The following is a 57,671-nucleotide window of genomic DNA, read 5'->3' as shown; positions in this document are numbered from 1 at the left end:
CGTACTAATTTTTTGACGTGATCGTATAAACGAGGGGGATCGAAATGACCGTAGGCTTTTTTGCGTAAATGGAAAATCGCTAAGCGAGCAGCTAAAAATTGATAATCAGGCGTATCTTTGCTGATTAAATCTGCGGCTGCTTTAATAATGGTTTCGTGAATGTCTGAAGTACGAATGCCTTCATAAAATTGAATGTGTGAGCGAAGCTCAACTTGGGAAACAGATACATTGTCTAGACCTTCTGCTGCCCATGTAATAACACGGTGGATTTTATCAAGATTGATTTGTTCCTGCGTGCCATCACGCTTGGTTACCATTAAGCTTTTATTCATTGTACGACCCTTGTTATTATGGCGATGTTAAACACAAGATATAGTGTTTTTAATAAAATCACGCACAAGGTAATGTGTTTTTTGCTTGAGATCAAGCAATAAATTTTTTGCTTGAATTATTGACAATAGGTAACTTATTTAAAAATAAACGGTTTTTTCGAAAGAGCAAAAAATCAAATTTTTTACTTGTAAAAATGAGAAAAGTGCGGTTGAAATTCGTTGAATTTTTACCGCACTTTGAAGATTAGTTGAGATATTTGAAAACTTTAATTACTTTTTGTACGCCACTGATTTTACTTGCAATATCTGCAGCTGCATCAGCTTGAGCGTGTGTTAGGGTACCAAGTAGGAAAACTTCTCCATTTTCGCTAATAACTTTAACATCGGTTGCTTTAACTCGATCATCGACTAACATTTTTGATTTGACTTGCGTAGTAATCCAACTGTCTTTGCTGATTTGTGTAAAAGAGATTTTCGGGCCAACAGTCAGCTCGTTATAAATGTCATTGACACCTTCAACACCTTTTGCAAGAGCTGTGGCAGTTTCCTTTACACCACTATTAGGAACTTGACCGATTAAAAGCACTCGACCATTGTAAGATACGGCATTTACACGACCTTCAGACTTAATTTGGGCATCTTTTTCAACGGCATTTTCTACTTTGAATTCGAGTGTTTCGTCATCAATTTGTGCCCCAGTTGTTCGAGGATCGGTACCTACTTTAGCTGCTACAGCTCCACCTCCAATCACAGCTGCAACACATCCCTGTAAAAAGATTGTTGTTCCAAGTACGATAGCCAGTTTTTTTAATGGGGATAATTTCATATTAACTCCTTTTGAGATTGAACTACTGGTAGTTTGAAAGTAATTTATTTTTCTGTCAAGCACTTGGGAACAACGTATGGTCAACTAATTCACAAAGGGCATTGATAACAAAAAGATGGTTTTCTAGGACTCGACTTTCTTTGGTTGCTGGAATCGATATTTCTAAATCACTATCGGCTAAAATTCCTTGAATGGCATCGTTATTAGAGCCAGTGAGTGCAATAACATTAACTTCTTTATTTACTGCATGAGAAATAATGTTTAGCACGATTTTCTCTGTTCCCAAAGGCGAAAAAGCGATAAGTAAGTCGCCCGGTTTGGCAACGGCATTAAATTGGTGACAATACAATTCTTCAGGCGAGTGTTCAAAAACAAGAGAAGAACCCACCGCACTTTCTAAACTTAAGAGCACAGAGGGAAAACTTGGTCTTGCTAAATCGTATCGATTAAGTAAGTTAGATACGAGAAACTGTGCATTGGCATAAGAACGCGAGACGCCACAAGCGATTACTTTATTGCCGCCTAGCAAACATTGCATTACCATTTGGGTGGCGTTAGCAATATTTTCCGAAAGCATGCTAGACGCAGCAATTTGAATTTGAATACTTTCGCTATAAATATCTTTTACTTTTTGTAACATCATAAAAAGCCATTAATCGAGAAAATTAGGAATCCATTGAATATCTTGGGGCGTTTTACCAAAGGCGATTAAATCAAAACGACAATCAGCGTCTTCTAAACTCATGTTTTGTTTTGCAAGCCATAAATTTGCGGCATCTAACCATTTTTGTTGTTTTTGCCAATCTACGCTTTCTACTGCTGAGCCAAAGGCATGATTAGAACGTTGGCGAACTTCAACAAAAACGATTGTTTCTTTGTCACTCATAATAAGATCAAGTTCACCACATTTGAAATTTTGATTAGCTGCGATAAATGTTAAGCCTTTTGATTCTAAAAAAAGGCGAGCTTGATGCTCAAAGCTCGCCCCTTGTTGACGTTTTAAAGAAAACATTAGTTTGCGACCGGTACAACTGCACCATCTTGATATTGATACCAAGTCATATCGCGTTCAACATTACAGTTGGTATCAGCACTTAAAATCCCTGTTAAGCCACTCAAGCGATAGCCTGGTACTTGGCGCAATTCATTAAATTGGTTGATGAGTAACCAAGCATCCGCACCCATTGCGTATAAACGCATTAATTGATATTCACCGCCAGTTGTTTTGGCCAATTTTTGATATTGTGGAGAATTGGTTTCTTTAAAAAATGGAATATCACTAAACTGTACACCGTTCATCTGTGTGATAAAGTCCGTGTTAGTGTTTGTTGCATTTGCGCTTGCTCGTGAGCTGGCATAAATCGCTAAATTAGGCGCAATATTTGTTAAATAACCTTTCATTTCTGCTAGCTCAGTTGGACTTGCTACGGCATAAAGTGCGGTTGTATTTGAGTTATTTTCTTGAACGAAATAGGTCACATCCGCAGGCAAATTGTAGTAACGGATATTCGCATCAGTACCTGCTAATTGTTGCCAACGTACATTAAAGGCATTGCCTACGCGTTGCCCTAAATCATTTTGTGGCATTGCGACAAGTGGATTACGCACGCCATCGTTCCACATTTTATTGGCGGCAGATTCAGCTTCATCTTCTGGAGAAAGTCCGTAATAACAAAGTTGAGGAATCGCACGAGAATTTGGTGTGGCATTTAATGCAAGCACATCTATACCTTGAATTTGAGCAGGATCTGCTAAAATCACATCAAGATTTTGTTTTAGTAATGGACCCACTAACGTTTTAATCCCCGCTTGTTTTGCTTGCGCAATGATATCTTGTACAGAATTCATTGAGGTATCAAACACTTGCACTGGAATGGTTGAGTTACCTTTCGCGTCGTTGAAACCCGATTGAATGGTTGTACCAAGAATTTGTCCGTCACCACTTAATGGCAAGAGTAAACCAATTTGTGACACATTCGTTTGTTGGAAATTAAGCAATGTAAGCAATTCTTTTGGGAATAACGTTGCGGCTGCATGATTTGGGTAAGCATTTTTCCAACTTTGTAATGCTTGGCTTAATTGAACTGGTTGACGAATATAATCATTGTAGGTTTTGATTAAGTTTAACCAACCGCCTAAAGCCGCGTTGCCTTCATCTGAAGCATTATTGATTACGCCAGTATTTGCTGAACGTAACAATGCCCAAGTTTTATCAACGTTATCTTGGCGACGTTGTACATCTGTTAAATTCTCATCAATTTTTACCCGCGCTTTTACGGCTTCAATGATGTCTTTACGGTTTTCAGCAACAATAGCTAAGGTTTCGTAATAACGAGATTTTTGTGACGGGCTTAATTTATTTAAATCCAATGCACGTAATTGATTTTGAGCGACTTCATTAGCATTTTTTGCAGCAGAAATTCTCGCTTCAATTAATGTACGATCTAATTTTTGCGCATCATTTAATTCACCTAATTCACTTAATAAAGCTTCTGATTGTTCAACTTTATTTTCACTGATTAACACGCGAGCCGCGAGCAATTTATAGGTTTGTTGATCTTCGAGTTCTTGTGCTTGTCCTAATTTATTCATATAAAATTCAGAACTTGCATTCGCATCTTGTTGTAAAGTTTGCGTAAAACTGCTGCCAAGTAGATTTGAACAGCCAGCTAAGGCCATTGACAATAAAATTGGCATTAAACGTTTTTTAAAACGTCCGCCTTGTAATAGAATAGACATTCTTGCTCCATCATTAACAGACAATAGTTGTGGCAGATCTTACTTATCTCATAACTTAAAAGCAAACAAAAATGACTGATTTAACCGGAATTTTATACATTGTTGCTACGCCGATTGGCAATTTACAGGATATTACCCAGCGTGCTTTAGATACTTTTGCTCAAGTGGATTTAATTGCAGCAGAAGATACCCGTCATAGTGGCCTTTTATTAAGTCATTACGGTATCAAAAAGCCCTTTTTTGCTTTGCATGATCACAATGAACAAGAAAAAGCCCATATTTTGGTGGAAAAACTTAAACAAGGTAGCAATATTGCTTTGATTTCTGATGCGGGGACGCCATTAATTAGTGATCCTGGTTTTCATTTAGTACGCCAATGCCGTGAAGCTGGTATTCGCGTTGTTCCTTTACCCGGAGCATGTGCGGCAATTACCGCTCTTTGTGCATCGGGGATTGCTTCTGATAGATTTTGTTTTGAAGGCTTTTTACCTGCGAAAAGTAAAGCGCGCAAAGATAAATTAGAAAATATCGCAGAAGAAGACCGCACTTTGATTTTTTATGAATCCACTCACCGTATTTTAGATACGCTAGAAGATATGCAATTGGTGTTAGGGGAAGAACGATATATTGTGTTAGCCCGCGAAATTACTAAAACTTGGGAAACGATTACGGGTAATACGATTAAAAATTTACGAGAATGGCTTTCAGAAGATCCAAATCGTACAAAAGGCGAGATGGTTTTGATTGTTGAAGGCAAACCAAAGTCTGACAATAACGATGAAATCTCCCCACAAGCGGTGAAGGCGCTTGAATTAATTGCAGAGGAATTACCGCTAAAAAAAGCGGCGGCTATTGTTGCTGAGTTGTATGGTTATAAGAAGAATGCTTTGTATCAATTTGGATTAGCGCATTTGGAAATATAACCTCAAAATTAACCGCACTTTATTCATCCGATTTTAATCTGTTCGGTTGCTCCAAACTGATACAAGCTCTTACAAGATATTTACTTTTAGACTGGAAAAAATATGTTAAACCAAGTTTCAAATACATTACTGACACCAAGTAATCTTTCAACTCAAACATTACTCAATATTTTTGATGTTATGTCGCATCGCAATATTGATTATGCCGATCTGTATTTTCAACTTAGCCAAGATGAAAGTTGGGTATTGGAAGATGGCATTATAAAAGAAGGCGGTTTTCATATTGATCGTGGTGTTGGCGTGCGAGCAGTTTCTGGTGATAAAACAGGTTTTGCTTATGCCGATCGAATTAATCTCGCCTCTTTGCAGCAATGTGCGGAGGCTGTAAAGGGGATCGCGCAAGTAAAACAGGGGAATTTGATTTCGCCATCTGCTTTTAATGTTGTAAATCCTATTGCTCGTTATGCAGCGATTAATCCTTTGGAAAGTTTGACTAAAGAGAAAAAAATTGAGCTATTACATTTGGTTGATCGTACAGCGCGCGCAGAAGATCATCGTGTAACCAAGGTTTCAGCAAGCCTCAGTTCCGTTTATGAAGAAGTATTAGTCATGGCGACGGATGGTACATTAGCCGCAGATATTCGCCCTTTAGTTCGCTTATCTATTTCTGTTTTAGTTGAAGAAAATGGCAAACGTGAGCGTGGCAGCTGTGGTTCAGGTGGGCGTTTCGGTTTAGATTGGTTCTTTGAAATTGTTGATGGCGATATTAGAGCTGTAAGATTTGCTAAAGAAGCGGTTCGTCAAGCACTCGTAAATCTTAGTGCAGTTGCAGCACCAGCAGGATTAATGCCTGTTGTATTAGGTGCTGGTTGGCCGGGTGTGTTGTTACACGAAGCGGTAGGTCACGGTTTAGAAGGGGATTTTAATCGTAAAGAAAGTTCACTTTTCACAGGCAAGATTGGTGAGCAAGTAACTTCACCGTTATGTACGATTGTAGATGATGGTACGATTGAAAATCGTCGAGGTTCATTAACTATTGATGATGAAGGTGTGCCAAGCCAGTGCAATGTACTCATCAAAGACGGGATTTTGCAAGGTTATATGCAAGATAAAATGAATGCCCGTTTGATGGGCGTAGCACCTACGGGGAATGGACGACGTGAGTCTTATGCGCATTTGCCAATGCCTCGAATGACTAACACCTATATGCTTGCGGGCCAAAGTCAGTTTGATGATTTGATTGCTTCTGTAGAACAGGGCATTTATGCACCGCACTTTGGTGGCGGGCAAGTGGATATTACGTCTGGTAAATTTGTCTTTTCTACTTCAGAAGCTTATTTAATTGAAAAAGGAAAAATCACAAAACCAGTTAAGGGCGCAACTTTAATCGGTAGTGGCATTGAAGTGATGCAAAAGATTTCTATGGTTGCGAATGAAAGCAAACTTGATCCAGGTATTGGCGTTTGTGGTAAAGAGGGACAAAGCGTGCCAGTAGGTGTTGGACAGCCCGCACTAAAAATTGATGAAATTACCGTGGGTGGTACAAATTAAACCAAAATTGCGCAAAAGATCACAAAAATCCCATTAAAATTGGATTTTTACTGGCAATTTTATTCAAATTTTGATAGCCTCTATGAAATTTTATTTCTTTTAATTATTTGAAATTATGTTGAAAAGAATTTTAGTTATTATCGGTTTAGCGACGCTAGCTACCGCTTGTTCTAATGGTCCTCGAACGGCAAATCACCAAGTTATTTCAGAAAGTGATGATACTCAATTAACCGGTTTGATTAGTCATTTAGAAAAAGGTAATCGTTCAGGGATTTTCCACAAAGTGAGAACAAACCGTTCATCTGCATTGATGGGCGATAAGGCTTTAGCAGGTGTTTATAATGAATGGGTAGGCACTCGTTATCGTATGGGCGGTACGACTAAACGTGGTATTGATTGTTCAGCATTTATGCAAACAACTTTTTCTGAAGTTTTTGGTATTGAATTGCCTCGTTCTACGGCTGAACAGCGTCATTTAGGTAGAAAAATTAATAAATCAGAACTTAAAAAAGGCGATTTAGTTTTCTTCCGTAAAAATAATCACGTTGGTGTTTATATTGGTAATAACCAATTTATGCATGCAAGTACAGGGCAAGGTGTGACGATAAGTTCCCTTGATGAAGAATACTGGGCTAGAACTTACACTCAATCGCGCCGTGTTATGTAATGAAAAAGAAAAACCGAAGATTAAGTTCGGTTTTTTTAATCGGTTTATTGATAAAAATCCCCTCTTTTAGTCGAGGGGATTTTTATTATTCTTTAAATTCTTCCATCATTTCTTGCGCTTTTTTTACCATATCTTGTGAACCCACAAATAATGGAACACGTTCATGAAGTGCGGTTGGTTCGATATCTAAAATTCGGTGATAACCATCTGTTGCCACACCACCAGCTTGCTCCGCTAAAAATGCAATTGGATTGCCTTCATATAATAAACGGAGTTTTCCATTTGGATAGTTGGTTGCACTTGGGTAAATATAAATACCGCCTTTTAATAAATTGCGGTGGAAGTCTGCTACAAGTGAACCAATATAGCGAGAGGCGTAAGGGCGATTGGTTGCTTTATCTTCTTCTTGGCAATATTTAATATATTTTTTCACACCTTGCGGGAATTTGAGGTATTGCCCTTCATTGATGGAATAAATCCGACCAGTTTTTGGCATTTGCATGTTTTCGTGAGAAAGACAGAATGTACCGATTGATGGATCATAAGTAAAACCATTAACCCCATGACCAGTGGTATATACCAACATAGTTGATGAACCATAAACAATATAACCCGCGGCAACTTGTTTATTCCCTGGTTGTAAGAAATCTTCTAAGGTGACAGGTGTGCCAATTGGAGATACACGACGGTAAATAGAGAAAATTGTACCGACGGATACGTTTACATCAATATTTGAAGAACCATCAAGGGGATCAGTTAAAATAATGTATTTTGCATTGCGTCCACGTTCCGTATCAAATGCGATAAAACTTTCTTCTTCTTCAGATGCAAACCCAGCCACTTCTTCACGTGCCATTAATGCCGCTTTCATCGTGTTATGGGCGAATAAATCAAGTTTCATTTGACTTTCGCCTTGTACGTTTTCAACACCAGATTGACCTAGAATATTTGTTAAACCTGCTTTGTTAATATCTCGATGAATAATTTTTGCTAAAAGACGAATTGACGACAAAATACCACTCAATTCCCCTTTTGCGTTTGGATATTCAGCTTGGCGTTCAACGATAAATTCACTCAATGTTTTCATAATTTTCCTTTTAGTTTTTCATAATGCGTAAGTTAATTATAGGGAGTTTGGAGTGTAAACTCTAATGGCAGATTATCAGAATGGGATCTTTATCACAAAAAATTCACATTTATTACTGCAATTTTTAGAAACTATCGCTTATTTTTGAATAAATTTTGGAGTGTTTTTATGCATTTGCGCTCCAAATAAACTTGAGCTACCATAACCGCACTTTATTAAGCCAAAAGGTAAAAAATGAAAATTGCATTAGGCATTGAGTATAACGGGCAAAATTATTATGGTTGGCAGAGACAAGAAAAAGTCCGCAGTGTACAAGAAGAATTAGAAAAGGCACTTTCTTGTATTGCGAATGAAAAAATTGAAATATTTTGTGCGGGTCGAACGGATTCTGGCGTAAGTGGAACGGGGCAGGTTGTTCATTTTGAAACCAATGTGATTCGTCCTGAGAAAGCTTGGGCTTTTGGCACTAATGCTCATTTACCTGATGACATTGCAGTGAGTTGGGCAAAACAAGTTGATGATGAATTCCATGCTAGATTTTCCGCAACAGCACGCCGTTACCGCTATATTCTTTATTGTAATAAATTACGCTCTGCGATTTTAGCGGGGGGAATGACTCATTGCCATTTAGATTTAGATGCGGAAAAAATGCATCAAGCAGGACAATGTTTATTAGGAGAACATGATTTTTCCTCTTTCCGCGCTGCACAATGTCAGTCTCATACGCCTTGGCGTAATGTGCATCATTTGAATGTGTCTCGTATCGGGCAATATATTATTGTTGATATTCAGGCGAACGCTTTTGTGCATCATATGGTGCGTAATATTGTGGGAAGTTTGATTGAGGTCGGTGCTGGAAATAAGCCGATTGAATGGATGCAATGGTTACTTGATCAGAAAAATCGTCAGCTTGCTGCACCAACAGCAAAACCCGATGGATTGTATTTGGTTGATGTGATTTATCCGCAGAAGTTTGATATTCCTAAACGCCCAATTGGCCCTTTATTTTTAGAGGATGGTTTATTAAATCGTACTTTGAAATAAAGCGTAATTTCATGTTTTAAATAACCATATCTGAAAATATTCTTCATAAAAAATTGACCGCACTTTAAAAGTGCGGTCAATTTTAAGTGAGTTTTATATTAATTTTGATATTCCATAATTCACTAAAAATCCACCAATCACTAGCCATAAATAAATCAGTATCCCTAAAATCAGAGGTTTTAATCCAGCTTTCTTGATTGCACTTGCTTGTGTCGTTAAGCCAAGTGCAGCCATCGCTGAAATTAATAAGAAAGAATCGATTTCAACTAATAATTTCACGAGTTCTTTTGGTAATAAATCAAAAGAATTAAAAATCGCAACGCCAATAAAAAGTACAGCAAACCAAGGAATTGTAATTTTGTGAGAGGTATTTTCTGATACCCCATCACTACGTGTTAATAACCAAGAAAGCATTAATAAAAATGGTGCGAGCATCATCACTCGGATCATTTTGGTAATGACGGCGGTATTCGCCACGATAGGATCAATATTTCCCCCTATCGCATAAACTTGAGCCACTTCATGCACGCTAGAGCCAACATAAATACCGAATTGATGAGCGTTAATTAAATTTTGTGACCAAGTGTAGAAAAATGGATAAGTAAAAATAGAAAGCGTCCCGAAAATGACCACTACGGCAATCGCCACTGAAACTTTATGAGATTCTGCTTTGGTAACAGGCTCTGCCGCCATAACCGCTGCTGCACCACAAATACTGCATCCTGCCCCAGTGAGATAAACCAATTGTTTATCCATTTTTAGATAACGAATGCCCAAAAGTGCGGTAAAAAAGAACGTTGAAATCAGCATGATTGCATCAGTGACGACAGCATTTAATCCAACATCGGCGATATCGCCAAAGGTGAGTCGAAAACCATACAGCACAATGCCGGTGCGAAGAAGAGGACCTTTCGCAAATAATACACCTTTTTCCACTTGTGCAGAAAATTGCGGGTAAATGGTATTGCCGATTGCCATTCCCAGCAAGATGGCAATAATTAAGGCGCTGATATGATAGTGATGAGAAAAGTCGGTACTCCCTAAGTGGCTGGCAAATACAGCGATAATCGTGATAAATATAAGTCCGAAATAAAAGGGACGAGTGTTCATTTTTTTCTTTCCTTAGTTAGTGTGAGTTTCCTTTACCCAGGCACTTTCATCCAAAATTTTTCCAAAATAACTTTCCACTAAACGGCCAGTTACATCTGTTTGTGGATCGGTAAATAGCGTTTTAGGCGTACCGCTCTTTATCATTTTCCCTTTATCCATCACGATGACCGTGTCTGCAATATGCTTAATCACTCCAAGGTCTTGCCCTACATAAATATAAGAAATACCTAAATGTTGCTGCAGATCAAGGGTTAAATTTAGTAGCTGAATGCGTACTGAAGCATCTAGATTGCCAAGTGCATCATCTATAATAATTATTTCAGGTTCTAAAATCAGCGCGCGTGCTAAAGCGACACGCTGTTTTTGGCTGATAGAAAGATTTTTGATTTTTAGATTAGTGTAATCAGGGTAAAGCCCTACAAGTAACAGTGTCTCAAAGATTTTTTGATTGCGACGTTCTTCATCCCAATCTGTTGCTAAACGTAGCGGCGCATCTAATGCCTCACCGATATTTAAGCGAAGATTAAACGCTGAATTCGCATCTTGGAACACCATTCGAATATGTTGCGCGCGGTATTGAAAATCCTCAAATTGCAATTCATGATCGTTAAATAAAATTCTGCCAGAAGTGGGCTGTGTAATGCCCGCGATCATTTTTACTAACGTTGATTTTCCAGAACCATTTTTGCCGATAATCGCCAAAGTTTGTTGGCGCTCAAGAGAAAAACTTACATTTTCTACCGCATTAAAGTCACTCGTGCCAAATAAACGCTTGCGGCCTTTGAAGGTTTTAGTCAAATCTTCTACTTGTAATAACGGCATTATTCATTTCCTTTGCTTGCAAGGGTTAATGGTGCACTCGTTGCTTTTTCTTTGAAGGTTTTCTCACGTAAATTAATTGGATAGTGGCAAGAAAATTCATGTTGTTTTATTTTGAATCGAGTTGGTTTTTCAATACATTTTTTCTGTGCAAAAGGACAACGAGGACCAAGACGGCAACCAATAGGCATTTGTTCTAAAATTGGCACGGTACCTTCTAAGGTGCTTAGTTTGCTTTTAAATCCCAAAGGCTGAGTAAAATCAGGCACGGCATTAATCAATGCTTGCGTGTAAGGATGATGAGGGCTTTCAAGCAACATTTGCGTTGGGCCTGATTCCGTATTTTGCCCGCAATAGAGTACAGAAATCTGATCGCACCATTCACTAATACTTCTGATGTCATTGCTAGCCAATAAAACGGTTGTGCCTTGGTTTTGGTTCATACTAGAAAGTAATCGAAATACCTGTAATGCTGTTGTCGCTTCTAATGCATTAGTCGGTTCATCGGCAATGAGCAATCGAGGCTGATTTGCCACTGCAATAGCAATCATGACTTTTTGTCCTTCGCCTTCTGTTAATTCATTAGGATAGCTTGCCATGATGTCTTTGTGTTCTTTTATCCCTACACGATGCAATAATTCAATGGCACGGCGTTTTTTCCAACCAAACCATTGCCACCATTTGCCTTTAAATGTCCAATTCGGGATATTTTGGATTAATTGTTTACCAATTTTCCGACTTGGATCAAGACAAGAAAGGGGATCTTGGAAAATCATAGATATTTCTTTGCCGACCAATTTTCGGCGTTTATTGGGACTAAGTTTTAGTAACTCTACATCATGAAAGCGAAAGCGATCTGCGGTAATAATCCAGTTTTCTTTGATGGCATTACAAATTATTTTGGCGATTAAACTTTTACCAGAACCTGATTCGCCAACAAGCCCACAAATTTCCCCTTCATTAATCGATAAGTTTACGCCGTCCACAATCTTAACGAGGCCGTTTGAGGTTTGTATTTCGATATTTAGGTTACGGATGTCTAGTAGTGCCATAAATTATTCGTAATATTGGTTGATAGCTTTAGTTAAGCCATTGCTAAAAATAATGCTTAATAAAATGGTAAAAATAATTGCAAAGCCAGGGAGTAATACTGTCCAAGGTGCAAGGTAGAGTAGTTCTAAAGAATCTCGAATCATTGCGCCCCATTCTGGGGTTGGTCGTTGTGCGCCAAGGGAAATAAAACTCAAGGCGCTAATATCTAATATGGCGACAACAAATGCTCGTGCAATTTCTTGAACATAGATTACGGTGATATTAGGTAAAATGGTACTTTTTAATAATTCCCAGTTAGAAATACCCTCGAGTTTTAACATGAGCACGTAATCTTTTTTCAATTCTTGTTGAATTGCTCGATAAATTGCATGGATGAAATACGGCAATATCGCTAAAAGTGTTGCGAACATTGCATTCAATAAACTAGGTTCCATCAGAGTGGAAATCACGATAGCAATGAGCAAAATAGGGAGCGATAAAAAGGCGTCGAAAATATGACCGACAAAACGCGCTTTTAAGCCTTTCAACATACCAGCGACAATCCCAAGGGTTCCACCAATTAAGGCAACTGCAAGCACGACTAGTAATGATGATCCAATAGTGTAACTTGTGCCCATAATTAGTCGGCTTAGTACATCACGGCCTAAATCATCAGTACCAAAGAAAAAGGCGATTTGACCTTTTTCGACCCAAGATGGCGGCATTAATTCTTGCCCGACAAACTGCATATTATGAGCATAAGGCGCGATCCAACCGCTGAAAAGTGCGGTTAGAATTAACAACGTTAATAAATAAAAGCTGAACAACGCAACAGTATTTTTGCGAAATAGCAGCCAGATTTGGAATATTGAAGTATTTTCTCGAAATTCTTCAGGTTCTTTATCTTGCATACCAACCTTTCTTTTTAAATGGATCAAGCACTAATGTTATCGCTTTAATTAAAGTGTCGATTAAAATAATGCAAACGCCAATGACAACCACACCCGCTGAAATACTATTGTAATCTTGTTGCGTTACGGCATCGATCAGCCATCGACCAATTCCTGGCCAGCCCAAAGCGGTTTCTACCAACATACATTGAGTTAATACTAGGGTAAACACGCGCGGTACTTGTGGAACAAGCAGAGGAAACGTGTTACGGAATACATATTGATGGAGAATTTTCCATTTTGACCAACCCCGTGTTGTGGCAACTTTGGCAAAATTTTGGTTCAAAACATATTCTGCTCGTTGTTGAATAATTCGGATAATTTCCATTGTTGGCAAAATGCAAAGCACCAGTGTTGGTAAGGCTAAATGTTGCAAAACATTTTGTACAATTTTGGTGCGATAAGGCACATCTATAAACCAAACATCAATGACTGGGAAACCAGTAATCGGTTTTATTTCATAGAGTAAATTGTATTGCCCAATAGACGCAATTTCCCAATGATTTACCGCTGCGACATAAAGCAAAATCGGCGCTAGCCAAAATATCGGAATTGATAAACCAAGATAAGATAAGCTTTTTAAACTTTTTGCGAAAATATGCTGAGAATTTACCGCACTTATAATGCCAAGCGGTACGCCGAGAATGAATGCCAATAAAAGTGCGGTAAAACATAGCTCTAATGTGGGTGGAAGCACAGTTAGAATTAGATCTATCAGCGATTTCCCACCGTTATAAGTAATCCCAAAATCGCCATGTAATAAGGTGCTTAAATAATTAAAATAACTGGTATAAATATTGTGAGTGACAAGATCTGCATTAAGCGGATCTCGCAATAAAATCACGAAACTTAGCAAAGATAACACAAGCAAGAGTAATGTTACCCAAAGGGTATGGCGAATAATAGACCACAACATTAGGGTTTCTCCTTGTGTAAGCGTAAGTCCGAAAAGTTAAGACTACCAAAAGGTGTCATTTCCACGCCTTTTACTTGGCTGTTTGCCACCAAAATGCGTTTTACATTCGCGATAGGGATAATTGGCAATTCCTGTAGAATTAGTTCTTGAGCATCATTATAAGCACGCGCTCGTTCAGATAAATTAGATGTGGCAATCGCGCGATCCATTAAATGATTAAATTCTTCGTTACACCAGTTAGATAAATTTGTGATTTCATTTTGCGTATTACAGCTCAAAATAGGGCGCATAAATCCATCAGGATCAAGATTTCCTGCTAACCATCCAGCTAAAATTAAATCATAATTTTCTGATTTATTGCGAAGTTGCTCACTCAAAAATGTGCGTGTCACTGTCCGCACTTTCACTTTCACGCCCACTTGCTCCAAATCGGATTTAATCATTTCCGCCATTTTAAAAGGGGCTGGGTTATACATTTGTTCTTCATTAATCACCCATAAATTGAGCGAAAGATGTTTATTTTCTAATTTTTTCTTCGCGACTTTTGGACTGTAATCAAAGTCAAATTCTGGCGTGTTTACGCTAGAAGCCCAAGATACTTCAGGAATAATGTTATTCGCCACTGTCGCAGTATTGTGATAGATGTTGTGAATAATGCGTGCGCGGTTCAAACTTTGTGAAATGGCTTCTCGAATACTACGATCCTGCATCAATGGTTTTTCAAAATTGAAAGCAAGATATGCTAAATTCATTCCGTCAGTGGATTGCATATAGTAGTGCTTATCGTTACTCTTTAATAAGCCGATTTGGCTCACTTCAGGATAAGACGCTATTTGACATTCATTATTGAAAAATTTGACGAGTCGCCCGTTTCTATCAGTAGATAAATCCACGATAATATTTTGAATTTTTGCTTCTTTTTTCCAATAGTTTTCGTTACGCACTAAGCGAACATATTGGTTATACACATAATCCTTTACTTGATAAGGTCCTGTGCCCACTGGGTGAGTATCTAATTGAGCAAGATTATCATCTGCGCTTAATTGATAGGCATATTCTTGTGAAAAAATAATTGCATATTGGCTGGCAAGATGCGACAAGATCGATGAATCTGGCTCAAACAATTCAATTTTCACTTGATAAGGTGAAAGTGCGGTCACTGATTTAATTTTTTCATTAAGCTTAATGCTATCAAAATAAGGAAAGCGAACTTTTCTTGCTTGCTCGTGAAACACTTTATATTGTGGATTTTTATAGGTAATTGCTGTTTCTGCTAAGGTTGGCAAGTAGGTGTCATGACCCAACACACGATTAATTGAAAACACCACATCTTCCGCATTAAAATCACGAGTGGGGGTAAACCAAGGAGTATGATGAAATTTAACCCCGCGGCGTAAATTAATCAAAATTTCTTTGTTATCTGATGAAATTGAATAGGATTGTGCGAGCACGGGCGTAACATTCGCGCTATGGTTTTTGATTTCAAAAAGTTTGTTATAAATTTGCTCTGTTACGACATTCATACTGGTGCCTGCATCCGCAGTTTGTGGATTAAAAGAAAATCCAGAGGCATTAGTACAATAAGTTAATCCGTTTTCTGTTAGGTGTTCTGGTACGCGCGGGGCCGCTTGAAGTTGAGAGTTCAAGCCAATACCAAACATAAAACAGAAAAACGTAAGATTTTTGCGTAACATAACAAATACATTGTGATAAATTATGTGCCAAATTGTAAGGCATATTAGTAAAAATGGCTAGGATATTGAATGTTTAATAGGGTTCAAAACGAAATCAATCAAATCATTAATCGTGGTTTTGACCGCACTTTGCGTTTGGCGGTAACTGGGTTAAGTCGGAGTGGAAAAACGGCGTTTATTACAAGTTTAATCAATCAACTTCTCTCCATTAATCAAAATTCATCACAGCATTTGCCCTTGTTTGAAGCGGCTAGAAATGATGCGATCTTGGCGGTAAAACGTGTATCTCAACAAGATCTCAGCGTGCCACGTTTTGATTATGAAAGTAATTTAAATGATTTGTCACAAAATCCGCCTCAATGGTTTCAGTCTACTCGGGGTGTGAGTGAAACGCGTTTAGCCATTCGTTTTCAACGTCAATCTGGCTTGCTACGTCATTTGAAAGAACGCGGCACGCTTTATCTGGATATTTTTGATTATCCAGGGGAATGGCTACTCGATTTGCCGTTGTTAAATCTAGATTTTCAACAATGGTCACAAGAACAAGTCAAGGCAACCACAGGTATTCGCGAAGAATTAGCGCGAAATTGGCTTGCTATGTTGCAGGATTTGGATTTAAGTGCGGTCGCAAATGAAGATGTTTTAGCTAAGATAGCGAAAAGTTATACGGATTATTTACACCAATGTAAAGCGCAAGGAATGCAATTTATTCAACCTGGTCGATTTGTATTGCCAAGTGATTTAGACGGTGCGCCCGCATTACAATTTTTCCCATTAATTCATCTTTCAGAAGAACAGTGGCAAACCTTGAAAAAAACAGCTAAATCAAATAGCTATTTTGCCGTGCTGACAAAACGTTATGATTATTATCGCAATAAAATTGTGAAAGGTTTTTACGAAAATTATTTTTCTACCTTTGATCGCCAAGTTATTTTGGCGGATTGTTTAACGCCTTTAAATCACAGTCAGCAAGCCTTTTTAGATATGCAAATGGGCTTAAATCAGTTATTTAATAATTTCCATTATGGCAGCAGAAATTTTCTTCATCGTTTGTTTTCTCCGCGAATTGATCGATTAATGTTTGTTGCGACGAAGGCGGATCATATTACTCGTGATCAAATTCCTAATTTAGTGAGTTTAATGCGCCAAATTGTGCAAGAGGGCGGTCGCCATGTAGAATTTGAAGGAATTGATACGGAATATACCGCCATTGCGGCTGTTCGTACCACAAAGCAAGTGATTGTAAATCAGCAAGGAAAAGAAATTAAAGCAATTCAAGGGATTCGTTCTATTGATAAACAACCGATTACGCTTTATCCAGGAACGGTGCCAAGTAAATTACCAAGAACAGAATTTTGGCAAAAACAACCGCACTTTGATTTCGATAGTTTTGAACCTCAGCCTTTAGAACAAGGGGAGAGTATTCCTCATTTGAGAATGGATGGGGTTTTACAATTTTTATTAAGTGATCGATTTGAATAAAAAAGTGCGGAAAATTTTCCGCACTTTTTTCATTTTTCTAGCCCGTATTGCGCATTCCAGCCGCGATACCTGTGATAGTAATCATCAATGCTTGTTCCACATCGGGATTTATTTGCTCTGGATTTTCACGGAAACGGTGAAGCAATTCCACTTGCAGTAGATTGAGTGGATCCGTGTAGATATTACGCAATGCGATTGAATCTGCAATCCAAGGTAAATCAGACATCAATTCACTTTGGTGAGAAAGTGAAAGCACAGTTTGAATATCATCTTCAAGTTGCTTACGTAAATTTTCGCCTAAATACCAAAGTTCTTTTTTCACTAATCGTTGATCATATTGTTGGGAAAGCCAAGCATCCGATTTACTAAATACCATTTCCAACATACCGATCCGCGTTGAAAAGAACGGCCAGTTTTCGCACATTTCATGAATGATATCGCCTTTTCCTTGTCCAATAATTTGACGGATAGAGGCTCCCGCACCTAGCCAAGCGGGCAGCATTAAGCGATTTTGCATCCATGCAAAAATCCAAGGAATGGCACGTAAACTTTCCACGCCGCCATTTGGATTGCGTTTTGCAGGGCGAGAGCCAAGTGGCAATTTGGAGAGTTCCTGTTCTGGCGTTGCACTGCGGAAATAAGGAACGAAATCTTTATCACCACGAACCACGCCACGATAAATGTCGCAAGAAATAGTGGAAAGCTCGTCCATTATAGTACGCCATTCTGGTTTCGGTTCTGGTGGTGGTAAAAGATTTGCTTCTAAAATGGCGCTGGCGTAGAGATCAAAGGTTTCTACCGCTACAGCGGGTAAACCCAGTTTGAATCGGATCATTTCACCTTGTTCTGTTACACGTAAACCATTTTTTAGTGAACGAGGTGGTTGAGACAGCAATGCCGCATGTGCTGGCGCACCGCCACGACCAATCGTGCCACCACGTCCATGGAATAAGGTGAGTTCAATGCCAAGTTTTTCAGTTAAATTCACTAAGGCTTCTTGTGCACGGTATTGCGCCCAAGAGGCTGCCATCATTCCGGCATCTTTTGCCGAATCTGAATAGCCAATCATCACCATTTGACGATTATTGATAACGCCACGATACCAACCTACATTGAAAAGTTGAGTCATCACTTTTTCGGCTGCATCTAAATCGTCTAAGGTTTCAAATAATGGCACGACAGGAATATGATATGGCACGCCCGCTTCTTTTAAGAGTAAATGAACGGCTAAAACATCAGATGCGCTGCGTGCCATCGAAATAACATAACACGCAATGACACCTTGTTTTTGTTGAGCAATGACTTTGCAAGTGTCTAAAATTTCTTTGGTTTCAGGCGATGGCGTCCAGTTTTGCGGAATTAATGGTCGGCGAGAGCTTAATTCACGAATTAAGAAAGCCTGTTTATCGTCTTCCGTCCATTGAGAGTAATCACCTAAACCAATATAGCGCGTAATTTCAGCAATGGCATCGGTGTGACGTGTGCTTTCTTGGCGAATATCCATTTGAGAAAGAGTCACGCCAAAACAGCTAATACGGTGCAAAATATCCAACAATGAACCATTTGCAATAATACGCATACCGCATTGAATTAAAGATTGATAACAATCGTAAAGCGGTTCCCAAAGTTGATTATCTTCTAAAATAATCTCGCTTTCGGATACGCGCGGTGTGCGATCTGATAGGTGATCATCAAAATAAGCTAATGTTGCCGTAAGCTGATTGCGTAAATTTTTCACCACGAAACGATAGGGTTCTAAATGTTCGCCGTATTTAGCACGAAATTCATCGCTACATTTCACCATTGAAAGTTCATCGGCTAATTTGCTGATGTCTTGTAAGAATAAATCCGCCGCTTTCCAACGGGCAAAATAAAGTACTTTTTTGGTGATTTGTGCGGTGACAAATGGGTTTCCATCACGGTCGCCACCCATCCAAGAGGAAATACGCACAGGTTTTAATCCTACTGGCAAATCGTAACCTAAAAATTCACGAGCGGTTTCGTTGAGTTGGCGTAAAAATTCTGGCACAGCTTGCCACAAACTGTTTTCCAACATCGCAAAGCCCCATTTGGCTTCATCAAATGGCGTTGGGCGAACAGTACGAATTTCGTTGGTATGCCATGCTTCAGCGATTAAGCGAAGTAATAGACGCTCAATAATATTGCGTTCTTTTTCAGTTAAATCATGATGTTCTAGCTTGCTTAAACATTTATTGATTTCAATATGTTTATGAATGAGTGAACGACGTGTTGTTTCTGTTGGATGTGCGGTCAGAACAAGCTCAATTAATAATTTCTCGACGGTTTTATGCACGTCTTCCACTGAGGCATTTTGTTCTTTTAAGCGTTTGAAAAGTTCACTTAAGGATTGAGAAGAACTTTGTGCTAGAGAATGTTCACGCGAAATCGTTTGATATTGTTCAGCTATGTTAGTGAGGTTTAAAAATTGGCTGAAAGCACGTGCGACGGGAATAATATTTTCATTAGAAATACTACCTAGCGTGTCGAGCAATTCTTGTCTTGCTTTATCATCACCCGCACGAGAATTACGAGAAAGTTTACGAATATTTTCGATTAACTCGAGAATATCGGCACCTTGCGCATCGTTGATGGTTTCTCCGAGAAAACGCCCTAACATACTAATGTTATTGCGCAGAGTGGTGTACTCTTGTGTCATAGGAACTCCTAAAAGTAAAAAATAAAATTTGTAAGCTGGCGATAGATATAGCTAAAAACGGAAGATAGGGCAAATGCTATTCATAGAAACATTGAAGATAATCAAGAAAAGCTAAAAAATAGATAAAAAAGAACCGCACTTTTTATGGATTGTTTAAAAAGTGCGATTTGTTTTTAATAAATTTTATAAAATTGATTTAACGGATTTTCGAATAATAAGCTCAGGGCCAATATCAATACGGCTATATTGCTGAACGCCTTGATCTTTTTGGCTAATGCGCTCTAATAAAATATTCACCGCCTGTCTGCCTAATCGTAGCTTCGATTGGTGAATAGTGGTTAATGGTGGCGCATAGAAACGTGAAGCATGAATATCATCATAGCCGATAATGGACATATCATCGGGTACGCGTAACCCTTTTTCTGTCAGTGCAGAAATTGCACCTAACGCCATCACATCGTTACAACAGAATAGGGCTGTTGGTAATTCCTCTTGAGCCAGTAAACGATTCATACATTCATAACCGTCTTCAGGCTCAAATGCACCTTCGAAAATCCAAGGTTCATGCACTTCAAGATTTGCATCTGCCATTGCTTTTAAAAAGCCTTCATAACGAGTTTTTGCCGTAGTTTTATTGAGTTCACCACAGATAATCCCGATTTTTTTATGGCCGCACTCAATAAGGTGTTTGGTTGCTAAATAACCGCCATCAAAACTATGATCATCAATTACATCGGTATTAGCATTGGGGCCCCAATCCATTACAACCATTGGAATACTGGAAAATGATGAAAGTAAATCCAATGAATCTTGCGTATATTCAGAACACATCACCAGCAAACCATCAACCCGTTTTTTCGCCAACATTTCCAAATGGTTTTTGACTTTTTCAGGTTCATTTTGTGTATTACATAAGAACAAAGAATAACCTTGTCGATAGCAATGTTCTTCAACAGAATGAATAATCTCCGCAAAATACGGTGCTTCACTGGTCGTCACAATCATCCCAATGGATTTTGTGGTATTGACTTTCAAACTGCGCGCCACGGCACTGGGTGAATAATTAAGTTGCTTAATTGCTAATAGAACGGCTTCTTCCGTATCTTTTGCTACGAAACGGGTTTTATTAATAACATGAGATACCGTTGTGGTGGACACGCCAGCCATTTTTGCCACATCTTTAATTGTTGCCATATTTCGATCCCCAAAAAATTTTGCCTATTATAAAGGTTTGTAAAAAATTTCGTTACTTTTATTGAAATTTTTTTGTAAAAGGGATGATTTTCTTAAAACAATCTTGTTACAATGTGGCCTCATTTTTAGTGAGGAGAAAAACATGAGTGATTTTGGTTATGCAATGATTGCAGTTGTATTGAGTATGTCAGTCGTTTGTGGTTTAGCGCTTTCAATTTTTTAATCAATTATGTTTTACGATCACCGCAGTTTGTTTTAAGACAAAGTGCGGTGATTTTTTTAGGTGTTTTTGCGCAGCAAGCGAAAATATGATAAAACAGATTCCATCTTATTCACACAAAACATAGGAAATACAATGTCAAACTTACAAGCAATTATTGAAGCTGCATTTGAGAAACGTGCAGAAATTACACCAAAAACCGTTGATGCAGCAACGCGCGCAGCAATTGAAGAAGTGATCGAAGGATTAGATTCAGGTAAATATCGCGTTGCAGAAAAAATTGATGGCGAATGGGTAACACACCAATGGTTAAAAAAAGCGGTTTTACTTTCATTCCGTATTAATGACAACCAAATCATTGATGGTGCAGAAACCAAATATTACGACAAAGTGGCATTAAAATTTGCGGATTACACCGAAGAGCGTTTTGCTGAAGAAGGTTTCCGTGTTGTGCCTTCTGCAACGGTGCGTAAAGGCGCATATATTTCTAAAAACTGCGTATTAATGCCATCTTATGTAAACATTGGTGCTTACGTTGGCGAAGGCACTATGGTAGATACTTGGGCGACAGTAGGTTCATGCGCACAAATCGGTAAAAACGTTCACTTATCTGGTGGTGTAGGCATTGGTGGCGTGTTAGAACCATTACAAGCTAACCCAACCATTATCGGTGATAACTGCTTTATTGGTGCACGTTCAGAAGTGGTAGAAGGCGTGATTGTAGAAGACGGCTGTGTTATTTCAATGGGTGTATTCATCGGTCAATCAACCAAAATTTATGATCGTGAAACGGGCGAAATTCACTACGGACGTGTACCAGCAGGTTCTGTGGTGGTATCTGGTAGCCTTCCATCAAAATGTGGAAAATATAGCCTATATTGCGCCGTGATCGTGAAAAAAGTGGATGCAAAAACTTTAGGTAAAGTAGGCATTAACGAATTATTACGTTCTATCGAAGAATAATTAAAAAACTTATAAAAAATACCGCACTTTAATCATCTGCCCTGAAAAGTGAGTTTGACTCTCACTGATTAAGGGCAGATTTTTATTGGCAAGTCGCTGAAACTTTACCCCCAAAAAACATCCCCAAAATTAACCGCACTTTTTAACTTTTTTCTCGCTGAAAGACTGTAAATATAAATATATTTGTGTAAATAATATGCAAATACTGTTTAAAAAAAAAGCAGTTGTTCGCGCTTTTATTGAGTTTTATCTGCATAGTCATATACTCTGTGCGATTTTTATTTCTCACTTCTTTATAAATAGAAAAAAGAAGTGTGAATTTGTTTTTTATATGGTTAGTGAGGCATTTATGAATAAAATTTTCCGTATTGTATGGAGCCGGGCAACCCAATCTTGGGTGGCGGTATCCGAATTAACCAAAGCACATAAAAAACAAAGCTCATCAAATGCACAAAAAAGTGCGGTCAAATTTTCAGGCAATTTTATTAAATCTTCAGCCATCGCCTTGACGTTATTAAGCGGTCATTCGGCTTATGCGGCTGATGCTGCAAGTGGGTTGATTCAGATTAATTCAACTGGGACGGCTACTGCAAGTGGTAGCGAATCTATTGCTGTTGGTAAAGACTCAAAAGCAACATCCGATACTGCTGTAGCTATCGGTAAGGATGCTGAAGCAAGTGGTAAGCAATCTGTGGCATTGGGAAATAAAGCGAAAGCTACAGGCGAGAATAGTTATGCCATTGGATGGGGAAGCAATGCAAGTCATCCTAGATCTATTTCTATAGGGTATAACTCTGCTGCAAGGCATAATAATAGTCTTGCTTTAGGTTATAACACAATAGCAAGTGGTCCTTCATCTGTAGCATTGGGAGCTGGATCGAACGCGCTAGGTGACGATAGTTATGCCATAGGATATGGCAGTAAAACAAATACCGGTGCTAATTTTGCAATGGCTTTTGGTAACTCCAGTAAAGCAAATAAAGCTAATGATATTGCTTTCGGTAAAGAAGCTGAAACTCGAGATCAAGGTCAAGGTCATAGTATTGCCATTGGTTATGGTGCTATGTCGGGAACTAACAATGCTGGGAAAAATCTTAATGGTGGAGATGCTGGCGGTGTAGCTATTGGTACTGGTGCTTATACAGGGGTAAATCAAACTGATGGACGCTCTGTAAACTCTTCTGTTGCAGTAGGGGCCGGTGCCGGAGCAGGATTTAGAAAGTTAGATAATAATGGTATGCCTGTGCAGAATGCTACAGATGTTGATAATAATGATGAAGTGCTGAAAAAAGCGTTTGGTGTTAAAAATGTTGCAGATTATCAAAAAATAGCAGGTGGTACTAACGGATACACAAATGTAAATATTAATGAAGGCACAGCCTTAGGTCGTAATGCACGTGCTATAGGAGACCAATCTGTGGCAATAGGGGCTCAAACTATTGCTGGTATGGGTGCTATTGCATTAGGTGGAAATGATATTACTCAATTTGCAAATAAAAAATATTACAAATCAACCAAAGAAAATTTTGCTGTTACAGACACAATAGACCATAATCAAGATGCAGAAATATCTGATAAAACAATTAGTGCGACTTATAATGATCTTGTTGGTACCAAGTTAGATACGGCATATAAAGCAACTTATGCACAAGATGGTTCAGTAGTATTAGGAGCACAAGCTCATTCAGGAACACCATTGGGAACGGCACTTGGTACGAATGCTTTGGTGCGTAAAGGTGCTTTCGGTGCAACGGCAATCGGTGCGGGTTCACAAGTTCAAGCTAATGCCGAAGCGGCGGTAGCCATCGGTATGGGATCTTTTGCCGATGGTAAGTATGCAGTGGCGGCAGGTACGGCTTCTTTGGCAAAAGAAGGCGATGTGGCAATCGGTTATAAAGCTAAGGCAACCGGTAAAGAAGGTGCATTGGCAATCGGCTTGGGCACTAATGCGCAAGGCGATTCCTCTATTATGATTGGCGGGGCGGATGTTAAATCAGCTTCTAAACAAAACACATCTTTTGACAAAGCAACTAACTCAATAATCAGTAAAGATGTAACTGAGAGAATTAACGGTCAGAACATTGTCCGCCACTATAGTTTTGCGGGGACAACACCGACTACAGGTACAATCGCTGAGGCATTTAAAGAATTGACCGGGCGTGAGATGACTGTAAAGAGCATTGACTTTTCTAGTGCAAAAAATAAAAACGGTCATGCTTCCACTTCTCTAGGGGTGCATTCTTTAGCCAAAGGTGATTTGGCAACAGCCATTGGTGCGAGTGCGCGTGCCGATGTTATCGGTTCTTTGGCATTGGGTACAGGGGCGCATGCAACCCTCCAAAATGCGGTGGCAATAGGTACGGGTTCTACTACTGAGTTGCTGGGTACGCGCCAATTAAGTGTGAACTATGACAGCGACGGCAATATTGTTTCTGATGGCTCAAAGGATATTGCTTATACATTTAAATGGGCAGGCGGTATCAATACTTCTGAAGGCGACGTAGTATCCTTTGGTAGCTCCGGCGCAGAACGCCAATTAAAAAACGTGGCGGCCGGTCGCGTGGCGGAAGATTCTACCGATGCCATCAACGGCTCCCAGTTAAACTCCATCACCAAAAAAATTGCAGCAGGTTTTAACACAAGCGGTAATGTGGTAACGGGATCTTCAGGCGAATTCACATCTAAAAAAGCAAATACAAATTCCACGGATAAGGATTATGAAACCGCAATCCGTTCACAAGATAAAGTCCAACTCCAAGTCGGCAACAACTTGAAGTTAGACCGTGATGAAACCGAAGTTGAAATTGAAGTTCAGGATGATTTTGACAAAACCAAAACAGTTAAAAAGAAAGTCAAAAAAGCTGATTTTGCCTACAGCCTGAACCCTGTATTAACCAACCTGACCAGCGCAGAGTTTAAAGCCGACGGCAAACCGACGGTGAACATCAGTTCAGACGGCATTACCATTACGCCCGCTGCGCCGACGACCGGCGGTAAGCAAAAACCGAATGTTAGTCTGACCGAAAACGGTTTAAACAACGGCGGCAATGCGATTACCAATGTAGCCGGCAACCTAAATGGTGCGAAAAAAGATACAACTGCGCCGACAACTAAAGCAGACAAACCGAATAATGTAGATGACATCAAAAACAACGCGGCAACCGTAGGCGATGTATTGAATGCAGGCTGGAACTTGCAAGAAAAAGGCGCGGAAAAAGATTTTGTTACCGCTTATGACACCGTTAATTTTATTGACGGCGAAGGCACAAGTGTATCTGTTGAAAATACAGATAATAAAACCAGTAAAATCAAATACAGCGTAAACCTCGGCGATGGTTTGGAAAAAGATGCTATGACCAACAAAATTAAAGCCAAAGCAGGCAATGGTGTGACTGTTGGTGCAGACGGCATTAATGTGAATACAGGTAAAGGCCTCAAAATTGATGCGGATGATGACAACAAAGTTGCGGTTGATACCGACGGTACAACAATCACTGTCGGCACAGACGGCAAAGTGAAGGCGGTTACAGGCTCGACCGAAACGGTTACAGATACTAACAAAGGTACTGATGAAAAAGCGGGTCAAGTGCGTCCTGTTAAAGCAGATAAAGGCAAACTGGCAACAGTTGATGCGGTGGCAAATGCCGTCAACAATGCCGCGTGGAGCATTACGTCCGGTACCGACGGCGGCAGCTTCGCAACGTCCGGTCATACCCAAACCACCGAAAAAATCAGCGCGGGCGGCAGCGTAACCTTTAAAGCAGGCAACAACCTGATAATCAAACAGGCAGGTACGGACTTTACCTACTCGCTCAATCCGATTTTGAACGGGCTGACATCGGCAGAGTTTAAAGGCACAGGTGAAAATGCGCCGATTACCAAACTGACCAATGCAGGCATTACAGTAACAACACCGGCAGATGCGGTTGCAAATACGCCGGAGAAAACGGTAACGCTGAATCAAGACGGCTTGAACAACGGTGGCAATGCGATTTCTAATGTGAAATCTAATCTTCCTGCTACTAAAAATAGCGACACTGCAAATACAGCAGCTGCGCCAAGTAATGCCACGAAAACTCAAGCAGTGCCAAATACAACGAATATGAAAGGCACAGATTATGTCAATCCAAACAATGCCGCTACCGTGGGTGACGTATTAAATGCAGGTTGGAACTTGAAAGGCAAGGGCACAGCGGTTGACTTTGTAAAAGCCTACGATACTGTGGATTTTGTGGACGGTGATGGCACAACTGCGTCTGTTGAAAGCAAGGATGGTCAAACCTCGACAGTGAAATACAGTGTAAACACCACGACAATCAAAGCTGATACAACTAATGCCGGTAAGGTTAAAGCAGAAGGGACAGGCAATACATTTGCAACAGCAGAAACTGTAGCAAGTGCGATTAATGAAGCCTATTGGAAAGCGGCGGCTTCAGGTAATGGTGTAACAGCGGATGTAGCAGACAATGTGAAAGCTGGTGATACGGTGACCTTTAAAGCAGGCAAAAACTTAACGGTTACACACAACAATACGAATAAATCGTTTGAGTTTGCAACCACTGATACACCGGAGTTTAGCTCTGTTCAATTTGGTAATAATGGTCCGAAAATCACCCACGACGGCAACACAATCAAAGTTTCCGGCGCGAATGGCACTGATTCGGTCAAAATCACCAATGTTGCTGACGGTAAAGACGACAATGATGCTGTAAACGTAAGCCAATTAAAAGCAAGCGGTTGGAATATCGCGGGCAACGGCAAAACCAAAGTCGATACAATCAATAAAGACGACCAAGTGAACTTCTTGAACGGCAGTGGCACAACCGTAACTGTTGAAAAAGATAAAGGTGCAAACGGCAAAGAAACTGGCAACGTAAACGTCAAATACGACGTGAACGTTGGTAATGGTTTACAGAAAGATACGGCAAGCAATACTATTTCTGTAAAACCAGCGGATAAGTCTTTAGAAGTAACAAATGGCGGCGTTAAAGTAAAAGCTGCCGATAACACCCTTACAACCGATGCCAACGGCTTAAAAGTTAATACCGGCAACATTACTGCCTCATCTGTACCAACCGTAGCCGATGCCGATAAAGACAAAATCGCCACCGTAGGCAATGTGGCAGAGGCAATTAAAGCGGCTGCTTGGAAAGCTACCTCTGATGCAACGACCAATGGCGAAAATAGCGGGAAGAAAGAGCAAGAAGTCAAAGCTGGCGATACAGTAACTTTCGAAGCCGATAAAAACATCAAGATTACACAAGATGCTGGCAAATTTACATTTGCTACGAAAGATAATGTAACGTTTACAACTGTACAAGTCGGTGGTAATCAAGGTCCTAAATTGTCTAAAACAGATGATGGAGACTTGAAAATATCTGGCCCTAATGGAACAGCTCCAGTAAAAGTTACCAATGTAAAAGATGGCGACATATCTGCAGATTCCAAAGATGCGATTAACGGCAGCCAATTTAACGCCGTTGCCAATAACAATATCAAATTGGGCGGCGACAATGAGAGCGAAACAGACGGTCAAAGTTTGAATAAGGCCGGAGGGATGAAGTTTAATATCAATGGTGCAGACGGCATTGAGACGGCGGCATCAGGAGATAGCGTAACAGTTAAAATTAACGCTGAGACCAAAGCGAAAATCGATTCTGTTGATGACAAAGCCGATAAAAATCTAAGTAACATTACTTCAGATGGTGAAACCAAGATTAAAAATTTGGTTACATGGAAGGCGAAAGCAAGCAACTCAGGTAACGAGCTGGCTGAAGGCGATAAGACTGCGGATAGTGATACAGATGCCCAACAAGTGGGTGCAGATGGCGTATTGACTTTAGACGCAGGTAAAAACTTGTTATTAAAACGCTGGGAAAAAACCTTTACCTATGCGTTATCTAAAACCCTCAGCGACTTAACTTCTGCCGAGTTTAAAAAAGGTGATGTAACCACCAAAATAGATGGCGACGGACTGACCATTCAGGCTCCGACTCCGGCAGGTGGCACAGCACCTAAAGCCATAACCGTCAATAAAGACGGCATTAGTGCAGGTGATAAGGCGATTACGGATGTAAACAGCGGACTGACCAATTATGGCGGTACTGATGCCAAAAAAGATTTAATAAATTTAGGCAACTCAAGTACAGGTTCAAAAGTATCGGACAATAACGCCGCTACCGTAGGTGATTTACGTAATATGGGTTGGATTGTGTCCTCTGATAAATCTACAGGTGAAAATGGTGCGGTTACTACTGATGCGTACTCCGCAACAGTGAAAAATGCGGACGAAGTGAAATTCGTGGGCACACACGCAGCCAAAGTATCGGGTAAAACCGTGAACGGCGTGCGCACTATTACCGTTGATGTGGAAGTGCCTGATGCTAAAACTGCCAAGCTGGTTTCAAGCAAAGACGGTTCTGTGATTGCGCCGTCAACCGATTCCAAACTCCAAGATGCATTAAAAACTGCAAAAGACGAGTTGGCTGCATTGCCTAATACAGCAACTGAAGCAGAAAAAGAAGCAGCTAAGAATAAAGTAAAAGCTGCCGAAACTGCATTAAATGACGCTGTAGATAACAAAGGCGTTGCTACGGCTAAAAATGTTGCGGATATGATCAACAACTCCGGCTTCACGCTGAAAACATCCAAAGCTGAAGGCGGTGAAAAAGATACTAAATCTACCGGTGACGAAGTCATCAACCCGGGCAAAGCCGTTGAAATGATTGCAGGTAAAAACTTAACCGTGAAACAGGAAGCGAACGGTAAAGTAACTTACAGCCTGAACCCTGAATTAACCAACCTGACCAGTGCAGAGTTTAAAGGCACAGGCAAAAATGCGCCGACAACCAAGCTGACTAACGACGGTGTAACTATTACTCCGAAAACTGCAGGCAAGAATCTGGTTTCATTAACTCAAAACGGTTTAAACAACGGCGGCAATGCGATTACCAATGTGGCCGGCAACCTTGACGGTGCGAAAACCGGTACAACTGCGCCGACAACTTCAGCAACAAAACCGACATTGGGAACTGCAGCTAATGAAGTTAACTCTAATAATGCTGCAACCGTAGGCGATGTATTGAATGCAGGCTGGAACTTGCAAGGAAATAACACGGCAAAAGATTTTGTTACCGCTTATGACACCGTTAATTTTATTGACGGCGACGGCACAACTGTATCTGTTGAAAATACAGACAATAAAACCAGTAAAATCAAATACAGCGTAAACCTTGGTGATGGTTTAGAAAAAGATGCTACGACCAACAAAATCAAGGTAAAAGCAGCAGATAAGTCTTTAGAAGTAACAAATGGCGGCGTTAAAGTAAAAACTGCCGATAACACCCTTACAACCGATGCCAACGGCTTAAAAGTTAATACCGGCAACATTACTGCCTCATCTGTACCAACCGTAGCCGATGCCGATAAAAACAAAATCGCCACCGTAGGCAACGTGGCAGATGCCATTAAAGCGGCTGCTTGGAAGGCAACTTCTGCTGCCACAACAAACGGCGAAAATAGTGGCAAGAAAGAGCAAGAAGTCAAAGCTGGCGATACAGTAACTTTCGAAGCCGATAAAAACATCAAAATTGCTCAAACTGACGGTAAATTCACATTCTCGACAAAAGATGATGTTGAGTTCAACAGCGTACAACTCGGTGGGAATAAAGGTCCTAAATTAACTAAAACCGACGGTAACGATTTGAAAGTATCCGGCAGCAACGGAACTGATCCGGTCAAAATCACCAACGTCGCAGACGGAAACATTAGCGCAGATTCTAAAGATGCGATTAACGGCAGCCAATTTAACGCCGTTGCCAATAACAATATCAAATTGGGCGGCGACAATAAGAGCGAAACAAACGGTCAAAGTTTGAATAAGGCTGGGGGGATGAAGTTTAATATCAATGGTGCAAATGGCATTGAGACGGAGGCATCAGGAGATAGCGTAACAGTTAAAATTAACGCTGAGACCAAAGCGAAAATCGATTCTGTTGATGACAAAGCCGATAAAAATCTAAGTAACATTACTGCAGATGGTGAAACCAAGATTAAAAATTTGGTTACATGGAAAGCGAAGGCAAGCAACTCAGGTAAAGAGCTGGCTGAAGGCGATAAGACTGCGGATAGTGATACGGATGCCCAACAAGTGGGTGCAGATGGCGTATTGACTTTAGACGCAGGTAAAAACTTGCTATTAAAACGCTCGGAAAAAACCTTTACCTATGCGTTATCTAAAACCCTCAGCGACTTAACTTCTGCCGAGTTTAAAAAAGGTGATGTAACCACCAAAATAAATGGCGACGGATTGACCATTCAGGCTCCGACTCCGGCAGGCGGCACAGCACCTAAAGCGATAACTGTCAATAAAGACGGCATTAGTGCAGGTGATAAGGCGATTACGGATGTAAACAGCGGACTGACCAATTATGGCGGTACTGATGCCAAAAAAGATTTAATAAATTTAGGCAACTCAAGTGCAGGTTCAAAAGTATCGGACAATAACGCCGCTACCGTAGGTGATTTACGTAACATGGGCTGGGTTGTATCTTCTAATAAAACTACAGGAGCAAATGGTACAGTTACTACTGATGCGTACTCCGCAACAGTGAAAAATGCAAACGAAGTGAAATTCATTGGCGAAGGTACGGCTATTGTGTCTGGTAAAACAGATGACAAAGGTGTACGTAGAATCACTGTGAAAGTAGATAACCAAACGTCTACGAATAAATCTGTTACACCTGTGAGCTATACGAAAAAAGATGGCACGAAAGTATATCCTAAAGAAGTAGATAATGGGGATGGCACTAAATCCGTTAAATTCTATCCGAACCCAGATGGATCAGGTACAGAAATTCCGCCTAGTGAGGTAATCACTTCCGTAAATGGGCCAAAAGGCACAAAAACACCAACTACATTGTCTAATGTAGAAGGTAACTTGGATGGTGCTAAAACAAATACAACAGCACCGACGACAAGCCATGCAGGTGTAGATACAAAAAATCCAACAGCGAATAATTATGTAAACACACATAATGCAGCAACAGTAGGCGATGTATTACAAGCAGGCTGGAACTTACAAAATAATGGCACTGCGAAAGATTTCGTAAAACCATATGATACTGTAAACTTTGTGAATGGTATCAATACAACAGCGGTAGTTACTACATCAGATGATGGCACTACAAGCAATGTAACGTACAATGTAACAGGGTTACCTGTGACATACACAACAGCAGATGGCACACCAGTATCTAAAATTGGAGATAAATACTACAAAGTCAACGATAAAGGTCAACCAGTGGATGAGAATGGTAAACCAAGCACTAAGGTCGATGCCAATGGTCAACCTCTCGATGAAAATGGTGTGGTAATTCAACCGATTGATACCACTACAAATCCATTAACATCTAAATTGGTGAATCCAAATGTAACTAATACAACTACAGAGCCGAATAAGAAAACGACAGATCCTACACAACTAGGAAATGTAACATCTGGATTACAAAAATATGGTGATACAGTAGATGGAAAAGAAGTTCCAGGATCTACAAAAGCGAATAATGGTTTAATCGATTTATCGACTCCAACAGATGGTTTCAAACCAAAAGTAAGCGACAACACTGCCGCTACTGTAGGTGATCTACGTAACATGGGTTGGATTGTATCTTCGGATAAAACAACAGGTGAAACAGACAAGGCGTATACAGATACAGTGAAAAATGCAAACGAAGTGAAATTTGTAGGTGCAGGCACTGCGATTGTATCTGGTAAAACAGTCGACGGTGTACGTACTATCACTGTGAAAGTAGATGACCAAGTATCTACGAATAACTCTGTTACACCAGTGAACTATACAAAAGCAGATGGAACAAAAGTATATCCTAAGATGGTTACAAATCCAGATACTGGAAAAGGAGAGCTTAAATTCTTTGAAAAGCCTGATGGATCTGGTGCAGAAGTTCCAAAAGGTGATGTGATTACATCCATCAATGGACCAGAAGGCACAACAAGCCCAACGACATTGAAAAATGTAAAAAATAACATTCCAAATGTAAATGATGGTTCTAAAACGATTACGGCTCCAGATGGTAAAGAAAAAGCAGGCGATGTAGAAAATATCAACAAAGCGCCATTAACAGCGGAAGAAGCTGCGGCATTAGCAAATCCAAAAACAAAAGATGGACAAGCTAATCCGAAGTACATTGGTAACAATGCAGCCACAGTTTCTGACGTATTGAACGCAGGTTGGAACTTACAAAACAATGGTGCAGCGAAAGACTTCGTAAAACCATTTGACACTGTGAACTTCCGTGATGGTGGTAATACAACCGTATCTGTGACAACAGACGATAACTTAACGTCTCATGTACAAGTGAATGTAACAGGGCTTCCTGTATCCAACACAATCACAGATCCAACAACAGGTAAACAAGTACCAGTGGTAAAAGTAGGCGATGTGTTCTACCGTGCAAATCCAGATGGCACACCAAATATCGAAAGAGATACAGCTGGTAATCCAACTAATGGATATGTACGTGCGAACGATGGCAAATTGTATCCACGTGATGCAGTAGAGGTAACTCCAAATGCAGCGGATCCAACACAACCGCCAACAATTACACCAAAAGCTGGTGCAATACCAAATACTGTGAACACTAACTTGGTAAATCCAAATGTAGCGAATACAAAAGATAACCCAGGTAACAGTGTTAACACACCAAGTCAATTGGGTAATGTAGCGAACGGTGCGAAAACATTTGCTCCAGTAGCAGCTGATGGTACAAAACTTGTACAAGTAGGCGATAAGTTCTATCCTGCTGATAAAGTTGAAAATGGTGTATTGAAACCTGGTGCAACAAAAGCAGATGCGAAAGAACCAGTGAAATTAGCTAACGATGGCAAATGGTATCCAGCAGATCAAGTGGAAGCAAATGGTAAACCAAAAGGAAATGCTACTCCAATAGCAGGTGTGCCAAATAATATTGGTAAATCAGGTCTTGTTGATTTCAGCAATTCTAACCCTAACAACGCAGCGACAGTAGGCGATTTACAAAATATGGGATGGGTAGTGTCCGCTGAAGGCAACAGCTACTCTGATCAAGTACGTAACGCAAACGAAGTGAAATTCGTTGGCAAAAATGGAATACAAGTAAGTGGAAAAACTGATGATAAAGGTGTAAGAACATTAACATTTGAAATGGAAGCTGGAGAAGTAACTCCAACAGAAATAACAAAAGCTGATGGAACTAAACTTGTTAAAGTTGGGGATAAAGCGTATAAACCGGAAGATATAGGAACAGATGGACAACCTAAACAAGGAAAAGATCCAGTAGGAACTGTAGCAAAAGATGGAAATGTTTATGCAACAGATTCAGTAATTGATTCTAATGGAAATGTATACCCAGCAGGAACGACACTTACAAATGGAGCAGCGCCAGCAGGAACCGCGGCAGCAACACCGATAGCAACTAACAAACCAAATAATGGATCTAAGTTTGTAACTGGGAACCAAGTTGCAGATGCTATTGAAAAATCAGGATTTGTTGTAGGTAAAAATAATAAAGCATTATCAGCATCAGATTTCAAAAATGAAGATGAGAAAGTAAATCCTAATGATGAATTAAGATTTGCAGATGGTGATAATACTAATGTGAAACTTGCAACGAGGGAAGTGTTAGATGCTTCTGGAAAAGTTAAAACAGTAACAACTGTAAAAGTTGATGTTGTAGATTTACCTGTAAAATATACAGATGCAGATGGAAACATTGTTAAAAAAGGTGAAGATGGAAAATATTACGATCCTAAAGATTTAGAAGGAAAAGTGTATGATCCAACAACTAAGACATATAAAAATGCAGATGGAGCATTAGCCGAACAACCGAAAGCTAAGGAAAATATACAAGCAAATCTTGTAAATCCTAATGTTTCAAATACTGATACTGAACCAAATAAACAAACTATAACACCTACACAATTAGGAAATGTAGCGAGTGGAACTAAAACAATACAACTAGCAGTAGGAACAACTGTTAAAGATAAAGATAATAAAGAATTAACACTTGCAAATGATGGAAAATGGTATGAAAAAGGAAAAGTTGGAACAGATGGAAAACCAGTGGTTGGAGCAACTCCATTAACACCAGTAAATCCAGATAAAGCAGGATTAGCAGATTTAGATAATTCAAAATCAACTAATGCGTTATCTGTTGAAGATGCTAAAAAACTTGGATGGGTAGTAGGAACGCCAGATAATAACTATAATGACCAAGTACGTAATGCTAACAAAGTAGACTTTAAAGGTGGAAATGGTATTGAAGTCACTGGAAAAACTACTGCTGATGGAATTCGTGAAATTACAGTAGGTATCAAAGAAGGAACTGTAACAAATAATGTAAAAGTTACAAAAGAAGATGGAACAGTTATAGAAGCAATAAGAGATAAAGATGGAAAACTTTATGAAAAAGATGTAAATGGTAAAGTTGATAAAACTAAACCAGTTGAAACTACAAATAAAGATAAAGTTGAAAATAATGGTTCAGGATTTGTAACAGGAAATACAGTAGCAACTGCTATTCAAGAATCAGGTTGGAATGTTGGTTTGGCTGATTCATCTAAAGCTAATGAAGCATTTAATGATGATAGTAAAGCGTTATCAGCAGATAAACTTGAGAAAGTAAATCCAGATGACAATGTTCGTTTTGCCGATGGTAAAAATACCAAAGTTCAAGCTGCAACTATGGATGAGGTGAATAAAGATGGTAAAAAAATCACAAATACTTATGTGAGATTTAATGTTGATTTACCAATTAGTCAAATTACCTCTAAAGATAAGGATGGTAATAAGGTTGCTAAAGCTGCTGATGGTAAATGGCACCTAGTTAAATCAGATGGTACACTTGATACAACCAAAGAAGTAGAACCAAGTAACGTTCGTACATCAGCTTCAATGGATCCTGATGGCTTAGGAGATAAATACACCTCAACAAGTCGTAAAGAAGATTTAACTCCAATTCAGCTTGCTGAATTGACGGGTAAACAAGAAGCTGCCGCAAAAGCCGCAGAAGAGAAGATTAAGGATTTATTGAAAGGTCAATCTAAGGATGTTATTGAGGCCGCTTCTAAAGCTGCAGCGGATGCAGCGAAGGAAGAAGCTAAAGTACAATATCTAAAAGATAAAGGCTTAGATAAAGGTACGGGCGGTACCGTCATCTCTAATGTTGCATGGGGTACGAAACCAAGTGATGCGGTGAATGTTGATCAATTACAGAATAGTGGTATTAATATTCATTCTAGTAAGGTTGAAGGTTCTACTGGTAAAGTGATTTCCGCTCATACTTCGCCAACTAAAGTAAAAATGGATGAGACGGTTAATGTTAATGCAGGTAACAATATCGAGATTACTCGTAATGGTCGTGATATTGCGATTGCAACTTCAATGAACCCTCAATTTGATAGTGTCAAATTTGGTAAAGAAGGACCTAAGATTACGGGTAAAGCAGCACAACCTGCAAAACTAGCAACAGCGACTAGCCCAGCTACACCAGCTCAGCCTGCTGAACTTAGTGTGAATGGTGCGAAAATTACTGATGTTGCACCTGGTCAAATTTCAGCAACTTCTAAAGATGCTATAAATGGTAGCCAGTTACATGCGATGGGTAATAAGTTACAAGGCCAAATTAATAAATTAGGCAACCGTATGAATGCGGGCATGGCGACTTCTGCTGCGATGGCTAACTTATTACAACCGCATAAACCAGGTCAATCTGTCGCAACAGCGGGTATTGGTCAGCATAAAGACCAAGCTGCAGTGGCTGTGGGTTACTCTCGTGTTTCTGATAATGGTAAATATGGTATTCGTTTCTCAATGGGGGCTAACACGCAAGGTGAAGTGACGAGTGGTGCCGCAGTAGGATATTTCTGGTAATTTAACCGCACTTTATAGCGAGTAAATTAAAGGGCTAAGTTCTGTAATGGATTTAGCCCTTTTAGTTTTTTGTAAAAACAAGGTAAAAAAAGACCGCACTTTTAAAGTGCGGTCTGAAAATCAAAAGAAATTAAGCAGTGAATGGATCTCGTAAAATCATCGTTTCTACACGATCAGGGCCAGTTGAAAGAATATCAATAGGTACGCCAGTTACTTCTTCAATACGTTTAATATAGTTAATGCAGTTTTGTGGTAATTTATTTACATCCGTGATGCGGAAAGTATTTTCTTTCCAACCTGGTAATATTTCATAAATTGGTTCTACACCTTCCCAATCTTTCGCGGCTAATGGCGCATATTCAACGATTTCACCATTTGGCATTTTGTAAGCAACGCAGATTTTTACTTCATCAAAACCATCTAACACGTCTAGTTTGGTCATACAGAAGCCAGAAATAGAGTTGAGTTGGATTGCACGGCGAATTGCAACGGCATCGAACCAACCGCAACGACGAGGACGGCCTGTTACCGCACCAAATTCGTTACCTTTACGCGCAATTTCAGCACCCACATCATCAAATAATTCCGTTGTGAATGGACCACCACCTACACGAGTACAGTAAGCTTTGATGATACCAAGTACATAGTCTAAGTTACGCGGGCCAAAACCAGAACCAGTTGCAACACCACCAGCTGTTGTGTTTGAGCTGGTTACATACGGATAAGTACCGTGGTCGATATCTAACATGGTACCTTGTGCGCCTTCAAATAAAATGTGCTCACCATTTTTGCGCGCTGTATCAAGAATTGTAGTGATGTCTGCCACCATTCCCGTAATCACATCGGCAATTGCCATTACATCATCTAAGGTTTTTTGATAATCGACAGGTTCAACTTTATAGTAGTTCACTAATTGGAAATTATAGTATTCAAGTATATTTTTGAGTTTTTCGGCAAAGGCTTCTTTATCAAATAAATCGCCTACGCGTAAACCACGACGAGCTACTTTATCTTCATAAGCTGGGCCAATACCACGACCAGTTGTACCGATAGCTTTTTTGCCGAGTGCTGCTTCACGAGCGTGATCCATAGCCACATGATAAGGCAAGATTAAAGGGCAAGCTTCTGAAATTAATAAACGTTCACGAACTTTAATACCACGGCTTTCAAGTTCGCCCATTTCTTTCATTAATGCTTCAGGCGAAACTACAACGCCGTTACCAATTAAGCAAGTTACGTTTGGATGTAACATACCAGATGGAATTAAACGTAATACGGTTTTTTCACCATTGATGATAAGTGTGTGACCTGCGTTATGACCGCCTTGATAACGAACTACGTATTTTACGCGATCAGTCAACAGATCAACGATTTTTCCTTTACCTTCATCGCCCCATTGTGCGCCTAAGATAACAACGCTTTTTCCCATAATTTCCGCCTTTTATTCGGTTAAATTAGTCAAATAAACAGTTGCTTACTTTACTCTTTTTCAGTTTTAATCTCAATGATATAAAAGAAAAAGTGCGGTGATTTTTCACCGCACTTTAGGCTTTCTACTTTATTCAAATAAAGATTTGTGTAATGAACGAACGACTTCGTCAGCATGTTCACTTTGCACGAGCATACAAATATTGTTGGTGCTTGCGCCATAACTAATCATGCGCACGTTGTAAGATTGAAGTGTGTCAAAAATACGTTTTGCGACACCAGAAGCGATATGTAAGTCGTTACCGATTAATGCAACTAATGACAATCCAGTATCGACTTTTACTGAACAATATTGACGAAGTTCGTCTAATAATTCAGCTGAAAGTAATTCTGCCCCTGAAGATGCTGAACCTGTTTTATCTAATGTTAATGCAACGCTCACTTCTGATGTGGTGATAGTATCTACTGAAATTTTGTGTTTAGCCAAAATGTTAAATACATTCGCTAAGAAACCTTGCGCATGCAGCATACTTAAGCTTGAAAGAGTGAGTAAAGTTTGATCTCGGCGTAATGCAATTGCACGGAAAGTTGGACGAGGTTGAGGATCGCGAGTAACCCAAGTTCCGCCCGCTTCTGGAGCTTTACTTGAACCCACATAAACAGGGATATTGCTGCGTACCGCAGGGAGCAATGTGGCTGGGTGTAGCACTTTTGCGCCAAAGGTTGCCATTTCAGCTGCTTCAGCAAAACTCATTGTGTCGATGCGTTGTGCAGCTGGAACAATGCGTGGATCGGTTGTGTAAATACCCGCAACATCAGTCCAAATTAAAACGTCTTTTGCATTTAATACTTCGGCTAACAAGGCAGCAGAGTAGTCGCTACCGCCACGGCCTAATGTGGTTGTTTTACCGCTTGGTTCACGTCCGATAAAACCTTGTGTAATGACTAATTCGCCTCGGTCTATTAATGGTTTTAAAATGCTATCGCTGTTTAATTGGGTTTGTTCATCATTCGGTGCGGCTTTACCAAAATGGTTATTGGTTGCAACAATTGTACGTACATCAACCCAAGTGCCCGATGCGTTTTGTTCACGTAAAATCTCAATAAAGATTTGAGTTGACATCATTTCACCGTGGCTGATGAGTTCGTCGGTTAATGCGGGAGAGGTTGCAAGACTAGCTGCTTCAGAAAGTGCGGTAATATTTTCAAGATATTTTTCAATAATCGGACGAACACGGCTGTCGTCTTTTAACTCATTCAAAATATTCTCTTGAATTTGACGGATTTCATCAATTAATTTTTCACGTTCTGTCGCTTCTACACCATTTGCTAAAGCGACCAATAAATTCGTCACCCCAGCTGATGCAGAAAGCACGACTACGCGTGTATTTGGATCAGCGATGACAATTTTTGCACAAGCCGTCATCGCTGCATGGTTGGCTACAGATGTTCCGCCAAATTTGGCGACTGAGAGATGGGACATAAGATACTCCATTGATGTTGTGTGTTTTTTTATGTAATTAGCTATACAAATAACGAGTTAGCTTTTTATTGTCAAATAGATTTTTGTTTAAAATTTAGAGAGTGTTTGTTTTTTAAACATAACTATATTTAGATATGATCTTTGTCATAAATCTGATTGTGGCAAGAAAGAAAATTTAAAGCATCAAACTAAATAATCTCGTTGCTAATTCAGACTATAAATGCGTAAAAAATAGTTGATGTGTTTTATTAATAATCAAATGAAAAGGAAAATCCAAATATTTTAAAAAAAGTATTTGACGAGTATAGTCAAAATCAGCATAATACGCCCCGCAAAGCCGATATGGTTAGGCAAATTAAGGTAGTGGCTACATAGCTCAGTTGGTTAGAGCACAACACTCATAATGTTGGGGTCGCAAGTTCGAATCTCGCTGTAGCCACCAAATTTGCGGGACTGGCGAAATTGGTAGACGCACCAGATTTAGGTTCTGGCGCCGAGAGGTGTGTGGGTTCAAGTCCCTCGTCCCGCACCATTTATCGCTTTGTAAGTCAAATAGTAGTTGGGGTATCGCCAAGCGGTAAGGCACCGGGTTTTGATCTCGGCATCCCTAGGTTCGAATCCTAGTACCCCAGCCATACTATCAAATAAATCTTCTTTATATCTAATCAAAGATTTCTCTATTGGGGTATCGCCAAGCGGTAAGGCACCGGGTTTTGATCTCGGCATCCCTAGGTTCGAATCCTAGTACCCCAGCCATATTTTTTAAATTCTCATATTTCTAATAAAAGCTAGTTTTTTGTCTTATTTAAGGTTGTTTTTGCGATCCAGATCTCAAACACATTTATTTGTAATATAAAGTAATATTCTATTAATGCTACCTTGTTTTCCTGTTCATTTAGGAGAGCAATATGGAATTTTCTTTACAATACATCATTATCTTTATTTTTGTTATTTTATTTCTAATTGGCTTATTTTCATCTAAATCGAGATCAACTCGTCGTAATGCAAAGAAGAGTCGTCTTTATCTTTCGACAGAAAATAAAATTAATATTGTGAATAAAAATGATCATCTTGATGTCGTCATATTGAGTAAGTATAAAAGAAAAGCCTTGATGAATAAGAGTGAATATCAACTTTTTCTTCGTTTAGAAAAGTTGTTGTCTAAAGGTTATCAAGAGTTCCGTTTATTTACTCAGGTTTCAATGGGAGAGTTTTTAGAATCAATAGATAAAGAGGCCCATTTTGCGATAAATAGTAAACGAGTAGATTTTCTGATTGTAGATAAGAACGGCTATGCCGTAATAGTAATTGAATATCAAGGGCAGGGACATTATCAGGATAATGCAGCGAAGCGTGATGCAGTGAAACGGGAGGCTTGTCGAAAGGCTGGGGTGATTTTTTTAGAATTTCAGCCAAACTATGGAAAAGCAGAATTAGAATTTGTTGGTGAAAACTTAAAACGTTATTTGATAAAAAATTAAAGTTTAGGTATTTATTAAGAAATAATTAAAATACTCAGAACAAAAAAGCTAAGACTGATATCTTAGCTTTTTTACTTTGTTCAAACTTGTGAATTACGCACGTTTGAAGTCAATGTGAACCAATTTTGGTTTGAATGGGTGACGTTGCATTGCTTGCACTTTAACTGCAACTTCTTTACCACCGATCACTAAAGTAATCACTTCAGAATAGAAAGATTCATGTGCTTGCGCGTTGTTTAATTCATCGTGGTTTAAGATGATTGAAACTGGCTCTTCACTACCACCATAAACGATTGCAGGAATTTGACCATTATGACGCAGGCGGCGGCTCGCACCCTTACCTTGCGCTGTACGAACTTCAGCGTTAAATTTAAATGCCATTTTAATGTTCTCTTTAAATTAATGTTAAAAGAAAGAAAATTGCAGGCGACCCAGCAATTTTCCAAATATTGTTCTCAAAGAATAAGCACCGAGCTATGCTTTGAGACGGAGAATTATAGAATATCCCTCTTTTCAAAGCAAACTTTTTCTAGGTTTTTTACCCTGAAAAGATTAGAATGCTTAGCAATTTTTTACGATATTTATAAAAAATAAAGTAGGAAGATTATGGAATTTCTGATTGGATTTTTTACTGATTACGGCTATTGGGCTGTTCTTTTTGTTTTAATTATTTGTGGATTTGGTGTGCCGATTCCGGAAGATATCACGTTAGTTTCTGGCGGTGTCATTGCGGGGCTTTATCCTGAAAGTGTTAATTCGCATTTAATGTTGCTCGTCAGTATGATTGGTGTACTTGCGGGTGATTCTAGTATGTATTGGCTTGGTCGTATTTATGGTACGAAGATTTTACGTTTCCGCCCAATGCGTAAAATCGTGACATTACAACGTTTAAGAATGGTGCGTGAGAAATTCAGTCAATACGGCAACCGAGTATTATTTGTCGCACGTTTTTTACCCGGCTTGCGAGCCCCAATTTATATGGTCTCTGGCATTACTCGCCGTGTAAGTTACACACGTTTTGTCTTAATTGATTTCTGTGCTGCCATTATTTCTGTGCCAATTTGGGTTTATTTAGGCGAACTGGGCGCAAAAAATTTAGACTGGTTACATGCTCAAATCCAAAAAGGTCAAATAGTGATTTATGTGCTTATCGCTTTACTTGCCCTATTTCTTTTCTGGAAATGGAAAAAATCGAAAAAATAAACCAAGTCATCAAACAAAAGAGCGGTTAAAAAATTCTGTGTTTTTTTAACCGCTCTTTTTATTTCAATAAACTATAAATTTCTCGCTTTTAAATAATTTTCCACTGTATCCACAATGGCTTGTGTTTGTGGATCGATTTCAATATTCACGATATCGCCCACTTTACGTTGCCCCATTAAAGTTCGTTGCAAAGTTTCAGGAATTAAATTCACACAGAATTGCGTGCCTTTTACTTCACCAATAGTGAGGCTAATACCATCTACGGCAACAAATCCTTTCGTTAAAATATATTTCATTACATCTGCGCTTGGCAGTTCAAACCAAATTTGTCGGTTGTTTTCACTGGCAATAATGTCTGAAATTTTTGCCGTACAATAGACGTGACCAGATAATAAATGTCCGCCAATTTCTGTTCCCATTTGCATAGCTCGTTCGATATTTACATTATCACCTACTTTCAACAAGCCAAGATTCGTAATTCTTAAGGTTTCTTGCATGAGATCAAAGCTAACAAGATCGCCGTTAATTTCAGTCACGGTTAAACATACACCGTTATTTGCCACCGATGCGCCAATTTCTAAGTCTTTACGCATTTCAGGTGGTAATTTTACCACTTGTGTTCTAAAATTAGCCTTTTCTGTAATTGAATGAATAGGCGCAGTGCCTTGTACAATTCCAGTAAACATATTTTCTCCTTTTCTAAAAATTTTTCTTAGTATATCAAATTTATGAATTTTCGTCTTTTATCCCAATATCACGCTGATATTAAAAAATTAATTAAAATTTCTTTACCCATTTTGTTAGCGCAAATCGCACAAAACTCAATGGGATTAGCGGATACCATTATGGCAGGTCGAGTAAGTTCTACTGATATGGCTGCCATTTCTGTTGGCGCGTCTATTTGGATGCCATTGGTGCTTTTCGGTCAAGGCTTATTATTAGCGCTGCCTCCGACTATTTCTTATTTAAACGGTTCAGGCCAACGCCATCGCATTGCCCACCAAGTTCGCCAAGGCATTTGGATTGTGTTAGGCGTAAGTATTCCTTTAGGTTTGCTGATTTATTTCTGTGAAATTCCGCTGCAATATATGCAAATGGAAAGCAAAATGTCAGATTTAGCACGTGATTATTTACATGCGATGTTGTGGGGATTGCCTGCTTATTTGATGCTGATTAATTTTCGCTGTTTAAATGATGGGATTGCCAAAACCAAGCCTGCAATGGTCATTACCTTTTTAGGTTTACTGCTGAATATTCCGCTTAATTACATTTTTATTTATGGAAAATTTGGCATGCCTGCTTTTGGTGCAGTGGGCTGTGGTATTGCGACAGCGATTGTGAACTGGGCAATGTGCTTAATGATGATGTTCTATTCCTACACGAATACTCAAGAACGCTCGCTAAAAGTATTTAGCCAATTAATTGAAATGCCGAATCCCAAAACGCTTAAAAAACTACTGCGTTTAGGCTTGCCCATTGCTATTGCACTTTGTTGTGAAGTGGCGTTATTTGCCCTCACTTCGTTAATGCTTTCTCCGCTAGGCTCAACCATTGTGGCGAGCCATCAAATTACATTGAATACCAGCTCTTTCATTTTTATGTTCCCCCTGTCAATTGGTATGGCAACAACGATTTTAGTCGGACAAGCATTGGGTTCTGGCTCTCCACAAAATGCGAAAAAAATGAGCTATGCCGCATTATTATTAGGGCTAACGGTGACAATCATTACCGCATTAATTACGATTTTCTTCCGTTATGAAATTGCCTCTATTTTCGTAACCGATGAAATTGTCATCGCCATGGCGGCAAATTTATTATTATTTGCCGCACTTTATCAATTTTCAGACACCGTCCAAATGGTGGTTGGCGGCATTTTACGGGGCTATAAAGATACTAAAGTTATTTTATATATTACCCTTTTCTCTTATTGGGTAATTGGTGTGCCACTGGGTTACACACTCGGCCGTACAGATTGGCTTGTGCCACACATTGATGCAAAAGGTTTCTGGATTGCCTTTGTGGTCTCACTCACTTTCGCCGCAATCTTGCTTTCTTTGAGAATGAAAAAAATGCAAGCCATGAGTGACAGCGCCATTTTACAACGTTTAGAAAAACTCAAATAAGGAACTTTATGCAACTTCCAGCTTTACAATCGGCAAAATTAATTCGTCGTTACAAACGCTTTCTTGCGGATATTGAACTACCAACTGGTGATGTGATGACAATTCATTGCGCCAATACAGGTGCGATGACTGGCTGCGGTGAAAAAGGAGACACAATTTGGTATTCACATTCTGATAGCCAAACCCGCAAATATCCCCATTCTTGGGAACTCTCTCAACTTGCGAATGGGCAACTTTGCTGTATCAATACGCATCGTTCCAATCAGCTTGTCTTTGAAGCACTGCAAAATAAGCAAATCAAAGAATTGGCAATGTATGATGAAATTTATCCAGAAGTGAAATACGGCGAAGAAAACAGCCGAATTGATTTCTTACTGAAAGGTGAAGGCTTACCCGATTGTTATGTGGAAGTGAAATCAATCACTTTAGTGAAAGGAAATTTAGGCATGTTCCCCGATGCTGTGACTATGCGTGGACAAAAACATGTCCGCGAATTACTCGCAATGAAAAAACAAGGTCATCGCGCAGTGGTATTATTTGCTGGGTTACATAATGGTTTTGATCGTTTCAAAATCGCAGAATATATCGATCCTGAATATGATCGCTTATTAAAAGAAGCAATGGAGCAAGGCGTTGAAGCCTATGCTTATGCAGGTAAATTTGAAATTTCTAATGGAATTCCCACCGCACTTTCCTTAACAGAATCGATGCCTTATATAAAATAATATTTTTTTGAGAATTATTTTCATTTAATTATTGACAAGGTTATTGATAACAATTATCATCTAATCATTCCAACAACAATATTAGATAATCACTCCAACATTCCCGCCTATTTCCCCACAAATAGGCGTTTTTTTTATTCACAAATTGCCAAGAATCCCTATAATAAAACCTTTCAAAAAACATAATTAGGAAATAATAATGACTGACATTAATACCGTTCTCGCGGAACTAAAGCGCGGTACTGATGAAATCCTTTCAGAAGCGGATTTAATCGAAAAACTGAAAGAAAATCGCCCATTAAAAGTAAAATTAGGCGCCGATCCAACCGCACCAGATATTCATTTAGGGCATACTGTTGTATTAAACAAACTACGTCAATTTCAACAACTCGGTCATGAAGTCTATTTCTTAATTGGTGATTTCACTGGAATGGTGGGCGATCCATCAGGCAAAAATGCCACGCGTCCTCCACTTAGCCGTGAAGATGTATTGCGCAATGCTGAAACCTATAAAGAGCAAATTTATAAAATTCTCGATCCACAAAAAACCAAAATCGTCTTCAACTCTGAATGGTTAAGCAAACTTGGTACGGAAGGTATGATTCGTCTTGCAAGCAACTACACCGTTGCGCGTATGCTTGAACGTGACGACTTCAAAAAACGCTTTGGCAATAACCAACCTATTGCCATCCATGAATTTATTTATCCATTACTGCAAGGCTATGATTCTGTTGCATTAGATGCAGACGTGGAACTAGGCGGTACAGATCAAAAATTCAACTTACTTGTTGGCCGTGAATTACAAAAATCAGCAGGCAAAAAACCACAGGTTGCAATTACACTTCCATTACTCGTTGGCTTAGACGGCGAGAAAAAAATGTCCAAATCACTTGGTAACTATATCGGCGTAACAGAAGCACCAAGCGATATGTTCGGTAAAGTGATGTCCATTTCCGATGAACTCATGTGGAATTGGTATAACCTTCTTTCATTCCGCCCATTAAGCGAAATTGCACAATTAAAATCGGAAGTAGAAAACGGCAAAAATCCACGTGATGTAAAAATCTTATTAGCAAAAGAATTAATTGCACGTTTCCACAATGAAGAGGCAGCAAACGCTGCAGAACAAGAATTTATTAATCGTTTCCAAAAAGGCGCAATGCCTGATGAAATGCCTGAATTTACGTTTTCTGGCGAAATAGGTTTAGCTACTTTATTAAAAGAAGCGGGACTTGTTCCTTCCACTTCAGAAGCAATTCGCTCTGCTCAACAAGGCGGCGTGAAAATCAACGGAGAAAAAGTCGATAACGTAAAAGACAATGCACCAAAAGGCACAAATGTTTACCAAGTGGGGAAACGAAAATTTGCGCGTGTAACGGTTGAATAAAATAGGTAAAAAAATACCGCACTTAGCTGATAAAAGTGCGGTATTTTTTATCGAAATTTTAATTTAGTTAAACATCGCAGAAATAGATTCTTCGTTGCTAATTCGGCGAATGGCTTCTGCTAACATAGAAGAAAGTGTTAATACACGGACTTTACCGATTGCTTTCATTTCTTCTGATAGAGGAATAGTATCGGTAACAACAACTTCATCAATGGCATCGCTGGCTAAGTTTTTGGCTGCTGCACCAGAGAAAACGGCGTGAGTTGCATAAGCAAATACACGTTTTGCACCACGTTCTTTTAATGCTTCAGCCGCTTTACAAAGCGTACCGCCAGTATCAATCATATCATCCACCAAAATACAATCACGGTCTGCAACATCACCGATAATATGCATTACTTGTGCTACGTTTGCACGAGGGCGACGTTTGTCAATAATAGCCATATCCGTATCGTTTAATAATTTAGCCACAGCACGAGCACGTACAACACCGCCAATATCTGGGGAAACTACGATTGGGTTTTCAAGATCAGATTTTTTCAAAATATCGTGAATTAAAACTGGAGAACCAAATACGTTGTCTACGGGAACATCAAAGAAACCTTGGATTTGTTCTGCGTGTAGGTCGCAGGTTAATACGCGGTCAATACCAACAGTTGAAAGTAAATCTGCTACAACTTTAGCAGTAATTGGTACACGAGCAGAACGAACACGACGATCTTGGCGAGCATAGCCGAAATAAGGAATGACGGCAGTAATACGACCAGCAGATGCTCGACGTAACGCATCTACCATCACAATCAATTCCATTAAGTTATCATTGGTTGGCGCACAAGTTGATTGGATGATAAATACATCCGCACCACGCACATTTTCATTAATTTGAACTTGAATTTCTCCATCGCTAAAACGTGCGACAGTCGCATCGCCTAGCGAAATATATAAACGTTCAGAAATACGTTTTGCAAGTTCAGGTGTTGCATTACCCGCGAAGAGTTTAATGTCAGGCATTTTATAAAACCTCAGGTTTAGATTGTCGATGAATATGAATTGATGATAGCTGCTTCAACATTGCGTGCAAGGGAGAAACATTGAGTCCTTTCGTAACAAAGCCAAAAAATGCTTCTGGTTTTTGTCTAAATACCGCTTGCGCTTCTGCTTCATTATCAAATTCAGCAAAAACACATGCTCCCGTTCCTGTTAATCTTGCCGGCGCATATTGTAGCAACCAGTTTAACGCTTTTTCAACGTTTGAATAATGATTTACCACAACTTTTTCGCAATCGTTTTTATAAGGTTCACTCAAAAGTTGTTCCAGGGATTTTTTCGGCGTATTACGTGGTAAATTTGGATCTTGAAAGATGACAGCTGTTGATATGGAATCATCGGGTTTTAATACAACAAACCATTTTTCGGTAGGTTCACAATAAGTGATTTTTTCCCCGACACCTTCAGCAAAAGCAGCCTGTCCATGTACAAATATTGGCACATCCGCGCCTAGAGTTAATCCTAATTTTGCCAGTTCATCAATGGATAAATTGGCTTGCCATAAATAATTTAACGCGACTAATGCGGTTGCTGCATTGGATGAACCGCCACCAACACCGCCTCCCATTGGAAGAATTTTATCTAAATGAATATTTGCACCAAATTGAATATTGGCTTTTTCTTGTAAAAGTTTTGCAGCTCGATAAATTAGATTATCTTCTGTTTTTAGATTTGGAATTTCTGGGGTTAAAACAATTTGATTATCTTCTTCACGGATACTAATTTCTAACCAATCGCCGAAATCTAAAAATTGGAAAAGCGTTTGTAATTCGTGGTATCCGTTCGGCAATTTTCCGTTGATATAAAGAAATAAATTTAGTTTGGCTGGGCTAGGGAAGCGCAATGACTTCCCATTTGATTGTGTTGTATTTTGACAAAGTGCGGTAGAAAATTGATGTGATTTCATTAATGTATTCATTAGTAAATCCACTCATCCACGCGAATTTTTAAAGTTTGTTTCGTGCTGTCATTTTTTAGCAGAATGTTTTCAGGCATCGAATTGTTTGAGTGATAAGTGAGATAATCTGCTGTCCATTGAGAGCCATCCACATGATAAGTAAATGCACCAAGTAAATGGTTGGTACCCACTTGATAATCTGCATTAATTGCTGGTTCGCCTTTCAACCAATAAGCTAAATGTTCTAATGGCACATCCATGCCAATGATCTCTTGTAATAGTAGTTTGGCATTGGCTGCAGATTGTTGATTACCGTTATTATCTGAAATTGTCATCCCACTTTGGTGCATTTGAATCCAAAGGGTAGATTTACTGATTAAAGAATAGAGTTTAAGCGTATAAGATTTTGGATTTTGGTATTGCCATTCAAAGCGGCTAGAAAAACGTTCTGTAGGACTGATATAACCAATTTGTCCTTTAGCTTGATAGGATTGAATTTTTTGAATCTGTTGTAAATGCTGCTGCCATATCGCATCTGTTTTATCAATATATTGCACATTTGTAGGTCGATCCATATCTAATGTACAAGCGGTTAGAATAGCAGTGGCAAAAAGTGCGGTAAGAAATTTAAACGTTTTCATATTATTCATCAAGTCAATAAGCTCGCATATTTTAAGGATTTAGTTTAATTGAGTAAAGTTACTTTTATTTGTTAATTTTTTGGTAATTCGCTTTTGTTTGTTTAACTGCTAAGATTCTTCGTCTCGTCAATTCATTTCTGATTGCTTGTTTCTCAAATCCATCTGCAATAACTTGTTGCACATCTACTTCATTTGCCGCTTGTAATAATTGATTGATGTAATCTATTTGTGGATAGTCTTTATTTTCAAAACCTGTTCTTCCTCGAGTATCAGCTAGACAGACTTGTAGAAATTCTTGAAAGCGTTGAGGTTTTCTCCACACATCAAAACGATTAAACAGCGTTATGACGGTTTCAGCTCGAAGCTCAAAGGCTTTGTGAATATGCGTGTGAAATTCACAAGTTAGTTCTGCAAGTTCTTGAAAATAACTTGGGACTTTCAAGCGTTTGCACAATGATCTAGTCGGTTTTATGCCAGCTTGCTCGTGTCCGTAATGATGGGGAAGAATATTTTGAGGCGTAAGAGCTTTGCCAAGATCGTGACAAATGGCGGCAAAACGAACCGCACTTTTGTTTAGATTATGGTTATTTTCAGTTAAATGAACTGTTTGTTTTAATACCAACATGGTATGAATAAAACTGTCCACTTCGGGATGATGTTTTACAGGATTTGGCACACCATAAAGGGCATCGATTTCAGGAAATAAAACGCTTAATGCACCTGTTTTATGTAAAGTTTCAAAATAAATTTCAGGATTTTTTTCGTTTAAGGCTTTTTCTGTTTCTAGCCAAACGCGTTCCGCCGTGAGATGTTGTAATTCTCCCGATTGGGCAAGTTCTGCCATTAGAGCCAATGTTTCCGATGCGATTTTAAAACCGAGAGAATGATAACGGGCTGCAAAGCGTGCTACGCGTAATACTCGTAAAGGATCTTCTGAAAAAGCGGGAGAAATATGGCGTAAAATTCGATTTTCTAAATCTTGTTTTCCGCCATAAGGATCGATAATTTCACCGTCTTCGCTTTGAGCCATGGCGTTAATAGTGAGATCTCGTCGAATTAAATCTTGTTCTAATGTAATTGTTGGGGAGAAATCACAAATAAAGCCCGTGTAACCTGCACTAGCTTTACGTTCTGTTCGGGCAAGCGCATATTCTTCTTTTGTTTTAGGATTGAGAAAAACTGGAAAATCTTTGCCTACTTGTTGATAACCGAGAGAGAGTAGAGTAGCGGGGTCTGCGCCTACCACAATCCAATCACGATCTTTTACTGGTAACCCCAATAATTGATCGCGAACAGCCCCACCAACTAAATAAATTTTCATTTGTGATTATGCCCAACCATCGCGACGGCGACGCTTTGGTAATACATAAGGAATAAGCAAGCCGAAGAGTAAGCCTACGCCCAATACTGAACCGCCATAAATAAACCATTGGATCGCAATTTCTCGTTTACCTGCATCAAGCATTGCTTCTAAATCACGATTTTTATTTTTGGTCATTTCAAGTTCACGTTTCAGTTGAGAATTTTGTTCTAAAAGATCCGCACTTTGTTGCTCAGCTTGTTTGGTTCGACGCTGCATTTCGACGGTACGTTGTTGCCAATCGCTATCTAAACGACTAAGTTTTAAGGTTAATTCTTGAACTTGAGCTTTTAATTTTGGATTTTCTTCTTTACTACTTGGTGTGTTGCTTAAGTCTGAATTTAAAATCCAAGCTTCACGATTTTTATTGTCGCGAATGAGTGTGTATTTTCCTTGGCGATCTAATACATTCACCGCTTCGCCTGCTTGAATTGAACCTGCAATTTTAAATTGTTCGCCAGCACCGCGACGTAAAAACGTGCTTAGATTTTCAGTAACATATTGGGTTTCCGCATAAGCAACATTTATTGATGTGCTTAAAAGTAAAGATGAGATTAAGGCTTTGTATATCTTTTTCATTTTTTCCCCTTAAACATCACAACAAAAGTGCGGTTAAAATTAACCGCACTTTTTATTGAGATCAATTAATTAAAGATAGTTCTTAGCACATAGAAAATAATGATGGCGAAAAATGCACCTGCTGGTAATGTGACAATCCAAGAACTAATGATATTTCGGATAACCGTTAAATTGAGTGCTGCGATACCACGTGCAAAACCGATACCTAAAATTGCCCCAACAAGAGTTTGAGTTGTTGAGATCGGCAAGCCTGTACCTGATGCCACGACAACGGTCATCGCAGTAGCAAATTGAGCAGCAAAGCCACGGCTTGGGGTTAAATCGGTGATCCCAGATCCAACAGTCGCCATCACTTTTTGTCCCATAGTAATTAAGCCCACAGCAATACCTAATGCACCTAAGGGTAAAATCCACCAAGTTAAGGCTCCACCTGAAACAATTTTACCGCCTTGTTCAACGATTGATACAACCGCTGAAAGTGGACCAATTGCATTGGCTACATCATTTGAACCATGAGCGAAAGCCATCGCACAAGCGGTTAATAACATTAAAATACTGAAGACTTTTTCTACTGCACCAAAAGTGCCTTTGTTTGCTGATTGAGTGAAGGTTTTGCTTTTAAAATAGAAGTGGAAAAATAGCATGCCAATAAGGCTGATAACAAGTGAAATAAGTAGTGTTTCTTTACCTGAAAGATTTAAACCAACGTGTTTTAAACCTTTTGTCATTGTTACGATACAAAGCACAAATACGGTAATCGCCATATAATAAGGACCATATTTTTGTGCATTTTTTAATGGCTGTTCGGTATCAAAAATAAGTTTTTGCGTACTTGCAAAGATTGCATAAGCCAAAATTCCTGCGATGACAGGCGTGATGAACCAGCTACCAACGATGCTGCCAATATTTGACCAATCTACTGCGCCAGGACCAATCGTAATACAGGCAAATCCAATAATTGCACCAATGATCGTATGAGTCCCTGAAACTGGCCATCCCATTTTGGTTGCAATAAATAACCAAGCACCCGATGCAAATAAGGTTGAAAGCATACCTAGAGCTAAAATATCTGGCGTATCGACAAATTGCATTGGATCGATTACACCACTTTTAATGGTTTCTGTTACTTCACCACCAGCTAGATAGGCACCAGCAGATTCAAAAATTAATGCGATAATAATTGCTTGTTTGGCTGTTACAGTACCAGATCCTACGGATGTTCCCATTGAATTTGAGACATCATTCGCTCCAATTCCGAATGCCATAAAAAAGCCAAAGGCTGCTGTGATCCACACCAACCAAGAACCATATTGACTAATAATTTCCATAGTTTATTTCCTATGTTTTGTTGATTATGAACGCGCGAGCATTAATTCTATACGCGAGCCAACACGTTGTGCTTGGTCAGCCAAAACGCCAACCCATTCAATAATTTTATATAAGAACATTACATCAATTGGATTATAACGGCTTTCGATAGTGTAAAGCATTTTACGCAATTTAATCTGCATTTGGTCTGTATCATCTTCAATTGAATCAAGTTCTTGAATCATATCATTGACTAATTTGAGTTCACGACCTTTAAAACCTGTTTCTAATAGCTTATCCATTTCTTCGATTACTCGGTGGGCTTGATGAATAGCATCTAAACTTCGTTTTACATAATGCAAAAACTCGTCCTGCATTTCTTCTGGAATGCCAAATTGTCGTCCAATCATACGGCCTGCAATATCTTTGGCATAATTGGCAAGTTTATCTTGTTGCGTGACTAATTCTAATAAATCAGTTCGGTCGATAGGTAAGAATAAACCACGTGGCAATTTCAACCGAATTTCCCGTTTTAAACTATCTGCCTCACGTTCACATTGAGAAATTGCTAAGCGTTTTTCTTCCGCTTGTTCCCAATCTTTTGAGAAAGTCGTTTGAAAGAAAGGAATCAAAAGATCGCTACATTCGGTCACTTTTTCAGAGTGTTTTTGTAACGGTTTGAGAGGCGAATGGGCAAATAATCCGAGAATATTATTCATTGCCATAAGTGATTTACTCCAAATTAAGGGGTTAAAAATTCGTGTGCATATTACCCGATTTTTGTTGATAGTTAAAATTTTTCAAAAAAATTTGTAAGAAAAAAGGTTTATCTTCGACTAACTAAATAACTGGGTAATATTTCCTAGTGTGGTAAGATAAGTAACTCAATACACTTTTCGCTTTAAAAGCGAGAAAATTTGAAAGGTAAAAAAATGAAGGATTGTAAGATGCAAGGTATCGGCAGTGGCGTAAGTTTATTGATTTTACGCCTTTTTCTCGCGTGGGAGTTCTTTGAGGCAGGATTAGAAAAATGGAATGGACAAAATTGGTTCGCTGAAATACAAGATCGTTTTCCTTTTCCATTTAATCTTATTCCAGCTGATATTAATTGGCACGTTGCAATGGGATCAGAATTAATTTTCCCATTTTTGCTGATATTTGGGGTGCTAACACGTTTTAGTGCATTAAGTTTAACGATTTTAATCTCTGTCGCGTGGTATAGCATTCACGCCGATTCAGGTTATAACGTATGTGATAATGGTTATAAATTACCATTGATTTATGTGGTGACTTTATTAATCTTAATTACGCAGGGAGCGGGGAAACTCTCTTTAGACACGCTTATTAAGAAGGTTTATCCAACTAAAAGCTGGTTGAAATTTCTCTAATTATTTATTCAAAATTCAAACTCTAGGAGATTATTCAAATGAAAAAATTAGCAACATTAACAGCATTAGCAAGTGCATTAACGATGGCAGTAGCGACAGCAGCACAGGCTGAATCAAAGTCAAGCAATACTGAGAATACAGCAACACCTTGCGTGGGCGATAAATGTGTCAAAATGAAAGCAGCAGAAGGTAAGTGTGGTGAAGGTAAATGCGGTGCAGACAAAGCTAAATCTGCTGAAGGTAAATGTGGCGAGGGTAAATGCGGTGCGAGCAAACCGAAAGCTGCTGAAGGCAAATGTGGCGAAGGTAAATGCGGTTCTAAATAATCGTATTTAAATCTAGATGCCATACATAACACTGGTGTAAGTTTACACCAGTGTTGTATTAAAAGGAGTAAATAATTATGTTACAAGGTGCAGGATTAGGGTATCGTCGAGATTTAGCGGATGATTTTTTGAATTTATCATCAAATAATGCGATTCAGTTTATGGAAGTTGCTCCAGAAAATTGGGTAAAAATGGGGGGAGCCGCTCGTTATAAATTTGATCAGGCAGCTGAAAGATATCCACTTGCGGTACACGGATTATCACTTTCATTAGGCGGGCAAGCACCACTTGATCGCGAGTTATTAAAAAATACTAAAGCATTAATGACTCAATATAATTCGACATTTTTTTCTGAACATTTGAGTTATTGTGAATGTGAAGGGCATTTATATGATTTATTACCTATGCCATTTACAGAAGAAGCTGTAAAACACGTAGCTCAGAGAATCCGCTATGTGCAAGATTTTTTAGGATTACAAATTTCATTAGAAAACACCTCTTATTATTTACACTCTCCCACTAGCACAATGAATGAAGTAGAATTTTTAAATGCTATTGCACAAGAGGCTGATTGTGGTATTCATTTAGATGTGAATAATATTTATGTTAATGGTGTTAATCACGGATTGCTTGATCCTTATGTCTTTTTAGATCAAGTGGATGTTAAACGTGTTAATTACATTCATATTGCAGGGCACGATGAAGAACATTCTGCTGCACAAGTTGTAGAGAATTCAGCAGATGAATCATTTAATAAAGTAAAAGGAGCATATCGCCATTTACCTGAATTATTAATTGATACACACGGAGAAGCTGTAAAAGGCACTGTATGGGATTTACTCGAATATGCCTATCAACGACTACCTACGATTCCCCCAACATTATTGGAGCGTGATTTCAACTTCCCACCATTTGCAGAACTTTACGCCGAAGTTGAGCATATTGCACAATTACAGCAAAAATACGCTCACACAGAGGTAATGTCTTATGCAGCCTAAGTCATCATTGAAAGAAACTCAGCAAGCATTGGCAAATGCTATTCGGTTAGGTAATGCAGATCCTTTAAATGGTTATGCTGCAAACCGTTTAGCGGTATATACACGTTTAGTTCGTAATAATGCTTTTGGTTTTATTGATCGTTGTTTTGTTGAAGCACCATTGCATATTGAGCCAGAGTATTGGAAAAATGCTAAAGAAAATTTTGTGCAAAATGGTAATGCCCATTCTCCTTATTTCCAAGATATTGCAGGAGAATTTCTCTTGTTTTGTCAAGAAAAAGAGATATTTGATACAAATATATTGGCATTGATGGATTTTGAAAATACACAATTACTCGCAGAAGTTTCTTTAGCCAAAGTGCCTGAAAAATTTGAGTGGAATAGACATAGCGTAATGCAATTATCTGGCGCAGCTTATTTAAAAAGTTATGACGTTGATTTTTTATCAAGTGACTTTAAACAATTTGATGACACGCCAATTCAAGCTATTATATGGCGTGATAGTGATTTTAGGATTCAGCAACAAATCCTTTCAGAGTTAGATTACTGGTTGTTAAGTTATCTACAAGAACAACCAAATTCATTAGAAAATGTTTTGTCTGCTCTTAATACAATGGTTGAAGATACTACGTCAATAATCCCATTATTAGAGCAACTATGGATGAAATGGGTTACATCTGAAGTAATTTACCCCGAACAAAGATAAAATTTTTGAAAATGCTGAGTAAGATGAAAATATTCATATTTTCATCTTACTTATTTTAATTGACATTTCACAATTATTGCTAATTTAGATTAGTAAATATTCACATTTTAATCTGGCTTTGTTATTTAAAATTATCAATATTATCCGATGAAATCTGTTTATGTTTTTCGGATTATTTTTTTATTTAAAAGTCGCAATATTTTAATCACAATAAATAAAAATTCATTTATAGCTATTTAATATGTAAAGTAAAACACCACAAAAATCTTGATTTATTTTTATTGTATTGTATATTTAAACAGTTAATTTAAGTAAGGAATATTATGCTACAAGAAATTGAATTAAAATTGGCGATTTCGCCACAAATAGGTATTGAATTGCCACAATATCTTGCAAAATTTACGATTTTAGAACATCAAAATTTATTTTTGAGTAACACCTATTATGATTATCCCGATCATTTTCTTGCTAAACAAAAGATGGGATTACGTATTCGTCAAGAAGATCAGGAACTTACATTAACGCTTAAAACTAACGGCGAAGTTGTTGGTGGATTGCATAGTCGTCCAGAATATAATTTACCATTAACTGAAAAAGAAACGCCAACCAATGACCAATTAAGAGAACTTTATCCTTTTGAACAATTACCTAGTTCTACACTACAACCTATTTTCTCCACAGATTTTAACCGCACTTTTTGGTTAGTTGAATTTCAACAATCCAAAATTGAAGTGGCGTTCGATCAAGGCAAAATTATTGCAGGCGAATCTAAGCAGCCTATTTGTGAAATTGAGTTTGAATTGAAATCTGGCAATGTGCAGGATCTTTTTGATTTTGTGGAAACTTTGCCTTTCGAAAGAGATATTTATTTTAGTAGTGCAAGTAAAGCGAAGCGGGGTTATTTGTTAGGTTCAAAACAATTTTTGACGGATTGGCTCAATAAATGGCGTGATTTCTTAAAAGAAGAACGAGAAGAAAGTGCAATAGATTTTTGTGTAAAATTTAATTCCGTGTTGAAAATGGAACAGAAACTTTTGGAAGAAACCTTATCCTTTTCTCCCGCACTTTTTAGCCAAGATTTTATGAAAACAGTCGAGCGAGTAGGGGCATTTTTTAATCTTTATCATTATTATGATGAAAATGGAAAAATCTTAGAAGCAGTGGTAACAGAGAAACAAAAAGAAACGCTATTACCAGAACTGTTAGAAAGCAATCAGAAAATTTTTGCTGAAATCCGTGATTTGATTCGTTTTCATAGTGAAACGAAAGACAATGAAAAAACTATTGAAAAACTGACCGCACTTTTGAAAAGTCGAGTTTATTTTGAGCGAATGATCAAATTAATGAGATTTTCAGCGTAATGCGAATCAACCGTGCAAATGGGTAAGCTATACTTCTAGGCATTATGTAAGCTTGCCCTGAATAATATAATGATATTTAGTTGTAGGTATATGAATACTCGGTTAAAGGATGAGAAGGATAAAAAATGGCTAAAGCCCTGAAAACAGCTTATGTATGTAACGATTGTGGTGCAGAGTTTTCTCGTTGGCAAGGGCAATGCTCTGCTTGTAAAGCATGGAATACAATCACGGAAGTGCGGTTAATTTCCACGGCAAAATCAAAAAATGATCGTTTCAGTGGCTACGCGGGTGAAACTCAGGCAAAAATTCAAACGCTATCTGAAATTAGTTTGCAAGAAACACCACGTTTTTCCAGTGGCTTTAATGAGTTAGATCGCGTACTGGGCGGCGGGATCGTACCGGGAAGTGCGATTTTAATTGGTGGGCATCCTGGTGCAGGGAAAAGTACCTTGTTATTACAAGTCATGTGTGGTTTAGCGAAAAACATGACCGCACTTTATGTGACGGGAGAGGAATCATTACAACAGGTTGCGATGCGTGCAAGTCGATTGGGGTTACCAAACGATCAATTAAAAATGTTGTCAGAAACCTCCGTGGAACAGATTTGTAATTTGGCGGATCAGTTAAAACCGCAAATTATAGTGGTGGATTCCATTCAAGTAATGCATTTAGCGGATATTCAATCATCGCCAGGAAGTGTAGCACAAGTGCGAGAATGCGCCTCTTTCCTCACTCGTTATGCGAAAACCCGCCAAGTCGCCATTATTATGGTGGGGCATGTAACGAAAGACGGAACCCTTGCTGGGCCGAAAGTGTTAGAGCATGCGATTGACTGTTCATTACTATTAGAAGGCGAAGCCGATTCTCGCTATCGAACTTTGCGTAGCCATAAAAACCGTTTTGGTGCGGTGAATGAATTAGGCGTATTTGGTATGACCGAGCAAGGCTTGCGAGAAGTAAAAAATCCATCGGCGATCTTTTTAAGTCGTGGTGATGAGATTACATCGGGCAGCTCCGTTATGGTACTTTGGGAAGGCACTCGTCCTCTTTTAGTTGAAATTCAAGCCTTGGTGGAT

43 protein-coding genes and 4 tRNA genes (2 of these 47 running past the window's edge) are annotated in these 57,671 nt (G+C 38.9%); 22 read left to right on the top strand and 25 right to left on the bottom strand.

Translation table 11 applies throughout. The features are described from left to right. The 5 genes from nrdA to DV424_RS01335 all read right to left on the bottom strand — a co-directional run. On the bottom strand, positions 1-332 hold the beginning of the coding sequence (gene nrdA / locus DV424_RS01355; RefSeq protein WP_118858799.1) for a class 1a ribonucleoside-diphosphate reductase subunit alpha. Its footprint begins 1,939 nt before the window's first position; the window shows 332 of its 2,271 coding nt (coding positions 1-332); its start codon is at positions 330-332; its stop codon lies beyond the left edge, outside the window. Positions 333-576: 244 nt separating this feature from the next. After that, a complete protein-coding gene (gene dolP, locus DV424_RS01350) occupies positions 577-1,158 on the bottom strand; it encodes a division/outer membrane stress-associated lipid-binding lipoprotein (protein WP_118858798.1) in 582 nt (193 codons plus the stop codon). Between the two features lie 55 nt (positions 1,159-1,213). Next, a complete protein-coding gene (locus DV424_RS01345; protein ID WP_032826501.1) occupies positions 1,214-1,798 on the bottom strand; it encodes a D-sedoheptulose-7-phosphate isomerase in 585 nt (194 codons plus the stop codon). A gap of 12 nt (positions 1,799-1,810) precedes the next feature. Continuing rightward, on the bottom strand, positions 1,811-2,170 hold the full coding sequence (locus DV424_RS01340) for a YraN family protein (protein WP_118858797.1): 360 nt from the start codon (positions 2,168-2,170) through the stop codon (positions 1,811-1,813). Then, positions 2,170-3,897 carry a penicillin-binding protein activator gene (locus tag DV424_RS01335; protein ID WP_118858796.1) on the bottom strand — a complete coding sequence of 576 codons (1,728 nt, stop codon included), beginning with the start codon at positions 3,895-3,897 and terminating at the stop codon, positions 2,170-2,172. Before DV424_RS01335 ends, DV424_RS01340 begins: the two co-directional genes overlap by 1 nt. Before the next feature lie 71 nt (positions 3,898-3,968). On the opposite strand from DV424_RS01335, the gene rsmI reads away from it, so the two are divergent. The 3 genes from rsmI to DV424_RS01320 all read left to right on the top strand — a co-directional run bounded on the left by rsmI (position 3,969) and on the right by DV424_RS01320 (position 7,038). Further along, positions 3,969-4,820: a 16S rRNA (cytidine(1402)-2'-O)-methyltransferase gene (rsmI, locus tag DV424_RS01330; RefSeq protein ID WP_118858795.1), complete on the top strand. Its 852-nt coding sequence runs from the start codon at positions 3,969-3,971 to the stop codon at positions 4,818-4,820. Positions 4,821-4,922: 102 nt separating this feature from the next. After that, on the top strand, positions 4,923-6,371 hold the full coding sequence (gene tldD / locus DV424_RS01325; protein ID WP_118858794.1) for a metalloprotease TldD: 1,449 nt from the start codon (positions 4,923-4,925) through the stop codon (positions 6,369-6,371). A gap of 115 nt (positions 6,372-6,486) precedes the next feature. After that, complete coding sequence (locus DV424_RS01320; protein WP_118858793.1) at positions 6,487-7,038, top strand: NlpC/P60 family protein; 552 nt, start codon at positions 6,487-6,489, stop codon at positions 7,036-7,038. 85 nt (positions 7,039-7,123) lie between these two features. Here the strand turns inward: DV424_RS01320 and fbp are convergent, their stop codons facing one another. Beyond that, positions 7,124-8,125 (bottom strand): class 1 fructose-bisphosphatase, encoded by a 1,002-nt coding sequence (gene fbp, locus DV424_RS01315; protein WP_118858792.1) that lies wholly within the window; start codon positions 8,123-8,125, stop codon positions 7,124-7,126. A gap of 234 nt (positions 8,126-8,359) precedes the next feature. Between fbp and truA the strand changes: the two genes are divergently transcribed. Further along, positions 8,360-9,169: a tRNA pseudouridine(38-40) synthase TruA gene (gene truA, locus DV424_RS01310; protein ID WP_118858791.1), complete on the top strand. Its 810-nt coding sequence runs from the start codon at positions 8,360-8,362 to the stop codon at positions 9,167-9,169. A 93-nt stretch (positions 9,170-9,262) separates the two neighbouring features. Here truA and DV424_RS01305 read toward each other — a convergent pair whose 3' ends face one another. Genes DV424_RS01305 through DV424_RS01280 form a run of 6 tightly spaced genes read right to left on the bottom strand, consistent with a single transcriptional unit; the run spans position 9,263 to position 15,690 of the window. Further along, entirely contained in the window at positions 9,263-10,279 is a 1,017-nt protein-coding gene (locus DV424_RS01305) for a YeiH family protein (protein WP_118858790.1), read from the bottom strand. A gap of 12 nt (positions 10,280-10,291) precedes the next feature. Continuing rightward, positions 10,292-11,101 (bottom strand): peptide ABC transporter ATP-binding protein, encoded by an 810-nt coding sequence (locus DV424_RS01300; protein ID WP_118858789.1) that lies wholly within the window; start codon positions 11,099-11,101, stop codon positions 10,292-10,294. Further along, positions 11,101-12,150, bottom strand: a complete 1,050-nt coding sequence (locus tag DV424_RS01295) for a peptide ABC transporter ATP-binding protein (protein WP_118858788.1) — start codon at positions 12,148-12,150, stop codon at positions 11,101-11,103. Before DV424_RS01295 ends, DV424_RS01300 begins: the two co-directional genes overlap by 1 nt. A gap of 3 nt (positions 12,151-12,153) precedes the next feature. Further along, positions 12,154-13,041, bottom strand: a complete 888-nt coding sequence (locus DV424_RS01290; protein WP_005635811.1) for an ABC transporter permease subunit — start codon at positions 13,039-13,041, stop codon at positions 12,154-12,156. Beyond that, positions 13,031-13,996 (bottom strand): ABC transporter permease, encoded by a 966-nt coding sequence (locus DV424_RS01285; RefSeq protein ID WP_118858787.1) that lies wholly within the window; start codon positions 13,994-13,996, stop codon positions 13,031-13,033. The genes DV424_RS01290 and DV424_RS01285 overlap by 11 nt, the downstream gene beginning before the upstream one ends. Further along, the gene (locus tag DV424_RS01280) at positions 13,996-15,690 is read right to left on the bottom strand and encodes an ABC transporter substrate-binding protein (RefSeq protein ID WP_118858786.1); all 1,695 of its coding nucleotides are present in this window, start codon (positions 15,688-15,690) and stop codon (positions 13,996-13,998) included. The genes DV424_RS01285 and DV424_RS01280 overlap by 1 nt, the downstream gene beginning before the upstream one ends. 69 nt (positions 15,691-15,759) lie before the next feature. On the opposite strand from DV424_RS01280, the gene DV424_RS01275 reads away from it, so the two are divergent. Further along, positions 15,760-17,172 carry a YcjX family GTP-binding protein gene (locus DV424_RS01275; RefSeq protein ID WP_118858785.1) on the top strand — a complete coding sequence of 471 codons (1,413 nt, stop codon included), beginning with the start codon at positions 15,760-15,762 and terminating at the stop codon, positions 17,170-17,172. 37 nt (positions 17,173-17,209) lie between these two features. Here the strand turns inward: DV424_RS01275 and ppc are convergent, their stop codons facing one another. Together ppc and purR are read right to left on the bottom strand one after the other, a co-directional pair. Then, complete coding sequence (gene ppc, locus DV424_RS01270; protein ID WP_118858784.1) at positions 17,210-19,849, bottom strand: phosphoenolpyruvate carboxylase; 2,640 nt, start codon at positions 19,847-19,849, stop codon at positions 17,210-17,212. A gap of 183 nt (positions 19,850-20,032) precedes the next feature. After that, positions 20,033-21,043 (bottom strand): HTH-type transcriptional repressor PurR, encoded by a 1,011-nt coding sequence (gene purR, locus DV424_RS01265; protein ID WP_046943166.1) that lies wholly within the window; start codon positions 21,041-21,043, stop codon positions 20,033-20,035. A 355-nt stretch (positions 21,044-21,398) separates the two neighbouring features. Here purR and dapD point away from each other — a divergent pair, with 355 nt between their 5' ends. Then, positions 21,399-22,226 carry a 2,3,4,5-tetrahydropyridine-2,6-dicarboxylate N-succinyltransferase gene (gene dapD / locus DV424_RS01260; RefSeq protein ID WP_110437762.1) on the top strand — a complete coding sequence of 276 codons (828 nt, stop codon included), beginning with the start codon at positions 21,399-21,401 and terminating at the stop codon, positions 22,224-22,226. Positions 22,227-22,575: 349 nt separating this feature from the next. After that, positions 22,576-36,153 carry an ESPR-type extended signal peptide-containing protein gene (locus DV424_RS01255; protein WP_192880618.1) on the top strand — a complete coding sequence of 4,526 codons (13,578 nt, stop codon included), beginning with the start codon at positions 22,576-22,578 and terminating at the stop codon, positions 36,151-36,153. 130 nt (positions 36,154-36,283) lie between these two features. Here the strand turns inward: DV424_RS01255 and purA are convergent, their stop codons facing one another. Together purA and lysC are read right to left on the bottom strand one after the other, a co-directional pair. Further along, a complete protein-coding gene (purA, locus tag DV424_RS01250) occupies positions 36,284-37,582 on the bottom strand; it encodes an adenylosuccinate synthase (RefSeq protein ID WP_118858782.1) in 1,299 nt (432 codons plus the stop codon). A 129-nt stretch (positions 37,583-37,711) separates the two neighbouring features. After that, positions 37,712-39,064 (bottom strand): lysine-sensitive aspartokinase 3, encoded by a 1,353-nt coding sequence (gene lysC / locus DV424_RS01245; protein WP_118858781.1) that lies wholly within the window; start codon positions 39,062-39,064, stop codon positions 37,712-37,714. A 365-nt stretch (positions 39,065-39,429) separates the two neighbouring features. Here lysC and DV424_RS01240 point away from each other — a divergent pair. From DV424_RS01240 to DV424_RS01220, 5 genes are all read left to right on the top strand, one after another. After that, positions 39,430-39,506, top strand: a tRNA-Met gene (locus tag DV424_RS01240). Positions 39,507-39,511: 5 nt separating this feature from the next. After that, positions 39,512-39,596, top strand: a tRNA-Leu gene (locus DV424_RS01235). Between the two features lie 28 nt (positions 39,597-39,624). After that, positions 39,625-39,699: transfer RNA gene (locus tag DV424_RS01230), tRNA-Gln, on the top strand. Between the two features lie 46 nt (positions 39,700-39,745). Further along, positions 39,746-39,820 (top strand) — tRNA-Gln (locus tag DV424_RS01225). Positions 39,821-39,972: 152 nt separating this feature from the next. After that, positions 39,973-40,545: a DUF2726 domain-containing protein gene (locus DV424_RS01220; RefSeq protein ID WP_005653145.1), complete on the top strand. Its 573-nt coding sequence runs from the start codon at positions 39,973-39,975 to the stop codon at positions 40,543-40,545. Positions 40,546-40,638: 93 nt separating this feature from the next. Here the strand turns inward: DV424_RS01220 and rplY are convergent, their stop codons facing one another. After that, positions 40,639-40,926 carry a 50S ribosomal protein L25 gene (rplY, locus tag DV424_RS01215; RefSeq protein ID WP_005633680.1) on the bottom strand — a complete coding sequence of 96 codons (288 nt, stop codon included), beginning with the start codon at positions 40,924-40,926 and terminating at the stop codon, positions 40,639-40,641. 225 nt (positions 40,927-41,151) lie between these two features. On the opposite strand from rplY, the gene DV424_RS01210 reads away from it, so the two are divergent. Then, positions 41,152-41,748, top strand: a complete 597-nt coding sequence (locus DV424_RS01210) for a DedA family protein (protein ID WP_005632488.1) — start codon at positions 41,152-41,154, stop codon at positions 41,746-41,748. Positions 41,749-41,819: 71 nt separating this feature from the next. Here the strand turns inward: DV424_RS01210 and ribE are convergent, their stop codons facing one another. Further along, complete coding sequence (gene ribE / locus DV424_RS01205; protein ID WP_118858780.1) at positions 41,820-42,434, bottom strand: riboflavin synthase; 615 nt, start codon at positions 42,432-42,434, stop codon at positions 41,820-41,822. A 42-nt stretch (positions 42,435-42,476) separates the two neighbouring features. Between ribE and hmrM the strand changes: the two genes are divergently transcribed. The 3 genes from hmrM to tyrS all read left to right on the top strand — a co-directional run bounded on the left by hmrM (position 42,477) and on the right by tyrS (position 45,983). Further along, positions 42,477-43,871: a sodium-coupled multidrug efflux MATE transporter HmrM gene (hmrM, locus tag DV424_RS01200; protein ID WP_118858779.1), complete on the top strand. Its 1,395-nt coding sequence runs from the start codon at positions 42,477-42,479 to the stop codon at positions 43,869-43,871. 8 nt (positions 43,872-43,879) lie between these two features. Further along, complete coding sequence (gene sfsA, locus DV424_RS01195; RefSeq protein ID WP_118858778.1) at positions 43,880-44,596, top strand: DNA/RNA nuclease SfsA; 717 nt, start codon at positions 43,880-43,882, stop codon at positions 44,594-44,596. Positions 44,597-44,795: 199 nt separating this feature from the next. Next, the gene (gene tyrS / locus DV424_RS01190) at positions 44,796-45,983 is read left to right on the top strand and encodes a tyrosine--tRNA ligase (RefSeq protein ID WP_111695526.1); all 1,188 of its coding nucleotides are present in this window, start codon (positions 44,796-44,798) and stop codon (positions 45,981-45,983) included. Between the two features lie 63 nt (positions 45,984-46,046). On the opposite strand, the gene DV424_RS01185 is transcribed toward tyrS, so the two are convergent. The 7 genes from DV424_RS01185 to DV424_RS01155 form a co-directional block, all read right to left on the bottom strand. Further along, the gene (locus tag DV424_RS01185; protein ID WP_021035314.1) at positions 46,047-46,994 is read right to left on the bottom strand and encodes a ribose-phosphate pyrophosphokinase; all 948 of its coding nucleotides are present in this window, start codon (positions 46,992-46,994) and stop codon (positions 46,047-46,049) included. A gap of 1 nt (position 46,995) precedes the next feature. Further along, positions 46,996-47,937 (bottom strand): 4-(cytidine 5'-diphospho)-2-C-methyl-D-erythritol kinase, encoded by a 942-nt coding sequence (ispE, locus tag DV424_RS01180; RefSeq protein WP_118858833.1) that lies wholly within the window; start codon positions 47,935-47,937, stop codon positions 46,996-46,998. An 11-nt stretch (positions 47,938-47,948) separates the two neighbouring features. After that, a complete protein-coding gene (gene lolB / locus DV424_RS01175) occupies positions 47,949-48,569 on the bottom strand; it encodes a lipoprotein insertase outer membrane protein LolB (protein WP_338153041.1) in 621 nt (206 codons plus the stop codon). A gap of 64 nt (positions 48,570-48,633) precedes the next feature. Next, positions 48,634-49,890 (bottom strand): multifunctional CCA addition/repair protein, encoded by a 1,257-nt coding sequence (locus DV424_RS01170; RefSeq protein WP_118858776.1) that lies wholly within the window; start codon positions 49,888-49,890, stop codon positions 48,634-48,636. A gap of 6 nt (positions 49,891-49,896) precedes the next feature. Next, complete coding sequence (locus DV424_RS01165; RefSeq protein ID WP_118858775.1) at positions 49,897-50,508, bottom strand: TIGR04211 family SH3 domain-containing protein; 612 nt, start codon at positions 50,506-50,508, stop codon at positions 49,897-49,899. Positions 50,509-50,573: 65 nt separating this feature from the next. After that, entirely contained in the window at positions 50,574-51,836 is a 1,263-nt protein-coding gene (locus DV424_RS01160; protein WP_118858774.1) for an inorganic phosphate transporter, read from the bottom strand. A 24-nt stretch (positions 51,837-51,860) separates the two neighbouring features. Next, complete coding sequence (locus DV424_RS01155) at positions 51,861-52,541, bottom strand: TIGR00153 family protein (RefSeq protein WP_105888754.1); 681 nt, start codon at positions 52,539-52,541, stop codon at positions 51,861-51,863. A 222-nt stretch (positions 52,542-52,763) separates the two neighbouring features. Here DV424_RS01155 and DV424_RS01150 point away from each other — a divergent pair, with 222 nt between their 5' ends. From DV424_RS01150 to radA, 6 genes are all read left to right on the top strand, one after another. Further along, entirely contained in the window at positions 52,764-53,204 is a 441-nt protein-coding gene (locus DV424_RS01150; protein ID WP_005632470.1) for an HvfX family Cu-binding RiPP maturation protein, read from the top strand. A gap of 38 nt (positions 53,205-53,242) precedes the next feature. Next, entirely contained in the window at positions 53,243-53,530 is a 288-nt protein-coding gene (hvfA, locus tag DV424_RS01145) for an oxazolone/thioamide-modified RiPP metallophore HvfA (protein WP_118858773.1), read from the top strand. 77 nt (positions 53,531-53,607) lie between these two features. After that, positions 53,608-54,528: an HvfB family MNIO-type RiPP peptide maturase gene (locus tag DV424_RS01140; RefSeq protein WP_118858772.1), complete on the top strand. Its 921-nt coding sequence runs from the start codon at positions 53,608-53,610 to the stop codon at positions 54,526-54,528. Then, the gene (locus DV424_RS01135; protein WP_192880617.1) at positions 54,518-55,234 is read left to right on the top strand and encodes an HvfC family RiPP maturation protein; all 717 of its coding nucleotides are present in this window, start codon (positions 54,518-54,520) and stop codon (positions 55,232-55,234) included. Before DV424_RS01140 ends, DV424_RS01135 begins: the two co-directional genes overlap by 11 nt. A gap of 323 nt (positions 55,235-55,557) precedes the next feature. Beyond that, a complete protein-coding gene (locus DV424_RS01130) occupies positions 55,558-56,595 on the top strand; it encodes a CYTH domain-containing protein (RefSeq protein ID WP_118858771.1) in 1,038 nt (345 codons plus the stop codon). A 125-nt stretch (positions 56,596-56,720) separates the two neighbouring features. Continuing rightward, a protein-coding gene (radA, locus tag DV424_RS01125; protein WP_118858770.1) for a DNA repair protein RadA crosses the window boundary here: on the top strand, positions 56,721-57,671 show its 5' portion. It continues 426 nt past the right edge of the window; the window shows 951 of its 1,377 coding nt (coding positions 1-951); the start codon lies at positions 56,721-56,723; its stop codon lies beyond the right edge, outside the window.

The organism is Haemophilus haemolyticus (assembly GCF_003493605.1).
GTDB classification, from domain to species: Bacteria; Pseudomonadota; Gammaproteobacteria; order Enterobacterales; family Pasteurellaceae; genus Haemophilus; species Haemophilus haemolyticus_J.
Note: the sequence above shows the minus strand (reverse complement) of the source record. Positions and strands in the feature narration are given on the sequence as shown.

What these genes read in the sequence shown, in the direction of transcription:
- lysC (WP_118858781.1), bottom strand. Translation starts at nt 39,064, where the DNA reads ATGTCCCATCTCTCAGTCGCCAAATTTGGCGGAACATCTGTAGCCAAC.
- DV424_RS01185 (WP_021035314.1), bottom strand. Translation starts at nt 46,994, where the DNA reads ATGCCTGACATTAAACTCTTCGCGGGTAATGCAACACCTGAACTTGCA.
- DV424_RS01255 (WP_192880618.1), top strand. Translation starts at nt 22,576, where the DNA reads ATGAATAAAATTTTCCGTATTGTATGGAGCCGGGCAACCCAATCTTGG.
- purR (WP_046943166.1), bottom strand. Translation starts at nt 21,043, where the DNA reads ATGGCAACAATTAAAGATGTGGCAAAAATGGCTGGCGTGTCCACCACA.
- hvfA (WP_118858773.1), top strand. Translation starts at nt 53,243, where the DNA reads ATGAAAAAATTAGCAACATTAACAGCATTAGCAAGTGCATTAACGATG.
- DV424_RS01165 (WP_118858775.1), bottom strand. Translation starts at nt 50,508, where the DNA reads ATGAAAAAGATATACAAAGCCTTAATCTCATCTTTACTTTTAAGCACA.
- purA (WP_118858782.1), bottom strand. Translation starts at nt 37,582, where the DNA reads ATGGGAAAAAGCGTTGTTATCTTAGGCGCACAATGGGGCGATGAAGGT.
- truA (WP_118858791.1), top strand. Translation starts at nt 8,360, where the DNA reads ATGAAAATTGCATTAGGCATTGAGTATAACGGGCAAAATTATTATGGT.
- dolP (WP_118858798.1), bottom strand. Translation starts at nt 1,158, where the DNA reads ATGAAATTATCCCCATTAAAAAAACTGGCTATCGTACTTGGAACAACA.
- lolB (WP_338153041.1), bottom strand. Translation starts at nt 48,569, where the DNA reads ATGAAAACGTTTAAATTTCTTACCGCACTTTTTGCCACTGCTATTCTA.
- rplY (WP_005633680.1), bottom strand. Translation starts at nt 40,926, where the DNA reads ATGGCATTTAAATTTAACGCTGAAGTTCGTACAGCGCAAGGTAAGGGT.
- DV424_RS01130 (WP_118858771.1), top strand. Translation starts at nt 55,558, where the DNA reads ATGCTACAAGAAATTGAATTAAAATTGGCGATTTCGCCACAAATAGGT.
- dapD (WP_110437762.1), top strand. Translation starts at nt 21,399, where the DNA reads ATGTCAAACTTACAAGCAATTATTGAAGCTGCATTTGAGAAACGTGCA.
- DV424_RS01335 (WP_118858796.1), bottom strand. Translation starts at nt 3,897, where the DNA reads ATGTCTATTCTATTACAAGGCGGACGTTTTAAAAAACGTTTAATGCCA.
- DV424_RS01210 (WP_005632488.1), top strand. Translation starts at nt 41,152, where the DNA reads ATGGAATTTCTGATTGGATTTTTTACTGATTACGGCTATTGGGCTGTT.
- DV424_RS01220 (WP_005653145.1), top strand. Translation starts at nt 39,973, where the DNA reads ATGGAATTTTCTTTACAATACATCATTATCTTTATTTTTGTTATTTTA.
- DV424_RS01305 (WP_118858790.1), bottom strand. Translation starts at nt 10,279, where the DNA reads ATGAACACTCGTCCCTTTTATTTCGGACTTATATTTATCACGATTATC.
- hmrM (WP_118858779.1), top strand. Translation starts at nt 42,477, where the DNA reads ATGAATTTTCGTCTTTTATCCCAATATCACGCTGATATTAAAAAATTA.
- tyrS (WP_111695526.1), top strand. Translation starts at nt 44,796, where the DNA reads ATGACTGACATTAATACCGTTCTCGCGGAACTAAAGCGCGGTACTGAT.
- DV424_RS01320 (WP_118858793.1), top strand. Translation starts at nt 6,487, where the DNA reads ATGTTGAAAAGAATTTTAGTTATTATCGGTTTAGCGACGCTAGCTACC.
- DV424_RS01155 (WP_105888754.1), bottom strand. Translation starts at nt 52,541, where the DNA reads ATGGCAATGAATAATATTCTCGGATTATTTGCCCATTCGCCTCTCAAA.
- sfsA (WP_118858778.1), top strand. Translation starts at nt 43,880, where the DNA reads ATGCAACTTCCAGCTTTACAATCGGCAAAATTAATTCGTCGTTACAAA.
- rsmI (WP_118858795.1), top strand. Translation starts at nt 3,969, where the DNA reads ATGACTGATTTAACCGGAATTTTATACATTGTTGCTACGCCGATTGGC.
- ppc (WP_118858784.1), bottom strand. Translation starts at nt 19,849, where the DNA reads ATGACACAAGAGTACACCACTCTGCGCAATAACATTAGTATGTTAGGG.
- tldD (WP_118858794.1), top strand. Translation starts at nt 4,923, where the DNA reads ATGTTAAACCAAGTTTCAAATACATTACTGACACCAAGTAATCTTTCA.
- DV424_RS01295 (WP_118858788.1), bottom strand. Translation starts at nt 12,150, where the DNA reads ATGGCACTACTAGACATCCGTAACCTAAATATCGAAATACAAACCTCA.
- DV424_RS01300 (WP_118858789.1), bottom strand. Translation starts at nt 11,101, where the DNA reads ATGCCGTTATTACAAGTAGAAGATTTGACTAAAACCTTCAAAGGCCGC.
- DV424_RS01285 (WP_118858787.1), bottom strand. Translation starts at nt 13,996, where the DNA reads ATGTTGTGGTCTATTATTCGCCATACCCTTTGGGTAACATTACTCTTG.
- DV424_RS01160 (WP_118858774.1), bottom strand. Translation starts at nt 51,836, where the DNA reads ATGGAAATTATTAGTCAATATGGTTCTTGGTTGGTGTGGATCACAGCA.
- DV424_RS01340 (WP_118858797.1), bottom strand. Translation starts at nt 2,170, where the DNA reads ATGTTTTCTTTAAAACGTCAACAAGGGGCGAGCTTTGAGCATCAAGCT.
- ispE (WP_118858833.1), bottom strand. Translation starts at nt 47,937, where the DNA reads ATGAAATCACATCAATTTTCTACCGCACTTTGTCAAAATACAACACAA.
- DV424_RS01275 (WP_118858785.1), top strand. Translation starts at nt 15,760, where the DNA reads ATGTTTAATAGGGTTCAAAACGAAATCAATCAAATCATTAATCGTGGT.
- DV424_RS01345 (WP_032826501.1), bottom strand. Translation starts at nt 1,798, where the DNA reads ATGTTACAAAAAGTAAAAGATATTTATAGCGAAAGTATTCAAATTCAA.
- ribE (WP_118858780.1), bottom strand. Translation starts at nt 42,434, where the DNA reads ATGTTTACTGGAATTGTACAAGGCACTGCGCCTATTCATTCAATTACA.
- DV424_RS01170 (WP_118858776.1), bottom strand. Translation starts at nt 49,890, where the DNA reads ATGAAAATTTATTTAGTTGGTGGGGCTGTTCGCGATCAATTATTGGGG.
- DV424_RS01140 (WP_118858772.1), top strand. Translation starts at nt 53,608, where the DNA reads ATGTTACAAGGTGCAGGATTAGGGTATCGTCGAGATTTAGCGGATGAT.
- fbp (WP_118858792.1), bottom strand. Translation starts at nt 8,125, where the DNA reads ATGAAAACATTGAGTGAATTTATCGTTGAACGCCAAGCTGAATATCCA.
- DV424_RS01150 (WP_005632470.1), top strand. Translation starts at nt 52,764, where the DNA reads ATGCAAGGTATCGGCAGTGGCGTAAGTTTATTGATTTTACGCCTTTTT.
- DV424_RS01135 (WP_192880617.1), top strand. Translation starts at nt 54,518, where the DNA reads ATGCAGCCTAAGTCATCATTGAAAGAAACTCAGCAAGCATTGGCAAAT.
- DV424_RS01280 (WP_118858786.1), bottom strand. Translation starts at nt 15,690, where the DNA reads ATGTTACGCAAAAATCTTACGTTTTTCTGTTTTATGTTTGGTATTGGC.
- DV424_RS01290 (WP_005635811.1), bottom strand. Translation starts at nt 13,041, where the DNA reads ATGCAAGATAAAGAACCTGAAGAATTTCGAGAAAATACTTCAATATTC.